This window comes from Streptomyces sp. NPDC001941 (genome assembly GCF_040296945.1).
Taxonomy (GTDB): domain Bacteria; phylum Actinomycetota; class Actinomycetes; order Streptomycetales; family Streptomycetaceae; genus Streptomyces.
This window is the reverse complement of sequence record NZ_JBEOYE010000027.1, coordinates 57,672-105,738: the sequence shown is the minus strand read 5'-3', so window position 1 is coordinate 105,738 and position 48,067 is coordinate 57,672. Positions and strand designations below refer to the sequence as shown.

At 74.4% G+C, this 48,067-nt stretch carries 29 protein-coding genes and 1 riboswitch (1 of these 30 running past the window's edge); of the genes, 18 read left to right on the top strand and 11 right to left on the bottom strand.

Features of this window, described 5'->3' with window-relative positions; genetic code table 11:
• Positions 1–185: 185 nt before the first annotated feature.
• The 3 genes from ABT160_RS19875 to ABT160_RS19865 form a co-directional block, all read right to left on the bottom strand.
• Positions 186–13,253, bottom strand: coding sequence for a DUF7927 domain-containing protein (locus ABT160_RS19875; protein ID WP_351648979.1), 13,068 nt, complete (start codon positions 13,251–13,253; stop codon positions 186–188).
• A gap of 153 nt (positions 13,254–13,406) precedes the next feature.
• Entirely contained in the window at positions 13,407–14,942 is a 1,536-nt protein-coding gene (locus ABT160_RS19870) for an alpha/beta hydrolase (protein WP_351648978.1), read from the bottom strand.
• Between the two features lie 132 nt (positions 14,943–15,074).
• Complete coding sequence (locus ABT160_RS19865) at positions 15,075–16,973, bottom strand: APC family permease (protein WP_351648977.1); 1,899 nt, start codon at positions 16,971–16,973, stop codon at positions 15,075–15,077.
• 223 nt (positions 16,974–17,196) lie between these two features.
• Between ABT160_RS19865 and ABT160_RS19860 the strand changes: the two genes are divergently transcribed.
• Positions 17,197–17,694 carry a hypothetical protein gene (locus ABT160_RS19860; RefSeq protein ID WP_351648976.1) on the top strand — a complete coding sequence of 166 codons (498 nt, stop codon included), beginning with the start codon at positions 17,197–17,199 and terminating at the stop codon, positions 17,692–17,694.
• Between the two features lie 97 nt (positions 17,695–17,791).
• Here ABT160_RS19860 and ABT160_RS19855 read toward each other — a convergent pair whose 3' ends face one another.
• Complete coding sequence (locus tag ABT160_RS19855; protein ID WP_351648975.1) at positions 17,792–19,741, bottom strand: APC family permease; 1,950 nt, start codon at positions 19,739–19,741, stop codon at positions 17,792–17,794.
• A gap of 254 nt (positions 19,742–19,995) precedes the next feature.
• On the opposite strand from ABT160_RS19855, the gene ABT160_RS19850 reads away from it, so the two are divergent.
• From ABT160_RS19850 to ABT160_RS19825, 6 genes are all read left to right on the top strand, one after another.
• The gene (locus ABT160_RS19850; RefSeq protein WP_351648974.1) at positions 19,996–20,451 is read left to right on the top strand and encodes a tellurite resistance TerB family protein; all 456 of its coding nucleotides are present in this window, start codon (positions 19,996–19,998) and stop codon (positions 20,449–20,451) included.
• 241 nt (positions 20,452–20,692) lie between these two features.
• A complete protein-coding gene (locus ABT160_RS19845; protein WP_351648973.1) occupies positions 20,693–21,088 on the top strand; it encodes a TOBE domain-containing protein in 396 nt (131 codons plus the stop codon).
• Positions 21,089–21,106: 18 nt separating this feature from the next.
• The gene (gene modA, locus ABT160_RS19840; protein ID WP_351648972.1) at positions 21,107–21,916 is read left to right on the top strand and encodes a molybdate ABC transporter substrate-binding protein; all 810 of its coding nucleotides are present in this window, start codon (positions 21,107–21,109) and stop codon (positions 21,914–21,916) included.
• A 10-nt stretch (positions 21,917–21,926) separates the two neighbouring features.
• Positions 21,927–23,969 carry an ABC transporter permease gene (locus tag ABT160_RS19835; RefSeq protein WP_351648971.1) on the top strand — a complete coding sequence of 681 codons (2,043 nt, stop codon included), beginning with the start codon at positions 21,927–21,929 and terminating at the stop codon, positions 23,967–23,969.
• Positions 23,970–24,045: 76 nt separating this feature from the next.
• Complete coding sequence (locus ABT160_RS19830; protein ID WP_351648970.1) at positions 24,046–25,854, top strand: alpha/beta hydrolase; 1,809 nt, start codon at positions 24,046–24,048, stop codon at positions 25,852–25,854.
• Positions 25,855–25,974: 120 nt separating this feature from the next.
• Positions 25,975–26,355 carry a hypothetical protein gene (locus ABT160_RS19825; RefSeq protein ID WP_351648969.1) on the top strand — a complete coding sequence of 127 codons (381 nt, stop codon included), beginning with the start codon at positions 25,975–25,977 and terminating at the stop codon, positions 26,353–26,355.
• A gap of 231 nt (positions 26,356–26,586) precedes the next feature.
• On the opposite strand, the gene ABT160_RS19820 is transcribed toward ABT160_RS19825, so the two are convergent.
• The 3 genes from ABT160_RS19820 to cobN all read right to left on the bottom strand — a co-directional run bounded on the left by ABT160_RS19820 (position 26,587) and on the right by cobN (position 31,282).
• A complete protein-coding gene (locus ABT160_RS19820; protein WP_351648967.1) occupies positions 26,587–26,859 on the bottom strand; it encodes a hypothetical protein in 273 nt (90 codons plus the stop codon).
• 142 nt (positions 26,860–27,001) lie between these two features.
• The gene (locus tag ABT160_RS19815; protein ID WP_351648966.1) at positions 27,002–27,505 is read right to left on the bottom strand and encodes a response regulator; all 504 of its coding nucleotides are present in this window, start codon (positions 27,503–27,505) and stop codon (positions 27,002–27,004) included.
• A gap of 156 nt (positions 27,506–27,661) precedes the next feature.
• On the bottom strand, positions 27,662–31,282 hold the full coding sequence (gene cobN, locus ABT160_RS19810) for a cobaltochelatase subunit CobN (RefSeq protein ID WP_351648965.1): 3,621 nt from the start codon (positions 31,280–31,282) through the stop codon (positions 27,662–27,664).
• Between the two features lie 57 nt (positions 31,283–31,339).
• Positions 31,340–31,417, bottom strand: a riboswitch (cobalamin riboswitch).
• A 95-nt stretch (positions 31,418–31,512) separates the two neighbouring features.
• Between cobN and ABT160_RS19805 the strand changes: the two genes are divergently transcribed.
• From ABT160_RS19805 to cobJ, 3 genes are read left to right on the top strand one after another with little or no spacing between them, the layout of a single operon-like run.
• Positions 31,513–32,757, top strand: coding sequence for a ferredoxin-like domain-containing protein (locus ABT160_RS19805; protein ID WP_502984266.1), 1,245 nt, complete (start codon positions 31,513–31,515; stop codon positions 32,755–32,757).
• Complete coding sequence (locus tag ABT160_RS19800) at positions 32,754–33,404, top strand: precorrin-8X methylmutase (protein ID WP_351648963.1); 651 nt, start codon at positions 32,754–32,756, stop codon at positions 33,402–33,404. The genes ABT160_RS19805 and ABT160_RS19800 overlap by 4 nt, the downstream gene beginning before the upstream one ends.
• The gene (gene cobJ / locus ABT160_RS19795) at positions 33,401–34,951 is read left to right on the top strand and encodes a precorrin-3B C(17)-methyltransferase (protein WP_351648962.1); all 1,551 of its coding nucleotides are present in this window, start codon (positions 33,401–33,403) and stop codon (positions 34,949–34,951) included. The genes ABT160_RS19800 and cobJ overlap by 4 nt, the downstream gene beginning before the upstream one ends.
• A gap of 787 nt (positions 34,952–35,738) precedes the next feature.
• Here the strand turns inward: cobJ and ABT160_RS19790 are convergent.
• Complete coding sequence (locus ABT160_RS19790) at positions 35,739–36,338, bottom strand: FMN reductase (RefSeq protein WP_351648961.1); 600 nt, start codon at positions 36,336–36,338, stop codon at positions 35,739–35,741.
• A complete protein-coding gene (locus ABT160_RS19785) occupies positions 36,335–37,426 on the bottom strand; it encodes an LLM class flavin-dependent oxidoreductase (protein ID WP_351648959.1) in 1,092 nt (363 codons plus the stop codon). Before ABT160_RS19785 ends, ABT160_RS19790 begins: the two co-directional genes overlap by 4 nt.
• A gap of 137 nt (positions 37,427–37,563) precedes the next feature.
• Between ABT160_RS19785 and cbiE the strand changes: the two genes are divergently transcribed.
• Complete coding sequence (cbiE, locus tag ABT160_RS19780; protein WP_351648958.1) at positions 37,564–38,802, top strand: precorrin-6y C5,15-methyltransferase (decarboxylating) subunit CbiE; 1,239 nt, start codon at positions 37,564–37,566, stop codon at positions 38,800–38,802.
• Positions 38,803–38,863: 61 nt separating this feature from the next.
• Complete coding sequence (gene cobM / locus ABT160_RS19775) at positions 38,864–39,613, top strand: precorrin-4 C(11)-methyltransferase (protein WP_351648957.1); 750 nt, start codon at positions 38,864–38,866, stop codon at positions 39,611–39,613.
• 254 nt (positions 39,614–39,867) lie between these two features.
• Here cobM and ABT160_RS19770 read toward each other — a convergent pair whose 3' ends face one another.
• Complete coding sequence (locus tag ABT160_RS19770; RefSeq protein WP_351648956.1) at positions 39,868–41,031, bottom strand: cobalt-precorrin-5B (C(1))-methyltransferase; 1,164 nt, start codon at positions 41,029–41,031, stop codon at positions 39,868–39,870.
• 14 nt (positions 41,032–41,045) lie between these two features.
• Between ABT160_RS19770 and ABT160_RS19765 the strand changes: the two genes are divergently transcribed.
• The 3 genes from ABT160_RS19765 (at position 41,046) to ABT160_RS19755 (ending at position 44,261) form a co-directional block, all read left to right on the top strand.
• Positions 41,046–41,783, top strand: a complete 738-nt coding sequence (locus tag ABT160_RS19765) for a cobalt-precorrin-6A reductase (RefSeq protein WP_351648955.1) — start codon at positions 41,046–41,048, stop codon at positions 41,781–41,783.
• Positions 41,784–41,990: 207 nt separating this feature from the next.
• Positions 41,991–43,241 (top strand): hypothetical protein, encoded by a 1,251-nt coding sequence (locus ABT160_RS19760; RefSeq protein WP_351648954.1) that lies wholly within the window; start codon positions 41,991–41,993, stop codon positions 43,239–43,241.
• 135 nt (positions 43,242–43,376) lie between these two features.
• Complete coding sequence (locus tag ABT160_RS19755) at positions 43,377–44,261, top strand: hypothetical protein (protein WP_351648953.1); 885 nt, start codon at positions 43,377–43,379, stop codon at positions 44,259–44,261.
• On the opposite strand, the gene ABT160_RS19750 is transcribed toward ABT160_RS19755, so the two are convergent.
• Complete coding sequence (locus ABT160_RS19750) at positions 44,176–45,510, bottom strand: aminotransferase-like domain-containing protein (protein ID WP_351648952.1); 1,335 nt, start codon at positions 45,508–45,510, stop codon at positions 44,176–44,178. The genes ABT160_RS19755 and ABT160_RS19750 overlap by 86 nt on opposite strands.
• 79 nt (positions 45,511–45,589) lie before the next feature.
• Here ABT160_RS19750 and ABT160_RS19745 point away from each other — a divergent pair, with 79 nt between their 5' ends.
• The 3 genes from ABT160_RS19745 to ABT160_RS19735 all read left to right on the top strand — a co-directional run.
• Complete coding sequence (locus ABT160_RS19745) at positions 45,590–46,471, top strand: alpha/beta fold hydrolase (protein ID WP_351648951.1); 882 nt, start codon at positions 45,590–45,592, stop codon at positions 46,469–46,471.
• 174 nt (positions 46,472–46,645) lie between these two features.
• Complete coding sequence (locus tag ABT160_RS19740; protein ID WP_351648950.1) at positions 46,646–47,080, top strand: hypothetical protein; 435 nt, start codon at positions 46,646–46,648, stop codon at positions 47,078–47,080.
• A 65-nt stretch (positions 47,081–47,145) separates the two neighbouring features.
• On the top strand, positions 47,146–48,067 hold the 5' portion of the coding sequence (locus ABT160_RS19735) for an endonuclease/exonuclease/phosphatase family protein (RefSeq protein WP_351648949.1). Its footprint extends 194 nt past the window's final position; 922 of the gene's 1,116 nt are visible here — the first part of the coding sequence; it begins with the start codon at positions 47,146–47,148; its stop codon lies off the right edge, out of view.

Sequence of the window (48,067 nt, the reverse complement as noted above, 5' to 3'; positions counted from 1 at the left end):
GGGCGGGGGGGGCCTGGGTTGGGCGTTTCGCGTTGGGGGTGGGTGCTGTATCCCGAGTCCTTGTTGCGGTTTCAGTAGGGGGGGGGGGGGGGGGGGGTTTTTTTGTGTTTGGGGGGGGGGGGGGGGGGGGGGGGGGGGGGGGGGGGGGCCCGCCCCCCCCCCCCCCCCCCGCCGTTCCGCTCCCGTCAGTGCCTCCCCGTCGGGCCGCCCCTCCTGCGGACGCGCATCGTTGCGATCAGGGTCAGGCCCAGGAGGACCGCCAGGGCGGCGGCGAGGCCCAGGATGGTGTGGCCGTTGCCGGTGCCCGTGGGGGGCAGGGGGGTCGGGGTGGGGGTCGGAGTCGGGGTCGGGTCGATGACCGGGCCCGTCGTCACCTCGGGAGCCGTGCAGTCGTCGTCGGAGTGGGCGGACGGGCAGTTGGTGCCGCCGCTCGTCTCCGTGACCCGGTTGCGCAGCTTGCCGTCGCCCTGCTGGGCGTGCGGCTTGATCCGGAACGAGTACGTCACCGTCGCCGTGCCGCCCGCCGGGACCTCCGCCCGCCAGGTCAGCAGCCCGGCGTCCACCGACACCGTGCCCAGCGTGGTCCTGGCGTCGCCCGCGTACTCCGCGTCGTCCAGGACCCCGCTCAGGGCGTCCGTGAAGCCGCCGTCCGCGAAGGGCGCCGTGCCCGCGTTGCGCGCCGTGACCGTGTAGCTGACCTTGTCGCCCGGCTGGGGGGACTTCGGGGCGTCGACGGACTTCTTGAAGTCAAGGAGCGCTACGCGGGTCTCCACCAGGCACTCCGGGCGCTCGCCCGTGTCCGTCGGGCAGTTGGAGGCGTCGGACGGGGTCCAGACGTACGACGTCAGGATCAGGTCGCGCCAGCCGGCGCGCTTCACCGTCACCTCGTAGGAGACCGTCGCCGACTCGCCCGGCGCCAGGTCCGCGCCCTCCCAGCGCACGGAGCGGGAGTGCGGCGCCGCGGCGCGCGTCGCCCGGCCCGTCTCCGTCGCCGTGCCCCGGTCCGCCCGCAGGCCCGTGATGCCGTCCGCGTCGTCCAGGACGTCGTCCAGGCCGATCAGGAAGACCGGGCGCACCGCCGTCGACCTGCCCGTGTTCGTGATCACCGCGGTGTACGCGACGCGTTCGCCGCGCTTGGCCACCGTCTTGTCCACGTCGTGGCGCAGCCGCAGCCTCGGCACGCCGCCGTCCGTGACACAGTCCGCGCTCGGAGTCGGGGCGTTCTCAGGGCAGTTGGTGCCCGCGTCCGTCGACGTGACCCGGTTGCGCAGGGCCGCGTCACCGCGCGGCGACGACTGCACCCGTACCGCGTAGGTGATCGTCACCCGGCCGCCCGCCGGGACATCGCCCTTCCAGGACAGCCTGGGCGCGGCGTACGCCACCGTGCCCGCCGACGCCCGCTCCTCGCCCAGCCACTCCGCGTCGTCCACGACGCCCGACAGGTCGTCGGTCAGCGTGAGGTCCCGCGCGTCGGCGGTGCCGCCGTTGGTGACCTCCACCGTGTACGTGACCTTCTCGCCCGGCTTCGGCGTACTCGTCGAGGCCGTCTTGCGGATGTACGGATCGGCGATCCCGACCGTCGTCGTGCACTCCTTCTCGTCCGCGCCCGCGCGGCAGTTGGCGCCCGGGGTGCCGCTGGTGACCTTGTTCACCAGCTTCCGGTTGCCGCCCGTGCGCAGCCGCTCCGGCAGCTTCACCGTGTACGTGATGGTCACCGTCGCCCCGCGGGCCACGTCACCCGTCCACGTCAGCTTCGGCGCCGCGTACGCCGCCGTGCCCGAGGACGCCCGCGCGGTCCCGTCGAAGTCGGCCTCGTCCACGACGTCCGTCAGGTCGTCCTCGACCCGCACGCCCGCCGCGTCGTTGCCGCCCGTGTTCCGGACCGTGACCGTGTACGTCACCTCACCGGTCGCCCCGGTCAGCGTCCGGTCCGCCTTCTTGGCGATCTCGATCCGCTGGGCCGGCACCGGGCTCGCGGTCGCCTGGGTGCCCGGGTCGACCAGCGTGTTCTTCGGCACCGGACCCGGCCACACGACCGCCACGTTCCCCGGCGCCGCCTTCGCGTTCCGGTCGAGCGTGCCGCTCAGCGTCCAGCTGAAGGAGCCGCCCACCTTCAGCGGGCCCGTGACGCAGGTGAACGTCCCGGTGCCGGAGCCGCTGTCAGCGAGGGAACAGTCGCCCTCGCCCGTCATCGTCGCGCCCGTCACTCCCGCGGGCACCTCGTCGACCACGCTCACCTGCCGCGCGTCCGACGGGCCCTGGTTGGTGACGGTCACCTTCCACTCGATCCTGCCGCCCGGCAGCACCGGCGAGGTCACCAGGACCTTGGAGACGACCAGTTTGCTGCGCAGCGTCGCGATCGTCGACGGGGACGCCACCGCGGAACGCGTCGGGTCCGCCGGGTCCGGTCCCCCGGTCACGGTCACCGTGTTGTCCGGCGCGTTCAGGGCGCCGGAGTCGAGCAGGCCGTCGAGCGTCCACGTACGGGTCTCCCCGACCGGGATCTCCACCGGCGCGCACACGAAGGCGGTGCCGTTCACCGCGCAGTTCGACGCGCCGCCCATCCGGGCGTCCGTGACGCCCGCCGGGACCTCGTCGCGCACCACCACGTCCCGGGCCCGCGACGGGCCCTCGTTCTTCACCGTGATCTTCCACTGGACCCGCTCACCCGGCACGACCGGCGCCGTGACCAGCACCTTCGTCACCGTGAGCTTCGCCCGCGAGGCCGGGGAGGCGGACGGGGAGGCCACCGCCGTACGGACCGAGGCCGACGGGTCGGGGCCGCCCGTCACCGTCACCGTGTTCACCGGTGCGGCCGTCGCGTCCGCGTCCAGTACGCCCTTCAGGATCCAGGACGCCGAACCGCCCGCCTCGATCTCCACCGGCTCGCACACGAACTCGCCGTTCGTCTCCTCGCACTCGGACTCGCCGGACATCGCCGCACCGGTGACCCCTGCCGGGACCCGGTCCCGCACGACCACGTCACGGGCCCGCGACGGTCCGTTGTTCTTGACCGTCACCTCCCACTCCACCGACTGGCCAGGCACCACCGGGGAGGTCAGGAGCACCTTCGACACCTCCAGGCCGGCGCGCGCCTCAGGAGAGGCGGACGGCGAAGCCACCGCCGTACGGACCGAGGCTGAGGGGTCGGGGCCGCCCGTCACCGTGACCGAGTTCGTGGGCGTGGTCGTCGCGTCGGCGTCGAGCGTGCCCGTCAGCGTCCAGGAAGCCGACGCGCCCGCCGCGATCTCCACCGGCGCGCAGGAGTACGTGCCCGAGGTCAGCGTGCAGGACGAGTCGCCGGTCATGGTGGGGTTGGTGACGCCCGCCGGGACCTTGTCCTTGACCACCACGTCACGAGCGCGGGAGGGGCCGTCGTTCTTGACGGTCACCTTCCACTCCACCGACTGGCCAGGCACCACCGGCGACGTCACGAGCACCTTGGTGACCGTGAGGTTCGCCCGCGCGGACGGCGACCCGGACGGCGAAGCCACCGCCGTGTGCACCGACGCCGAGGGGTCCGGGCCACCCGTCACCGTCACCGTGTTCGTGGGCGTCACCGTCGCGTCCGCGTCCAGTACACCCGTCAGCGTCCACGACGCCGACGCACCCGCCGCGACCTCCACCGCGTCACACACGAACTCACCAGCACTCAGCGCGCAGTTGGAGGCACCGGACATCGTCGCGCCCGTCACACCCGACGGCACCTTGTCCCTCACCACCACGTCACGCGCCCGCGACGGACCGTCGTTCTTCACCGTCACCCGCCAATCGATCCGCTCACCCGGCACCACCGGGGACGTGACCAGCACCTTCGTCACCGTCAGCTTCGCCCGTGTCACCGGGGACTCGGACGGGGAAGCCACCGCCGTACGGACCGAGGCCGAGGGGTCCGGGCCGCCCGTCACCGTGACCGAGTTCGCCGGCGTGGTCGTCGCGTTCGCGTCCAGTACGCCCGTCAGCGTCCACGACACCGACGCACCCGCCGCGATCTCCACGGCCTCACATACGAACTCACCAGCAGTCAGTGCGCAGTTGGACGCACCCGTCATCGATGCGCCCGTCACACCCGACGGCACCTTGTCCTTCACCACCACGTCACGGGCCCGGGAAGGACCGTTGTTCTGGACGGTCACCTTCCACTCGATCTTCTCGCCCGGCACGACCGGGGAGGTGACCAGGACCTTGGTGACGACGAGGTTGGCGCGCGCCTCCGGGGAGGCGGACGGCGAAGCCACCGCCGTACGGACCGAGGCCGACGGGTCCGGGCCACCCGTCACCGTCACCGAGTTCGTCGGCGTCACCGTCGCGTCCGCGTCCAGTACGCCCGTCAGCGTCCACGACACCGACCCGCCCGCCGCGACCTCCACCGCGCCACACACGAACTCACCAGCATTCAGCGTGCAGTTGGACGCGCCCGACATCGACGCGCCCGTCACACCCGACGGCACCTTGTCCCTCACCACCACGTCACGCGCCCGCGACGGACCGTCGTTCTTCACCGTCACCTTCCACTCGATCCGTCCGCCCGGCACCACCGGGGACGTGACCAGCACCTTCGTCACCGTCAGCTTCGCCCGTGTCACCGGCGACTCGGACGGGGTCGCCACCGCCGTGCGGACCGACGCCGAGGGGTCCGGGCCGCCCGTCACCTTCACCGAGTTCGCCGGCGTGGTCGTCGCGTTCGCGTCCAGTACGCCCGTCAGCGTCCACGACACCGACGCACCCGCCGCGATCTCCACCGGCGCGCAGGAGTACGTGCCCGAGGTCAGCGTGCACGCCGAGGCGCCCGTCATCGTGGCACCGGTCACGCCCGCCGGGACCTCGTCCTCGACCACGACGTCACGGGCCCGGGACGGGCCCTTGTTCTGGACGGTCACCCGCCACTCGATCTGCTCGCCCGGCACCACCGGCGAGGTGACCAGGACCTTGGTGACCACCAGGTTGGCGCGCTTGCGCGGGGTCAGGGACGGCGAGGCCACCGCCGTGCGCTCGGACGCCGAGGGGTCGGGCCCGCCGGTCACCCGAACCGAGTTCGTCGGCGTGGTCGTCGCGTCGGCGTCCAGGGTGCCCGTCAGCGTCCAGGACACCGAGCCGCCCGCCGGGATCTCCACCGGCGCGCAGGAGTACTCGCCGGCCGTCAGCGTGCAGGCCGAGTCGCCGGTCATCGACGGGGACGAGACGCCCGCCGGGACCTTGTCCTTCACGACCACGTTCCGGGCGCGCGACGGGCCGTTGTTCTTCACCGTCACCCGCCACTCGATCGCCTCGCCGGGCACCACCGGGTCCGTGACCAGGACCTTCGAGACCTCAAGGCCCGCCTCCGGCTCGGCCGCCGTGGCCGGGGCCGTCGCGCGGTGCTCCGAGGCCGACGGGTCGGGGCCGCCCGTGACCCGTACGACGTTCTCCGGGGCCTCGGTGGCGTCCGGGTCGAGGGTGCCGTCCAGGAAGAACGAGCGCGACTCCGAGACCGCCAGGTCGAACGCCGGGCAGACCGCCTCGCCCGCCGTGATCGTGCACTGCTCGTCCGTCTCGGTGGTGAACTCCGGGTCGTTCAGGCCCGCCGGGACCCGGTCCCGCACCACGATGTTCCGGGCCTTCGACGGACCGTTGTTGGTCACCGTGATCTGGTAGTCCACGTGCCCGCCCGGCACCACCGGGGAGGTCAGCAGCACCTTGGTGACCACCAGCGAGGCGCGCGGCTCCACCGTCGCGGACGGGGAGGCCGTCGCGGTGTGGGTGGCGCCGTCGGGGTCGGGGCCGCCGGTCACGGTCGCCACGTTCGCCGGGACGCTGACCGCGTCCTGCGTGAGGCGCCCGGTCAGGGTGTACGTACGCGTGGCGCCCACGGCCAGTTCGATCGCCGGGCACTCGGCGGTGCCCGAACGGACCGTGCAGGACGTGCTGTTGGCGTCGTCCGTCATGGTCGCGCCGACGATGCCGGTCGGGATCGTGTCCCGCACCACCACGTCGCGCGCCTTCGACGGGCCGTTGTTCTTCACCGTGACCCGCCACCGCACCTGCTCGCCCGGCACCACCGGGTTGGTCAGCAGGACCTTGGAGATCTCCAGGTGCGCCCGTACGTCGGGGGACTCGCTGGGGACCGCGGTCGCCGTGTTGTTGCCCTGGCTGGGGTCGGGGCCGCCGGTCACGAAGACCGTGTTGACGGGGGTCGCCGTCTGGTCCGCGTCCAGGGTGGCGGTCAGGGTGTACGACTTGCTCGCGCCCGGCGCCAGTTCGGTCTCCGGGCACACCGCCGTGCCGTTGCCGATGGGGCAGTCGGTGCCGTCCGAGTCGGCCTTCATCGACGGGTTGGAGACGCCCGCCGGGACCGGGTCGTTGACCTGGACCTTCCGGGCGCGCGACGGGCCGTTGTTGCGGACCGTGACCCGCCACTGGATCTGCTGCCCCGGGACGACCGGGCTGGTCAGCAGCACCTTGGACAGGGTCAGGTCGGCGCGGAGCTCGGGCGACGCGGTCGGTTCCGCCGACGCGGTGTGCTCGCTCGCGCTCGGGTCCGGGCCGCCGGTCACCTTCACGACGTTCGTCGGGGTGGTCGTGGCGTCCGGGTCGAGCGTGCCGGTCAGGGTGTACGTCTTGGTCGCGCCGACGCCCAGCTCGGCGGGCGGGCAGACCGCCTCGCCGCCGGTGACCGGGCAGGGCGTGCCGTCGCTGTCGGCGTGCATCTCGGCGTTCGTCACGCCCGCCGGGACGGTGTCCCGCACGACGACGTTCCGGGCGACCGAGGGTCCGTTGTTCTTGACGCTCACCCGCCACTGGACGGCCTGGCCGGGGACGACCGGGGAGGTCAGCAGCGTCTTGGAGACCTCAAGGGAGGCGCGCGGGTCCACCGTGCCGGACGGGGTCGCCGACGCGCTGCGCTCGCTCGCGCTGGGGTCGGGGCCGCCGGTGAGCGTCGCCGTGTTGGCGGGGGCCGTGGTGGCGCCCGGGTCGAGGACGGCGGTCAGGGTGTACGACTTGGAGGCGCCCGGGGCCAGTTCGACGGCCGGGCAGGTGGCGACGGACCGCACGACCGGGCACTCGGCCCCGTCGTCGTCGGCGCGCATCCGGGCCTGGGTGGTGTTGGCCGGGACCTGGTCCTTGACCACGACGTCACGGGCGCGCGAGGGGCCGTTGTTCTTCACGGTCACCCGCCACTGCACCTGCTGGCCGGGCACGACCGGGTTGGTGAGCAGGACCTTGGAGAGCTCCAGGCCGGCGCGGGGCTCCGGGGAGGCGGAGGGGGAGGCCACGGCCGTGCGCTCGGACGCGGAGGGGTCGGGACCGCCCGTCACCTTCACCGAGTTCGTCGGCGTGGTCGTGGCATCGGCGTCCAGGGTGCCCTTCAGCGTCCAGGTCGCCGAGGCGCCCGCCGCGATCTCCACCGGCGCGCAGGTGTACGTACCGGAGGCGAGGGTGCACGCGGACGAGCCGGTCATGGTCGTACCGCTGACACCGGCCGGGACCTCGTCCCTGACCACGACGTCACGGGCGCGGGACGGGCCGCTGTTCTTGACCGTCACCTTCCACTCGATCTCCTGGCCCGGCACGACCGGCGAGGTGACCAGGACCTTGGTGACCTCCAGGTTCGCCTTGGCCTGCGGCGACTCCGAGGTGGACGCGGACGCCGTGCGCTCGGACGCGGAGGGGTCCGGGCCGCCCGTCACCGTGGCCGTGTTGGCGGGGGTGGTGGTGGCGTTCGCGTCCAGGGTGCCCTTGAGCGTCCAGGTGGCGGAGCTGCCCGCCGGGATCTCCACGGCCGCGCAGGAGTACGTACCGGACGCGAGCGTGCAGGCGGAAGAGCCGGTCATCGAGGGCGAGTTGATGCCCGTCGGGACCTTGTCCTTCACGATGACGTTACGGGCGCGGGAGGGACCGTTGTTCTTCACGGTCACCCGCCACTCGATCGCCTCGCCCGGCACCACCGGGGAGGTGACCAGCACCTTGGTGACTTCCAGGCCCGCGCGGGGCTCCGGCGAGGTGGACGGGGAGGCCACGGCCGTGCGCTCGGACGCGGAGGGGTCGGGACCGCCCGTCACCTTCACCGAGTTCGTCGGCGTGGTCGTCGCGTCGGCGTCCAGAGTGCCCTTCAGCGTCCAGGAAGCCGACCCGCCCGCCGCGATCTCCACGGGCGCGCAGGTGTACGTACCGGACGCGAGGGTGCACGCGGACGCGCCGGTCATCGACGTACCGGTGACACCCGCAGGGACCTCGTCCTTCACGACCACGTTCCGGGCCCGGGACGGGCCCTCGTTCTTGACCGTCACCCGCCACTCGACGGGACCGCCCGGGACGACCGGCGAGGTGACCAGCACCTTCGTGACCGTCAGCTTCGCGCGCGACTCCGCCGTCGACGGCTCGGCGGAGGCGACGTGCTCGGACGCGCTCGGGTCCGGGCCGCCCGTCACCTTCACCGCGTTGGCCGGGGCGGTCGTCGCGTCCGGGTCGAGGGTGCCCTTCAGGGTCCAGGTCGCCGAGGCGCCCGCGGCGATCTCGACGGCCGCGCAGGAGTACTCACCGCCGGTGAGGGTGCAGACCGAATCGCCCGTCATGGAGGGCGAGTTGACGCCCGCGGGCACCTTGTCCTTGACGACGACGTCACGGGCACGGGACGGGCCGTTGTTCTTGACCGTCACCTTCCACTCGATCGTCTCGCCCGGCACCACCGGGGAGGTGACCAGCACCTTGGTGACCACCAGGTTCGCGCGCGACTCCGCCGTCGTCGCGGACGCCGAGGCTGTACGGGAGGAGGCGGACGGGTCCGGACCACCCGTCACCGTCACGCCGTTGGCGGGGGCGGCCGTGGCGTTCGCGTCGAGGGTGCCCTTCAGGGTCCAGGTCGCGGAGGCACCCGCCGCGATCTCCACCGCCGCGCAGGAGTACTCACCGGCGGTGAGGGTGCAGGTGGAGGCGCCGGTCATGGTGGGGTTGGTGACGCCCGCCGGGACCTTGTCCTTGACGATGACGTTGCGGGCGCGGGAGGGACCGTTGTTCTTGACGGTCACCTTCCACTCGATCTCCTGGCCCGGCACGACCGGCGAGGTGACGAGCACCTTGGTGACCACCAGGTTCGCCTTGGCCTGCGGCGACTCCGACGTGGACGCGGACGCCGTGCGCTCGGACGCGGAGGGATCCGGGCCGCCCGTCACCTTCACCGCGTTCGTCGGCGTGGTGGTGGCGTCCGGGTCGAGGGTGCCCTTCAGGGTCCAGGTCGCGGAGGCGCCCGCCGCGATCCCCACCGCCGCGCAGGAGTACTCGCCGCCGGTCAGCGTGCAGGCCGAGTCACCCGTCATCGAGGGCGAGTTGACGCCCGCGGGCACCTTGTCCTTGACCACGACGTCACGGGCACGGGACGGGCCGTTGTTCTTGACCGTCACCTTCCACTCGATCGCCTCACCCGGCACCACCGGGGAGGTGACGAGCACCTTGGTGACCACCAGATTTGCCTTCGGCTGCGGCGACTCCGACGTCGACGCGGACGCCGTGCGCTCGCTGGCGCTCGGGTCCGGGCCGCCCGTCACCGTCACGGAGTTGGTGGGCGTGGTGGTCGCGTTCGCGTCGAGCGTGCCGGACAGCGTCCAGGTCGCCGAGGCGCCCGGGTCCAGGTCGACGGCGGCGCAGGAGTACGCGCCGCTCGCGAGGGTGCAGGCGGAGTCGCCGGTCATCGTCGCGCCGGTGATGCCGGCCGGGACCTTGTCCTTGACCACGATGTCGCGGCCCTTGGAGGGCCCGTTGTTCTTGACGGTCACCTTCCACTCGACCTTCTCGCCCGGCACGACCGGGGAGGTGACCAGCACCTTGGTGACCACCAGGTTCGCGCGCGACTCCGCCGTCGTCGCGGACGCCGAGGCTGTACGGGAGGAGGCGGACGGGTCCGGACCACCCGTCACCGTCACGCCGTTGGCCGGGGCGGAGGTCGCGGCGGCGTCCAGGGTGCCCTTCAGGGTCCAGGTCGCGGAGGCACCCGCGGCGATCTCGGCCGCCGCGCAGGAGTACTCGCCAGCGGTGAGGGTGCAGGTGGAGGCACCAGTCATGGTGGCGTTGGTGACGCCCGCCGGGACCTTGTCCTTCACGACGACGTTGCGGGCGCGGGACGGGCCGCTGTTCTTGACCGTCACCCGCCACTCGATCGCCTCGCCCGGGACGACCGGGGAGGTGACCAGGACCTTGGTGACCTCCAGGTTCGCCTTCGGCTGCGGGGAGACCGAGGTGGAGGCCGACGCCGTACGCTCGCTGGCGCTCGGGTCCGGGCCGCCCGTCACCGTCACCGTGTTCGTCGGCGTCGTCGTCGCGTCCGCGTCGAGCGTGCCGGACAGCGTCCAGGTCGCCGAGGCGCCGGAGGCGATGTCGACGGCGGGGCAGGTGAACTCGCCGCCGGTGAGCGTGCAGGTGGACGCTCCCGTCATCGTCGCGCCGGTCACGCCCGCCGGGACCTTGTCCTTCACGACCACGTTCCGGGCGCGCGACGGGCCGCTGTTCTTGACCGTCACCCGCCACTCGACCTTCTCGCCCGGCACGACCGGCGAAGTGACCAGGACCTTGGTGACCTCCAGGCCCGCCCGGGGCGTGGCCGTGGACGGCGACGCGGTGGCGGTGCGCGTGGAGGCGGACGGGTCGGGGCCGCCCTCGACGGTGGCCTTGTTCTCCGGGACGCCCGTGGCGTCGGCGTCGAGGTCGCCGCTGAGGGTCCAGGTGAGGGAGGCGCCGGGGTCGATGGCGCCGGGGCCGCACACGTACTCCTTGCGGTCGCCGAAGTAGGTGCAGGACGTGTCGCCGCGCATGGACGTGAAGACCACCCCGTCCGGGGCGGTGTCGCGGACGACGACGTTGCGGGCGCGCGAGGGGCCGTTGTTCTTGACCGTGATCCGCCACTGGACCTGCTGGCCGGGGACGACAGGCGAGGTCAGCAGGACCTTGCTGATCTCCAGGCCCGCCTTGGGCTCAGCGTCGAGGGCGGAGTCGGAGCGGCAGGACGTCTTGCAGTTGTCGTCGGTGGTGCCGGAGGGCCGGGTGACGAAGGCGCTGTTGTTCAGGTTGCCGGTCGTGTCGGCGGGCACCGTCCCGGTGACCGTGTAGGTCACCTTGCCGCCCGCCGCGAGGTTCACCAGCTGGTCGATGTCCCCCGTACCGGAGGTCTTGGTCCCGCAGGAGTTGCCGGCACCGCTCGTCGCACAGGTCCAGGTGAAGCCTTTGAGCGCGTCCCGGAGCGTGTCGGTCACGCGGGCGCCGGTCGCCGGGGCGGGGCCCGCGTTGGCGACCTCGATGGTGTACGTGAGCTTCTCGCCGGGCGTGTACGAACCGGTGGCCGGGGTCTTCTTCACCGACAGGCCGACCTTGGTGACCCACTGGATCACGATCTCGCCGTTGCCGCCGGCGGTCTGGCCGCCGCCGGTGCCGATGCCGCTGCGGTAGAACGCCTCGTCCTTGCCGCCGGAGTCGCTGCCCGTGGCGTTCGCGGTGCTCATGGCACCGTTGTTGGTACGGGCGTTGGTGACGCCCGTACCGCCGGTGAAGCCGGAGCCGCCGCCGCCCATGCCGTTCAGGTCGTTGCCGCCGGAGCTGAGCTGGCAGCGGCCGCCGCCGCCGCCGAAGTAGCCGCCGCCACCGCCGCCGCCGCCCTCGTTGGTCTGGGCGCTGGCGCCGTCGCCGCCCCAGCGGGAGCGTCCCGCGGCGGCCGCGATGGGGCAGCCGCCGTCGGTCGCCGCCGCACCGCCCGCCGTCTGGGTGCCGCCCCGGCCGGAGAACCTGGGCTGGTTGTCCTGGCCGCCGGACGTGCCACCGCCACCGCCCGGCACCGGGGTGTTGGTGTCCGCTCCCGGTGAGGAGCCTCCGCCACCGCCCGCGACCAGCGTCATGGCCCAGTCGGCGGTGCCCGCCTTGGTCCACACCGTCGACATGCCGCCGCCGGAGGCGCCGGTGGCGTCGGTGCGCCCGGCGCCACCGGGGCCGCCGTATCCGTAGGGCGTCCCGACGCTGTTCATCTGGCCGCCCTGGCCGACCATGAGGAACAGCTGCTGGCCGGGGGTCACCGCGAGCGTGCCGAGGGTGAAGCCGCCGCCACCGCCGCCGCGCTGGCCCGAGTAGTACTCGCGCTTGACGCCGCCGCCGCCCGCGCCCCACATCCGGGCCTGGACGCTGGAGACGCCGGCCGGGACCGTGAAGAACTGGTCCGTGCCGGAGTAGGTGTACCGCTGGCAGTCGGTGAACGCCGCATCCGGCGTGCACGACTCCACGGCTCGCGACCCGGAGCGGCGCTCGGTGCGGGGCATCGGCCCCTGCCGGACCGCCGGCTTCTCCGCCCGCTCGTTCGCGGGCGAGCGCCGGTGGTTCGCGGGCGCCCCCGGGGCCCCGGACGGCGAGGCCGAACCGGACGGCGACGCGGAAGCAGTGGCGGGCGCTGACGGGGACGCCGACGCGCGCGGCGGCGCGACGATCCGTACCGCCGCCGCCCGCAGCGCGCCGCTCGGGGTGCGCACGCTGCCCTGGACCTCGTCGCCGTCGTTCCCGGACAGCACGGCCGTACGGTACGAGACCTGCGGGGCGTCACCGGTGAAGGCCACGACGAGCCGGGCGGCGCCCTTGCCGCCCTCCGCCGTGACCGTGATCCGCGAGGTGTCCCGCCCGTGGTGGGCCGGGTAGCCCAGGCCGCCCAGGTCGAGGACGCCGTCCGTCAACCGCCTGCCGGTGTAGCCCTCCAGGGGCGTGCCGGTCGCGTCGAGCACGGTGAGCCGGACGCCCGCCGAGGGGCCGTCGACGCGCGCGGCGCGCCAGCCCCGGACATGGCTGTACGCCGACCGGCCGTCGGCGTAGTAGTCCCCCGGGTCGACCCCGGCTCTCGCGGCACCGCCCCGGAAGGGGACGTCGGCGACGGTGGCCGGGCCTTCCACACCCTGGGGATAACGGCCGGTGATGCGCAGTCCCCCGTCCGTGCCCCGGGCCTCGACGCCCGGTGGCAGTCGCAGTGAGCCGTCCTCGACCGCGAGGCGGTGGTCGACGCGGTCGGTGACCGAGAGGGAGCCTTCGCCGGGGGCGAGGTCGGGCAGGTTCACCACCCAGCGCACCGAGTCGCCCGGGCGGACCCGGTCGACCGGCAGGCCGTCCTCGCCGACGGGGTACTTGCCCTGGCCGGGGACCGCGCCGGAGGCGCCGCGCCCGGCGGCGGCCGAGAGGCTGCCGACGGTTGCCCACGAGGGGAGGCTCATCAACAGCGCGAGCACCAGACCAACGACGTTGAGGCGTCGGGCGAGTGTCATCGGGGCTCCTGCTTTCGTCCCGGTCGGGCCGGACAGACCTGCGCCGGGCGACCACGAAAGGGGGATGGTCGCCCGGCGCGTTCGGCCACTGCGTTCGAGAACAGGAAGCCATGACGATCAGTCAGATCCACTATCTGACATGACGTCAGTCAGTTAATTCATCCGCCCGGACCAGTCCGCCGCGCAGAGCACGTCGCCCGCGGGACGCCGCCCCTCCGTCAGGAACCGGCTGACCAGCGTGTTCCCGCAGGCGTTGCCCGTGCCCAGGTAGGAGCCGTGGCCGCCGCTGTCCACCGCGACCATGCGGGCCCGCGGCCCGAACGCCTCGCGCAGCTTCTGGGCGCCCGCGTACGGAGTGGCGGGGTCGCGCAGGTTCTGCACAATGAGCACGTTCGACGGGCCCCGGCCGGTGATCCGCACCGGCTTCTCGTGCGTCACGTCCTTCCAGAACGCGCAGGGCAGCACGTTCGCCGTCATCCCGGCCGTCAGCGGGTGGCGGGCCCGGTCCGCCCGCACCGCGCGCTCGTACGCGGCCAGGTCGCCCGGCATCGCCACGTCGTTGCAGATCCCGGCGACCGTCACGGCCGCGTCCTCGTCGGGCATCGGGCCCGAGAGCGCCGCCGGGAGCACCGGGGTCGCCTCCGGGTCGCCCGCGTCCCTGATCAGCCGGGCCAGCTCGGTGAACGGCCCGTCGCCGCCGTACAGGGCCAGCTGGAGGGCCTGGCGCAGGGTGTTGCCGGTCAGCGGGGCCGTGGCCGTCGCGCGCGGCGCCCGGTCGAGCCGCGCCGCCAGGTCCAGGAACAGCCCGCGCACCCGCTCGGGCCGCTCGGCCAGCCGCAGCTCCCCGCGCGCCGGGTCGGCGGCCCAGGCGGCGAAGTCCGGGAAGCGGTCCTCGGCGCCCCGCGCCATGTTGGCCAGCCAGCCGCGCGCCAGCCGCCGCGGGTCCGGGTCGCCCGCGCTGTCGAGCACCCAGCGGTCGGTGCGCCCCGGGTGGCGCTGCGCGTACACCGCGCCGACGTACGCGCCGTAGGAGGTGCCCCAGGCGGAGAGCTTCTCCGCGCCGACCGCGCGGCGCAGCGACTCGATGTCGCGCACCTCGTTGGCGGTGGTGTAACTGGCCACCAGGGCACCGCCGTTGCGGTGGCACGCCTCGGCGACGCGCCGCCCGCGGGCCGCGTTCTCGCCGATCTCCCCGTCCGGCCCCGGCCAGCCGCGCAGGGTCACCATGTACCGGTCCGCGGGCGCGATCCCGCACCCCTTCTTCGTACTGCCGCCGACGCCGCGCGGGTCCAGGGTGACGATGTCGTACGCGCCCTCCGTGGCCGCCCGCAGCGCCGCGCCCTTCTGCGTCAGCCGCTGCACCCCGGAGGAGCCGGGGCCGCCCGCGAGCAGCAGCAGGGTGCCGCGCCGGGCCGCCGGACGGTCGGAGCGCAGCCGCGACACGGCGATCCTGACGCGCTCCCCTCCGGGGTCCCGGTAGTCCAGGGGCACGGAGAGGTCGGCGCACTCCTGCTCGCGCGGCCCCTGCTCCTGGGCGCAGGACCGCCACGCCAGCGGGGCGGGGGCGGCGGAGGCGGGGGTCGCGGCGGCGGTGAGGGTGGCGGCGACGGCGGAAGCGGAGAGGGCGAGGGCCAGGGCGCGGGAACGGGAGCGGGCGCGGGGTGCGTATCGGGACGCGTAACTCGGCATGGGGACAAGGGTGGTTGAGGAGTGACACGCGAACCATGTGGCAGGCGTGACGAAGGGGGGTGGGGCAGGCCCCCGCTTCGGGAGGGGGGTTGGTGGCGCGGAGCTGCCGCACGGAACCGGTGGGGTGGCGGCTCAGATCCGCAGGCGCAGGCGGCAGATCGCCGCGTCGGTGTCCCGGCGCAGGGCGTGCGCCACGACCGCGCCGCGCTGGTTCTGCAGCACCCGCTGCCAGACCCGGGCCGGTTCCGCCTCCGGGATGAGGACGGTGATCCTGGTGCCCGGGCGGGCCTCGGCCAGCTCCCGTACGTACGCCACGACCGGGCGGCCCAGGGTGCGGCGCTCGCTGGTCAGGCGGACCAGGGGCACGCCCGGGTCCCACAGCGCCCAGTCGCGCTCCAGCGCCTCGGTCCGCTCGCGGTCCTCCGGGTCGGCGTGGCACACGGTCACCGCGCGCACCTCGTCGCCCAGCGACACGGCGGCGGTCAGCGCCTCGCTGGTGACCCGGGTCAGCGAGGACACCGGGACGACCACCAACGAGCGGTCGCGGTGCGGGGGTTCGGGGACGCGCCCGACCTCGAGGCGCTCGCCGATCCTCGCGTACGCCCGGTGCACCGCCTCGAAGCCGGCCACGAGCAGCGGCAGGGCCACCACGACCAGCCAGGCGCCGTCGTGGAACTTGGTGGCGGTCACGACGACGGCGCTGACGCCGGTGAGCACCGCGCCGGCGCCGTTGAGCAGGGCCTGCGCCCACTGCCGCGTGGCCCGCCAGTGCAGGACCATACCGAGCTGGGCCAGGGTGAAGCCGACGAACACGCCGATCGCGAAGAGCGGGACCAGGGTGTTGGTGTCGCCGCCGGAGAAGACGAGCAGGGCGGCGGAGACGGCGGCCAGGGCGAGCACGCCGTGGCGGTGCACCTGGCGGTCGGCCTTCAGGCCGAAGACGTGCGGCAGGTAGTTGTCGCGGGCCAGCAGCTTCAGCAGGACGGGCAGCCCGCCGAAGGAGGTGTTGGCGGACAGCGCGAGCAGCAGCATGGTCGCGAACTGCACCAGGTAGAAGGCCCAGTTGTGGCCGACCGAGGCGTCGGCGAGCTGGGCGAGGACGGTGACGCCCTCGACCGGCTGGAGTCCGAAGCGGGAGATGAGGACCGAGAGCCCGATCAGCATCACGCCGAGGAGCGCGCCCAGCGCGACCTCGGCGCGCTGGGCGCGGCGGGCGGCCGGGGCGCGGAAGCTCGGCACGGCGTTGGCGATGGCCTCCACGCCGGTGAGCGCCGAGCAGCCGGAGGCGAACGCCTTGAGCAGCAGCAGCGCGCCGACGGTGGTGGCGTCGTCGGCGAGCGCGGAGGCGTGCCCGGCGGAGGCGGCGGTGGAGACGGGGGCGTCGCGGAACAGCCCGACCGCGATCAGCGCCAGGACCGACCCCACGAACACGGCGGTGGGCAGCAGGAACACCCGCGCCGAGTCGACGACGCCGCGCAGGTTCACGGCGGTGACCAGGACCAGCACGCCCAGGCAGATGACCAGGCGGTCGTCGTACAGGGCGGGGAAGGCGGAGGTGAGGGCGGCGACGCCGGCGGTGACGGCGACCGCGACGTTCAGGACGTAGTCCAGGACGAGCGAGGCGGCGGCGACCAGGCTGGTGCGCCGCCCCAGGTGCGCCTTGGCGACGGCGTAGCTGCCGCCGCCGTCGGGGAAGGCGGCGATCACCTGGCGGTAGGACGCCACCAGGACGGCGAGGAGGGCGGCGATGGCGAGGGTGACGGGGAGCGTGAACCCGAGCCCGTGCGCACCGGCGGCGGCCAGCACCAGGACGATCGCCTCGGGCCCGTAGGCGACGGAGGCCATGGCGTCGAGGGAGAGGGCGGCGAGGCCGGTGAGGGTGGTGAGTTTGTGGGGGGCGGTGGGGTCGGTGGGTTGCTGGCGTCGCCCGTGCTGCTCGTGCCTCTGGTGCTGGTCGTTCTGGTCGTTCAGGTCGTGCTGTACGTGCTTCTCGTGCACGGGTGCGCCGGGGTCGGCGGGCGGGGCGGACATGGGCGGCGGACTCCTTCGTTTCACGTCCGCTCAGCGTGCGGCGGCCCCCCTGCCGGGGCGACCGGCCCTGGCGCGTTCTTTGCGCCGCGGCGTGCGCTCTTCACGCGTTCTTGATGGCTGGACGGCCGCTGGCGTGAAAGGGCCGTCAGGAGTGCGCCAGTTGCGCGTCAAGGTGGCCCCGGCCCGTATCGGCGGGGGGTGCTCCGCTCCTACCGTCGCGACCATGGGATCCGACAACGCGGTGGTGTGCGACGAGTCGTGGGCGGGTGAGGTGCGGGACGCCGTACGGTGCGCGGCGCTCCTGCTGGTGCTGCTGCTGGCGGTCGACGGCGGCGACGGTGAACTGACCTGGCCGCGGGCGGTGCTGTGGGTCTTCCTGGCCGCGCTGCTCTTCACGGTCCTGTACCCGGCCCGGGTGCGCGCGGGCCCGGGCTACCTGGAGAGCCGCGGCCTGCTGGGCCCGCGGGTGGTGCGGACGGACCGGCTGGTGGCGGTGCGGTGGTCGGAGGGGGTGTCGCAGCGCCTGGTGCTGCGGGACGCGGAGGGCGGCCGGGTGGAGGTGGACCCGCGCACCCTGCTGTCGTGCCCGGCCCTGTGGCACCGGGTGGCCCTGGACGCGCGGGGGTGCGTGGAGCGGGGGGAGCTGGTGAGCGGGGCGGGGGCGCTGTTGCGGTTGGAGGGGGAGGTGGTGCGGGGGGTGTTTCGGGTGTCGGGGTTGTGAGGGGGGTGGGGGCCGGGCCCACGGGGGCGGGGCGCGCTTCTTGGCCCTGGCGCACGGGGTGCGGGCCGCCCCCACCCGCGCGCCGCCCCCGCCCCCCTCACCCCACGTGCACCCTCGGCCTCCGCGACAAGTCCGGTTCCGCGCGGCGGAGGACCTCGCGGGTGACCGGGGCCACCTCGCCGTCGCCGAACACCAGGAAGCGCAGCAGGTGGCTCACCGGGTCCCCCTCGGTCCAGTTGAAGTACACGTGCGGCACCTCGTCCGTGCGCTCGCGCAGCTCCAGGAGCACCGCCGCGATCGTGTTCGGCACCGTCGGCCCCTCCACCCGCAGCCGGCGCACCCCGTACTTGGTGTCCCCCCGCACCACCAGCGGCGCGTCGAACTCCGAGGAGTCCCGCACGAACACCTCCAGGAAGATCACCGGGCCGCCGCCCGGGATGTGGGTGTCCTCCCGCTGCGAGTACTCCTTCGCCCGGTAGGCCACCGTCGTGTGCTCCTGCGGCTCGTTCGCGATGATCCGCAGCGGCCCCTGCGTCCCCGCCACGTCCACCAGGCGCTGCGCCTCCGTGTCCAGCGTGACCTCGCTGGTGCGCAGTTCGAAGGCCCGGTGGACACGGGAGGCGAAGGAGAAGACGACGATCGCCAGGATGAACAGCAGCGCGATCTTGATGCCGTCGGGGCGTTCCACCACATTGGTGACCAGGGTGTACGCGAAGACGACCGTGACCAGCGCGAACCCCGCCGCTGCCTTGCGGTGGCCGCTGCGGCGGGCCGCCGCGGCCGAGGCGAAGGACGCGGACAGCATCAGGACCAGCACCCCGGTCGCGTACGCCCCGCTCTGCTTGTCCACGCTCGCCCGGAAGTACAGCGTGATCCCGACCGCGATCGCCATGAACACCAGGACCAGGGGCCGCACCGCGCGCGTCCACTCCGGCGCCATGCCGTAGCGCGGAAGGTAGCGCGGCACCAGGTTGAGCAGCCCGGCCAGCGCGGAGGCCCCCGCGAACCACAGGATGCAGATCGTCGAGACGTCGTACACCGTGCCGAAGCCCTCGCCCAGGTAGGCGTGCGCGAGGTAGGCCAGGGCGCGGCCGTTCGCCTTGCCGCCGCTCTCGAACTCGTGCTGCGGGATCAGCAGCGTCGTCGCCAGGCTGGACAGCAGCAGGAAGCAGCTCATGATGACGGCGGCCGTGGTGAGCAGCTTGCGGGTGTCGCGGATGCGGCCGGCGGGATTCTCGTACGTGTCCGAGTCCGCGCCCCGCACCTGCGGCATCACCGCCACGCCCGTCTCGAAGCCGGACATGCCGAGCGCGAGCTTGGGGAAGACCAGCAGCGCCACGCCGACCATGACCAGCGGCGACGAGTGCTCGGCGGTCATCGCCCTCCACCAGTCGTCGATCACGACGGTGTGCCCGAAGACGTGCGCGAAGGCGGTGCACAGGACGACCACGTTGAGCGTGAGGTAGATGCCGACCAGGACCACGGCGACGCCGATGGCCTCCCGGAACCCCTTGAGGAACACCGCGCCCAGCGCCGCCACCAGGACCAGCGTGATCCAGATGTTGCCGCCCTCGAAGAAGTGCGGTGCGTACGGGTTCTCCACCGCGTGCGCGGCGGCGTCGGCGGCCGAGAGGGTGATGGTGATCGTGAAGTCGGTGGCGGCGAAGCCGAGCAGCACCAGGACGAAGATCTTCCCCGACCACCAGGGCAGCAGCCGCTCCAGCATCGCGATCGACCCCTCGCCGTGCGGGGACTCCTTGGCCACCCTGCGGTAGACGGGCAGCGCCCCGGCGAGCGTCAGGGCGAGCAGGACGACGGTGGCCAGGGGCGAGAGGAGCCCGGCGGCGAGCGCGGCGATGCCGGGCTGGTAGCCGAGGGTGGAGAAGTAGTCCACGCCGGTGAGGCACATGACCCGCCACCAGCGGTGGCCCTGGTGCTCCTCGGGCAGCTCGCCGTGCGGCCCGGGGTGACGGGCCGTCTGTTCGCTGAGGCCGTCGAGCAGCCAGGCCCGCCAGGACGAGGTCGTGGTCTTGCCGGCACCTGACATGCCCCCATGCTGACCCGGGGTGCGGGGGGTCGCAGCTCGGGTGTGCCGTCGGGCGTACGGGGCGGGGGTGCGGGGCGCGTGTGGGGGTGGGGGGGCGGAGGTGCGGGGCGCGCGTACGGCTGGGGGACGGGGCGCGCGTACGGGATCCGCACGCGCGGGAACCCTTCCGCCTTCTACAGCGTTGTAGAGGTGCTCACCGGGCAGTACCGCGCCGACGGTACGCCCACGACCCCGAACCAGAATCTGGAGCCCCCATGGCCCTGTGGGACCGCATCAAGGAATCCGCGTCGACGATGCAGGACCAGCTCGTGGCGAAGAAGAACGACCTCAAGAGCGGCGCCTTCCGCGACGCCAGCATGGCGATGTGCGCCCTGGTCGCCGCCGCCGACGGCACCGTCGACCCCTCCGAGCGCCGCCGCGTCGCCCAGCTCATCGGCAGCAACGAGGTCCTCCAGAACTTCCCCGCCGACGACCTGCGCCGCCGCTTCGAGGAGTACCTCGACAAGCTCACCCAGGACTTCGACTTCGGCAAGGTCAGCGTCCTGCAGGAGGTCGCCAAGGCCAAGAAGAAGCCCGCCGAGGCGCGCGCCGTGATCCAGATCGGCATCGTCATCGGCGGCGCCGACGGCGACTTCGACAAGGACGAGCAGGCCGTGGTCCGCGAGGCCTGCTACGCCCTCGACCTGCCGCCGCACGAGTTCGACCTCTAGGACGCCTTGCGCCCGTAGCCCTCGGTACGGGCCCCGGCCCCGGCACGTACGCGCACCCCGGCCCCCTCCTCCCCCGGCACCCCCTTCGCCGCCGGGAGGTGGGGGCCTCCGCATGGGCCCCACCCCCAGCCGCGGCCCCTCCACCCACCTTGGTAGATTCCTCCGACCCGTCTCTCATCTGCTTGGATATCCCGACCCAATTGGTTGCAAATGAGAGCTGCCCCGGCCTACCTTGACGCACATGCAGTCCTACACGATCGGGCAGGCGGCCCGGCTCCTGGGCGTCAGCCCCGACACCGCGCGGCGCTGGGCCGACGCCGGGCGCGTCGCGACCCATCGCGACGAGAGCGGCCGGCGGCTCATCGACGGCAAGGACTTGGCCGCCTTCTCCATCGAGGTCGGCCAGGGCGGGGGCGGTGACGAGGACGCCTCGTACACCTCCGCGCGCAACGCCTTCCCGGGGATCGTGACCGCCGTCAAGCTCGGCGACGTCGCGGCCCAGGTGGAGATCCAGGCAGGGCCGCACCGGCTCGTCTCGCTGCTGACGCGCGAGGCGGTCGAGGAGCTCGGCCTCGAAGTGGGCATGCGGGCGACCGCCCGCGTGAAGTCCACCAACGTCCACATCGACCGCAGCTGATACGAGGTCACTCCCGACATGTCCCTCTCCACCCTCGCCCTCACGCCGCGCCGCACCGCCGCCGCGGTGCTCACCGCCGCCCTGCTCGTCCCGCTCGCCGCCTGCGGCGGCGGCAAGGACGACACCAAGAAGGCGGACTCCACGCAGTCCCCGGCCGCCCAGTCGAAGACGCTGACCGTGCTGGCCGCGGCCTCGCTCACCGACGTCTTCAAGACGGCCGGCGCCGCGTACGAGAAGGCGCACCCGGGCACCACGGTGAAGTTCTCCTTCGCCGGGTCCCAGGAGCTCGCCGCCCAGGTCAAGCAGGGTGCGCCGGCCGACGCGCTGGTCACCGCCGACACCAAGACCATGGACGGCCTCAAGGGCGAGACGGGCACGCCGACCGTCATCGCCAAGAACCGCCTGGTCATCGCCGCCGCCAAGGGCAACCCGCACAAGGTCGGCGCGCTGAAGGACCTGGCCGACACCAAGCTGAAGGTCGTCCTGGCGGCGCCCGAGGTGCCGGTGGGCCGGTACAGCAAGAAGGTGCTGGACGCCCAGAAGATCACGGTCAAGCCGGTCTCCCAGGAGCCCAACGTGCGCGCCGTGCTCTCCAAGGTGGAGCTCGGCGAGGCCGACGCGGGCATCGTCTACAAGACCGACACCCTGAAGTCCGGCGACAAGGTCGTCACCGTGGACATCCCGGACGCGCAGAACGCGATCGCCGAGTACCCGGCGGCCTCGCTGAAGTCCTCCAAGGACGCCGCCGCGGCCGAGGAGTTCGTGAAGTGGCTGTCCACGTCGGAGGCCCAGAAGATCCTCGCGGACGCGGGGTTCCAGCAGCCGTAGGGCGGGCCCGATGACAGCACCCAAGGCCCCGGTCCGTAAGGACCCGCAGGAACCGCAGGGCGCGCGGCCGGCGCCGGACGACGCCGCCGCGCCCCGCTCCGCGGCCGCGCGCCGGACCCGGTCCGTCCGCCGGGCCCGGCGCGCCTCCGCGACGAGCGCGCGGCGGGCGCCGCTGGCGCTCGCGGTGCCCGCGCTGGTGGCCGTGGCGTTCCTGCTGCTGCCGCTGGTCGGCATCCTCAGCCGCACCTCGTGGGGCGAACTGGGCGCCCACCTCACCTCCGAGGAGTCCGTCCAGGCCCTGAAGCTCTCCCTCGTCGTCTCGCTGTGGTCGCTGGGCCTGTCCCTGCTGCTCGGGGTGCCGCTGGCCTGGCTGCTCGCCCGGGTCGACTTCCCCGGCAAGGCGGTCGTACGGTCCCTGGTGCTGCTGCCGATGGTGCTGCCGCCGACCGTGGGCGGGGTGGCGCTGCTGCTCGCGTTCGGGCGGCGCGGGGTGCTCGGGCCGTGGCTGGAGTCCTGGTTCGGGCTCACCCTGCCGTTCCAGACCTCCGGCGCGGTCGTCGCCGCGACCTTCGTCGCGATGCCGTTCCTGGTGATCAGCCTGGAGGGCACGCTGGCCGGGCTGAGCCCGCGCTACGAGGAGACCGCGGCGTCGCTCGGCGCGTCCCCCCTGAAGGTCTTCCGCACGGTCACCCTCCCCATGGTCGCCCCCGGCCTGGTCGCGGGCGCGGCGCTCACCTGGGCGCGGGCGCTGGGCGAGTTCGGCGCCACGATCACCTTCGCCGGGAACCTGCCCGGCACCACCCAGACCCTCCCGCTCCAGGTGTACCTGCTGCTCCAGGACGACCCGGAGGCGGCGACCTCGGTGTCGCTGCTGCTGCTCGTGATCGCGATGGCGGTGCTGGTGTCGCTGCGCGGCCGGTTCACCGGGGCGGTGCGGGGGGCGGCGAAGGAGGTGCGGGACGAGGAGCCGGCACCGGTCCCCGGAACCGTGGCCCCGCCCTCGTACGCCTCCGGTGAACGCTGGTCGCTGCACGCGGAGTTGACCGGCTTCAACACCCTGACCCTGTCGGCGGAACCCGGCACCACCATCGCGGTGGTCGGCCCGAACGGCGCCGGGAAGACGACGCTGCTGCGGGCCCTGCTCGGCCTCACCGACCGTTCGTACGCCGAACTGCGCCTGGGCGACGAGGAGGTGGGCGCGCTGGCACCGCACCGGCGCGGGGTCGCGTGGGTGCCGCAGGACGGGGCGCTGTTCCCGCACCTGAACGCGCTGGCGAACACGGCGTACGGGCTGCGCACCCGGGGCGTGCCGCGCGCCGAGGCCCGGCGGGAGGCCCGGGCCTGGCTGGACCGGCTCGGCGTCGGCCACCTGGCGCACCGCAGGCCCGCCCAGCTCTCCGGCGGCCAGGCCCAGCGCGTCGCCCTGGCCCGCGCCCTGGCCTCGCGCCCCCGGCTGCTGCTCCTGGACGAGCCGCTGGCGGCCCTGGACCAGACGACGCGCGCGCACGTGCGGCACACCCTGCGCACCCACCTGGCGGGCTTCGGCGGGGTCTGCCTGATCGTGACGCACGACCCGGTGGAGGCGGTGTCGCTGGCCGACCGGGTCCTGCTCCTGGAGGACGGCCGCACGCTCCAGGACGCCCCGCCGGCCGAGGTGACCCGCCACCCCAGGTCGCCGTGGGTGGCCCGGATGCTGGGCCGCAACGCCTGGCAGGGCACGACCACCCCGGAGGGCCTGTCCCTCCCGGACGGCGCGACCCTGGTGGCGGCGGAACCCCTGCCCCCGGGAGAACCCGCGCTCGCCGTCATCCCCCCGGAGGCGGTGTCACTGCACCGCGACCGCCCGTCGGGCAGCCCGCGCAACGTCTGGCCGGGCACGGTCCGCGAACTGACCACGGTGGGCAGCCGCCTACGGGTCCTGGTCACGTCGCCGCAGGCCCCGGACCTGATCGCGGAGGTGACCCCACAGGCGGGAGCGGAGCTGGGGCTCGCGGACGGGGTGGAGGTCTGGACGAGCGTGAAGGCGGTCGAGGTGGTGCTGACGCGGACGTAGGGGGGGGCGCCTCGCGGGTTCCGTCCCGCCACGTGCGCGTCTGCGCCCCGTCTCCCGCTCCATTAGCGTGGTGATCATGGGTGAGACGAGTGCGGGGCGCGGGGCGCGCGTGAGGGTGCGGGCGTTGGGGCGGACGCCCTTCGTCGCCGGGGTGCGTGCCTTCGCCCGTCACCCCTACCTGCACCGCTCCGACCCCTCCCGCTTCGTGCGGCGCTGGCCCGCCCTCACCCCCGTCGCCGTCGCCGTGTTCTTCTTCTGGGCCTCGCTCACCCCCTCGCTCGTGCCCCGGCCCTGGCTGCTCCAGGGCGTCGTCGGCGGCATCACCGGCGCCATCGGCTACCTCCTGGGCACCCTGCTGCTCGCCCTCGCGCGGGCCGTCGCCCTGGTGCCCCGGGTCCCCCGCCTCTCGCACCGCGTACGGACCAGGGCCTGGCAGGTCTTCTGGGTGGCCGCGCCCCTGCTCACCGTCTGGTTCGTCTCCGACAGCGCCCACGCCCAGCGCAGGCTGCGCCAGTTGCAGGGCCTGGCGCCCTCGCTCACCTGGCACACCCCGATGATCGCCCTGCTGGCCGTGGTGCTGTGCGCCCTGCTCGTGGTGTTCGCCCGGCTCGTGCGGCTCGGGGCCCGGCGGCTGATCCGGGTCCTGGACCGGCTGCTCCCCCGGCCGGTCGCCATCGCGGTCGGGCTGCTCGTCACCGCCGCCGTGGTCACCGTGGGCGTCCGGGACGTCGTCTTCGACCGGGGCGTCATCGACATCGCCGACCGCATCTCCGAGGCCACCAACGGCGGCACCAAGGACGGCATCACCCCGCCCGCCTCCGCCCTCGTCTCCGGCGGCCCCGGCTCCCTGATCCGCTGGCAGGACCTGGGCTTCCAGGGGCGCAACTTCACCGGGACGGTGCTCGGCGAGGAGCAGATCGCGCGCGTCACCGGCAAGCCCGCCCTCGACCCCGTGCGCGTCTACGTCAGCTCCGAGCTGCCCCGCGCCTTCGCCGCCGAGGCCGACGAGGAGGAGCCCTTCCGCGCCCAGGCCCGGCTCGCGGTGCGCGAGCTGCGGCGCACCGGCGCCTTCGACCGCGCCGTCCTCGCCGTCGCCGGGACCACCGGCAGCGGCTGGGTCGACCCGAACGTCGCCGAGTCCCTGGAGTACCTGCACGGCGGCGACACCGCGATCGTCGCCGTCCAGTACTCCTACCTGCCCTCCTGGGTCTCCTTCCTGGTCGACAAGGAGAAGGCGGGCAAGGCGACCCGCGAGCTGATCAAGGCCGTCCGGGACGAGGTCAGGGCCCGGCCCGCCGCCTCGCGGCCCAAGCTCGTCGTGACCGGCGAGAGCCTGGGCGCGTACGCCGTCGAGTCGTCCTTCGACGACCTCGACGACCTGCTCGCCGGCACCGACGGCGCGCTGCTGTCCGGCACCCCGAACTTCTCGCCGATCTCCACCGAGCTGCGCGAGCGCCGGGACGCGGGCAGTCCGGTGTGGCGGCCGCAGTACGAGGACGGGGCGCACGTGCGCTGGGCCCAGTTCCCCCGGCGGGACCTGGCCCGGCCGCCCGGCCCCTGGGGCTCGCCGCGCGCGGTGTACCTGCAGAACGCCTCCGACCCGATCGTCTGGTGGTCCACCGACCTGCTGCTCGACCGGCCCGAGTGGCTGCGCGACCCGCTGGGCCCGGACATCACGCCGGAGATCAGGTGGTTCCCGTTCGTGTCGTTCTGGCAGACCACCGTCGACATGGCCGTCAGCTACGGGGTGCAGGCCCCGCACGGCCACCGCTACGGCGCGGGCGCCGTCGACGGCTGGGCCGCCGTGGTCCCCCCGGTCGGCTGGACCGCCGCCGACACCCAGCGCCTGCACGCCTTCGTCGAGAGCCGCAAGACGCCGTACTAGGGAGCGGGGCGGGGCCGCGCGCGTCGTAGGGAGTACGCGGAGTCACTCGTTCCGGTGTTGTCCCGTGTCCCGTTGACCCGGGTCGCCGCGGCACGCCCGCCCGGCACCACGATCAGCGGCATGCAGCCGCACGTCCGCACCGTCCTGCCCACCGCCCTCGTCTGCGCCCTGGTGCCCAGCCTCCTGGGCAGCTCCCTGACCCCCGGCGCCCCGGCCGCGCCCACCGCACTGTCCGCCGGGCCCGGCCCGCTCCTGTCCGCGCGCCCGCCCGTGGGCCCGCACGGTCATGCGTACGCGCTGACCTGGCAGATCCACCGGGGCGACCGGCTCATCCGCACCCTGACCAGCCGCGCCCCGGCGGACGCGGGCGGGCGCCGGGAAGTCGGCGTACCGGCGGGCGTGCTGCGGGAGCGGACGGCGTACACCTTCCGGGTCCGCGTCCGCGACGGCGCGGCGCACGGGACGTGGAGCGGCCCGGCCGCGTTCCGTACGCCTTCCTAGACGAAGCGCGCCGTACCGGACGTCCCGCGCGTTCCCGGCCACCGCGCCAGGCCAGGCGCGGGGGTAGCGGAGCGTGATGCCGGGACCCGGCGGTGACGGGCCTCGCCGGTTGCGGGGTGCGGCCGTGGCCGCACCCCTGTTCCGTTTTTCCGCGTGGTTTTCGCATCGCCTCCGTACGGACTTCGTACGGACGTCGTGCGGCGCTCTCGTACGGCCTTCGTGCGGCGCCCGCTAGAAGCGACCGCCGCCACCACCGCCGGTGCCACCGCCACCACCACCGCCGCCGCCCCCGCCACGGCGGGCGGCGCCCGGCCGTTCGCGCAGGTAGCGCCGGTTGAACCGCTCCTGGCGGTCGCGGCGGTCACGGTACTCGCGGTACTCCGAACCGCCCGTGCCGTCGCGCAGCCCGATGAACGCCAGGACTCCCGCCGCCACCCACAGGACCGGCTGCGAGAAGCCGAACGCGACCAGGGCGACGAAAAGAACCAGTGTCAGAGGTTTCATGTCTGAGCCCCCGCTCTCGAATGGCTGGGAGCCTACTCTTCACACGGGTGTGCGCCAGGGTTCGCGCACGGACTGTGTCAATTCGGCACAGTCCCCTGGCACTTGGTGGTAAGGACTCCGGCGCGCCGCCTTCCGGACCGGCTCAGACCCGCTCCTGGGGGCCGGTCCGGTCCGCCCGTTCCTCCCGCTGCTCCGGCACCCGCCCCGGGTCGCTGGGGTGCTCGCGCAGGGTGTCCAACTGGCGGCGCAGGGCCACGTTCTCCGCGTACAGGTCCGCCAGCGTGCGCACCCTGGCCCGTAACGTCCACGGGTCCACCGGCTTCACCAGGATGTCCGCGACCCCGAGGCCGAAGGCGCGGCGCGCCATGCCGTCGTCCCGGCCGAGCCCGGTCACCAGGATGACCGGCACGTCCTTCGTCTGTTCCAGGCGCTTGAGGTAGGAGAGGACCTCGAGGCCGTCCATCTGGGGCATCAGCACGTCCAGCAGGATGACGGCGATGCCGCCCCTCATCACGGTCTTGAGCGCCTCCGCGCCGCTGCGGGCCCGCGCCACGGGCCTGCCTATCGGGCGCAGGGTGCTCTCCAGGGCGAACAGGTTGTCCTCCTGGTCGTCCACGACGAGGATCTTCATCTCACCGTCGTCCATGCCGAACCACCCTTCGCCTGACAGTCCGGTCCCGTTCAGCCTATTTGCTGGCGGCCCGCTCGACAGCAGTCCGGCGGGAAGACGTCGGTACGGCGGCCGACAACACGGGCCCGCCCGTACAGGCGGGCCCGGGCCGGGCGGCGGTCCGCTCCCGGCCTACTGGTCGCCCTCCAGGTCGCCCTCGGTCTCCAGGTACACCCGCTTCAGCTCCTCCAGCGTCTTCGCGTCCGGCTTCTCCCACATGCCGCGCGACTCCGCCTCCAGGAGGCGCTCCGCGATCCCGTGCAGGGCCCAGGGGTTGGCCTTCTTCAGGAAGGCCTGGTTCTCCGGGTCGAGGACGTACGTCTGCGTGAGCTTGTCGTACATCCAGTCCGCCAGGACCCCGGTCGTCGCGTCGTACCCGAAGAGGTAGTCCACGGTCGCGGCCAGCTCGAAGGCGCCCTTGTAGCCGTGGCGGCGCATCGCCTCCACCCACTTGGGGTTGACCACCCGGGCCCGGAAGACCCGCGAGGTCTCCTCCACCAGGGTGCGCGTCTTCACCGTCTCGGGGCGGGTGGAGTCGCCGATGTACGCCTCGGGGGCCGTGCCGCGCAGCGCGCGCACGGTCGCCACCATGCCACCGTGGTACTGGAAGTAGTCGTCGGAGTCCGCGATGTCGTGCTCGCGGGTGTCGGTGTTCTTCGCGGCGACCGCGATGCGCTTGTACGCCGACTCCATCTCCTGGCGGGCCGAACGGCCGTCGAGCCCGCGCCCGTACGCGTAACCGCCCCAGACCGTGTACACCTCGGCCAGGTCCGCGTCGGTGCGCCAGTCCCGCGAGTCGATCAGCTGGAGCAGGCCCGCGCCGTACGTGCCCGGGCGCGAGCCGAAGATCCGGGTGGTGGCCCGGCGCTCGTCGCCGTGCTCGGCCAGGTCCGCCCGGGCGTGCGCCCGTACGAAGTTGTGCTCGTCCGGCTCCTCCAGGCCCGCCACCAGCCGCACCGCGTCGTCGAGCAGCCCGATGACGTGCGGGAAGGCGTCCCGGAAGAAGCCGGAGATGCGCAGGGTGACGTCGATCCGGGGGCGGCCCAGCTCCTCGTGGCCGATCGCCTCCAGGCCGTTCACGCGGCGCGAGGCGTCGTCCCACACCGGGCGCACGCCGAGCAGCGCCAGCGCCTCGGCGACGTCGTCGCCCGCCGTGCGCATCGCGCTGGTGCCCCACAGCGACAGGCCGACCGAGGAGGGCCACTCGCCGTTGTCCGTGCGGTAGCGCTCCAGGAGCGAGTCGGCGAGCGCCTGCCCGGTCTCCCAGGCCAGCCGCGAGGGCACCGCCTTGGGGTCGACGGAGTAGAAGTTGCGGCCGGTCGGCAGCACGTTGACCAGGCCGCGCAGCGGCGAGCCCGAGGGCCCGGCCGGGACGAAGCCGCCGTTCAACGCGTGGACGGCGTGGGTCAGTTCGTCGGTGGTACGGGACAGGCGCGGCACGACCTGCTCGCAGGCGAACCGCAGCACCGCCGCCACCTCGGGCCCGTGCTCCGCCGGCACCGCCTCGACCCGCCAGTCGGCGGCCTCCATCGCCTCGACCAGCTCGCGGGCCTTCGCCTCGGCCTCGTCGGCCGTGACGCGGGTCGCCGCCGACTCGTCCAGGCCCAGCGCCTCGCGCAGGCCCGGCAGCGCCTGCGTACCGCCCCACACCTGGCGGGCCCGCAGGATGGACAGGACCAGGTTGACGCGCTCGGGGCCGGTCGGGGCGCCGCCCAGGACGTGCAGGCCGTCCCGGATCTGGGCGTCCTTGACCTCGCACAGCCAGCCGTCGACGTGCAGCAGGAAGTCGTCGAAGCCGTCGTCGTCCGGGCGGTCCGCCAGCCCCAGGTCGTGGTCGAGCTTCGCGGCCTGGATCAGCGTCCAGATCTGCGCCCGGATCGCGGGCAGCTTCGCCGGGTCCATCGAGCTGATCTGCGCGTACTCGTCCAGGAGTTGCTCCAGGCGCGCGATGTCGCCGTAGGAGTCGGCGCGCGCCATCGGCGGCACCAGGTGGTCCACCAGCGTGGCGTGCACCCGCCGCTTGGCCTGGGTGCCCTCGCCCGGGTCGTTGACCAGGAACGGGTAGACCAGCGGCAGGTCGCCGAGCGCCGCGTCCGGCCCGCAGGCGGCGGACAGGCCCGCGTTCTTGCCGGGCAGCCACTCCAGGTTGCCGTGCTTGCCCAGGTGCACCATCGCGTCGGCGCCGAAGCCGCCGTCGTCCGCGCGGGCCGCTATCCAGCGGTAGGCGGCCAGGTAGTGGTGCGAGGGCGGCAGGTCCGGGTCGTGGTAGATCGCGATCGGGTTCTCGCCGAAGCCGCGCGGCGGCTGGATCAGGATCAGCAGGTTCCCGCGCCGCAGGGCGGCCAGCACGATGTCGCCCTCGGGGTTGCGCGAGCGGTCCAGGAACATCTCGCCGGGCGCCGGGCCCCAGTGCTCCTCGACCCGCTCGCGCAGCTCGGCGGGCAGCGTCGCGTACCAGCGGCGGTAGTCGGCGGCCGGGATGCGCACCGGGTTCTTCGCCAGCTGCTCCTCGGTCAGCCACTCCTGGTCGTGGCCGCCCGCCTCGATCAGGGCGTAGATCAGCTCGTCGCCGTCGCCGGAGACCAGGCCGGGCACCTCGGCGAGGCCGCCGGGCCCGAAGTCGTACCCCTCGGCGTGCAGCCGGCGCAGCAGCGCCACGGCGGAGGCGGGGGTGTCCAGGCCGACGGCGTTGCCGATGCGGGAGTGCTTGGTCGGGTAGGCGGAGAGGACCAGCGCCAGGCGCTTGTCGGCGTTGGGCACGTGCCGCAGGCGCGCGTGGCGGACCGCGATCCCGGCCACCCGGGCGGCCCGCTCGGCGTCGGCGACGTACGACGGCAGGCCGTCCTCGTCGATCTCCTTGAACGAGAACGGCACGGTGATCAGGCGCCCGTCGAACTCCGGCACCGCCACCTGGGTCGCCGAGTCCAGCGGGGACAGGCCCTCGTCGTTCTCCTCCCAGGCGCTGCGCGACCCGGTCAGGCAGAGCGCCTGGAGCACCGGCACGTCCAGCGCGGCCAGCGCCCCCGCGTCCCAGGACTCCTCGTCGCCGCCGGCCTGGGCCTCGGCGGGCTTGGTGCCGCCGGCCGCGAGCACGGTCGTCACGACCGCGTCCACGCCTTCGAGGCGCGCGAGCAGCTCCGGCTCGGGGGCCCGCAGCGACGCCACGTACAGCGGCAGGGCGCGGGCGCCCTGGTCCTCCAGGGCGCCGCAGAGCGCGTCGACGAAGGAGGTGTTGCCGCTCATGTGGTGGGCGCGGTAGTAGAGCACCGCCACCAGCGGGCCGCCGTCGTTCCTGGACGCGCGCTCCAGCACGCCCCAGGTCGGCGCGGGGGCCGGCGGCTCGAAGCCGTGCCCGGTCAGCAGGACGGTGTCGGACAGGAAGCGGGCCAGCTGCTCCAGGTTGGCCGGGCCGCCGTGGGCCAGGTAGGCGTGCGCCTCGGTGGCCACGCCGACGGGCACCGTGGAGGCGGCCATCAGCTGGGCGTCCGGGGCCTGTTCGCCGGTCAGCACCACCATCGGCAGGCCCGAGGCGCGCACCGCGTCGATGCCCTCCTCCCAGGCGCGGACACCGCCGAGGAGGCGTACGACGACCAGGTCGGCGCCGTCGAGCAGCGCGGGCAGGTCGTCGTGCGGGAGGCGGGAGGGGTTGGCGTACCGGTACTCGACGGGCGCCCCCTCGGCGAGGGTGCGCGTGGTGGCCGCGCGGGCGCTCAGCAGGTCGGTGTCGGAGGTCGACAGCAGCAGGATTCGCATGCGTGCGCAGGCCTTCCTCGGGGTTGTCCGCGCCCCGGGTGGTCGTGTGGACGGCGGGAGTTCCTGACTCACCGGCCCCGCGCGGGGCCCGGCTCACAGTGGCGGGACCGCGCCGGATTCCCACCGGGCTTCCTCCCTGGGCCCTGGCGGACCCTGTGCCGTTCTGCATAGTAGATCCTGCCTCCGCCGGACAGGGGGCCACCTGCGGGGACGTGGGTATGCTCGCCGCCATGCCGCCCCACTCCCCGAACCGGGACGAACCTGTCATACGGGACCGCGGTGACGCCTGCCCCGGAGCGCTGCGCCTGCACGCCGCCGACGACGGGCGTCTCGCCCGACTCCGCCTGCCCGCAGGTGTCCTGACGCCCCGTCAGGCACTGGTCCTGGCCGACGCCGCCGACGCGCTCGGCGACGGCCACCTCACGATCACCTCCCGCGGCAACCTCGAACTGCGCGGCCTGCCCGACACCTGCGGCGCCGAACTGGCCGCCCTGCTGCGGGACGCCGGGCTGCTGCCCTCCGACACCCACGAGCGGGTCCGCAACATCGTCGCCTCACCCCTGTCCGGACTGGACGGACTCGGCCACGGCGACGTGCAGTTGTGGGCCCGCGAACTGGACGCGCTGCTCTGCGCGACGCCGTGGGCGGCGCGGCTCTCGGGCCGCTTCCTGTTCGCCCTGGACGACGGCCGCGGCGACGTCCGCGCGCTCGGCGGCGATGTGACGTTGGTCGCAGAGCCGGGGGGCCTGGCGTCGGTACGGGTGGGGGACGCGGCCGTACGCGTCCGCGCCGCCGACGCCCCCCGGGCCGCGCTCGCCTGCGCCCGGGGGTTCCTGGAGGTGGCGCGGGGCGCCTGGCGGGTCTCGGAGCTGCCGGACGGGGTGGTGGTCGGGGCCGGGGCGTGCGTGGCGGGGGTGGGGGTGGCGGTGATTACGGAGGTGGCCGGTGCGGGAGCGGGTGACCCGGAGGCGGGTGACCCGACCGCGGGCCCTCCGGTCGTCCCGGCCGTCGGGCGGATCGGTGAAGCCCTGTCCCTGCACGTGAAGTTCGGCCGGCTGTCCTCCGTACACCTGCGGGCCCTGGCCGGCGGCACCGAACTGCGGTTCACCCCGTGGCGCGGGGTCGTCGTCCTCGGCGCGTCCGGCCTCCCCGCGGACCTCCCCGCCGCCACGGGCCTCGTGGCGGACCCGCGGGACCCCTGGATCGGGGTCGGCGCCTGCACCGGGCGGCCCGGGTGCGGCAAGGCGCTCGCCGACGTGCGGGCCGACGCGGTGGCGCCGCCCGGGGCGCTGCCCGTGTACTTCTCCGGGTGCGCGCGGCGCTGCGGGCACCCGCGCGGCACGACCTGGGTGGACGTCGTCGCCACCGGGGACGGCGCCTACGAGGTGGACGGCGCCCCCGTCCCCCGTACCTCCCCCTCCCCCCGGACCTCACTGGCCGACGCCGTGGCGGCGTCGCGCACAACCACGAGATGAGCGAGAGCACAGTGTTCGACTACGAGAAGGACGGGGCGGAGATATACCGCCGGTCCTTTGCCACGATCCGCGCCGAAGCGGATCTCGCGGGGCTCCCCTCCGACGTCGCCCAGGTCGCCGTGCGCATGATCCACGCGTGCGGGATGGTCGACCTGGTCCGCGACCTCGCGTACTCGCCCGGCGTGGTGACGGCGGCGCGCGAGGCGCTGCGCGGCGGGGCGCCGGTCCTGTGCGACGCGCAGATGGTGGCGAGCGGCGTGACGCGCAAGCGGCTGCCCGCCGACAACGAGGTGCTGTGCACCCTGTCGGACCCCCGCGTCCCCGCGCTGGCCCAGGAGCTGGGCACGACCCGCAGCGCGGCGGCCATGGAGCTGTGGCGGGACCGCCTGGAGGGCTCGGTCGTGGCGATCGGCAACGCGCCCACCTCGCTGTTCCGGCTCCTGGAGATGATCGAGCAGGGCGCGCCGCGCCCGGCGGCGGTGCTCGGCATACCCGTCGGCTTCATCGGGGCGGCCGAGTCCAAGGACGCGCTGGCGGCGCACCCCTCGGGCCTGGAGCACCTGGTGGTGCGCGGGCGGCGGGGCGGCAGCGCGATCACGGCGGCGGCGATCAACGCGATGGCGACCGAGGCGGAGATCCAGGCATGAGCACGACGACGGACACGGCGACGGACACGGCGGCGGGCACTGCGGCGGGCACTGCGACAGGCACGAAGGGCGCTCCCGGGAAGCTGTACGGGGTCGGGCTCGGCCCCGGCGACCCGTCGCTGATGACGGTGGCGGCGGTGCGGGCGATCGCGGAGGCGGACGTCGTCGCGTACCACTCGGCGCGCCACGGCCGCTCCATCGCCCGCTCGATCGCGGCGGAGCACATCCGCGAGGACCAGGTCGAGGAGCGGCTGATGTACCCGCTCACGGTGGAGACGACGGACCACCCGGGCGGCTACCGGGGGGCGCTGGACGACTTCTACGAGGAGGCGGCGGCGCGCCTCGCGGCGCACCTGGACGCGGGCCGCACGGTCGCGGTCCTCGCCGAGGGCGACCCGCTCTTCTACGGCTCCTACCAGCACATGCACAAGCGCCTGGCGCACCGCTACGACACCACCGTGATCCCGGGCGTGACCTCGGTGAGCGCGGCGGCGGCGCGGCTCGGCGAGCCGCTGTGCGAGGCGGAGGAGACGCTGACGGTCATCCCCGGCACGCTCCCCGAGGACGAGCTCGCGGCCCGCCTGGCGGCGGCGGACTCGGCGGTGGTGATGAAGCTGGGGCGCACGTTCACCAAGGTGCGCGGGGCGCTGGAGCGGGCGGGGCGCCTGGAGGACGCGCGGTACGTGGAGCGGGCGTTCATGCCGGGCGAACGCACCGGCCGCCTCGCCGACGTGGACCCCGCCACAGTCCCGTACTTCTCCGTCGCGGTGCTGCCCTCCCGGATCGACGAGGAGCCGGCGGCGGTACGGGAACGGGGCGGCGTGACGGTCGTCGGCACCGGCCCGGCCGGGGCGCCGTGGCTCACGCCGGAGTCGCGCGGGGCGCTGGCCAACGCGGACGACCTGGTGGGCTACACGACCTACCTGGACCGCGTCCCCGTACGGCCCGGGCAGCGCCGGCACGGCTCGGACAACAAGGTGGAGTCGGAACGGGCCGAGTTCGCCCTCGACCTGGCGCGCCGGGGGCACCGGGTGGCGGTGGTCTCGGGCGGCGACCCGGGGGTCTTCGCCATGGCGACGGCGGTCCTGGAGGTCGCCGCCGAGGAGCGCTACGCGGACGTGCCGGTGCGGGTGCTGCCCGGGGTGACGGCGGCGAACGCGGCGGCGGCGAAGGCGGGGGCCCCGCTGGGCCACGACTACGCGACGATCTCGCTCTCGGACCGCCTCAAGCCGTGGGAGGTGATCGAGGAGCGGCTGCGGGCGGCGGCCGGGGCGGACCTGGTGATCGCCCTGTACAACCCGGGCTCCCGGTCCCGCACCTGGCAGGTCGAGAAGGCCCGCGCCCTCCTCCTGACCCTGCGCGCCCCGGACACCCCGGTGGTGCTGGCCCGCGACGTGGGCGGCCCGCAGGAGTCGGTCCGGGTGGTGGACCTGGCGTCGCTGGACCCGTCGGAGGTGGACATGCGCACGCTGCTGATCGTGGGCTCGTCCCAGACCCGGGAGTCGTCCGGCGTGACGTGGACCCCGAGGAGGTACCCGGAGGGGTAGGGGGCGGGGGGCCTGGGCCCTGCACGTGGGGTGCGGCGGACCGGGGTGACGGGTCCCGGGGGCGCCCCGGGGCCCCTTCACGTCTGGTGCGGCCGCACCGGGTGGCGGGCCTGGGGGCGCCCCGGGGCCGCCTTCACATCTGGTGCGGCCGCACCGGGTGACGGGCCCGGGAGGCTCCCCTCCCCACCCCTTCCCGAAAGCCTCCGGCGGCGGGAGGGGGAGGCAGTTGGTGGGGCGGGCTTTCCCGGGACTGCGGCGGTCCTGAGGGCCGTCTCCCGGAGGGTGCGGGCCGGGGGCCGGTACGGGCCGATGGCTGTCCCGAGACTGCGCCTGTGCGCCAGGCTCCAGGGACGGCGCCCCAGGACAGGGGGCGGCCGGACCCACGCACCGGCCGGTCACGGGGGCCGGATGGTGCTGCGGGCTTTCCCAGGACTGCGTCTGCGGGGAAACGGGCCCGTGAAGACGTGCGCAGCCCTACCCAGGGCTGCCCGACACGCAACCCTGCCACGGGGCCAAGGGGCCCAGCCCCGCAAGGACCCGCAGTGCCAGGTGCCGCCGCGCACGTGGGCGCAGGGGCGCAGCCCCGCGCGGGGGCCGGGGGCGGAGCCCCCGGAACACCCTTCCCCCTCCCACCGCCGGAGGCTTTCGGGAAGGGGCGGGGAGGGGACCCCCAAGACCCGCACCCCGTGCACCAGGACCATCGGATGGGCACCGCCCGGGAGGGCCCGGGCCCGCACCCCGTGCGCCGCGCCCAACGGATGGGCACCGCCCCCACGGGCCCGGCCCCTCACCCCACCCGCAACGCCGCCAACTGCTCCTCGAACGGCACCACTTCAGGCATCTCCGGCTCCGAAGCCCCCCGCACCGCCCCCTCCCCCATCAGCCCCGCCAACTCCGCCCCCGCGCGCCCCACCCGGGCGCCCAGGCCCTCCTCGCCGCCCCAGTCCTCCGACGCCGCGTACACCGCCGTCGGCGCCACCACCGCGCGCAGGTACGAGAAGAGCGGGCGCATCGCGTGGTCCAGGACCAGGGAGTGGCGGGCCGTGCCGCCCGTGGCGCCGAGCAGCACCGGCTTGCCGGCCAGCGCGCCCGGCTCGACCAGGTCGAAGAAGGACTTGAACAGCCCGCTGTACGACGCCGAGAACACCGGCGTCACCGCGATCAGCCCGTCCGCCGCCACCACCGCCTCCAGCGCCTCCCGCAGCGCGGCCGGCGGGAAGCCGGTGACCAGGTGGTGCGCCACGTCGACCGCGAGGTCCCGCAGCTCCACCACCCGTACCTCCACGCCCCCGGGCACCGACTCCCGTACCGCTTCGGTCAGCCGGTCCGCGAGCAGCCGCGTCGAGGACGGGGTGCTCAGACCCGCGGACACCACCACCAGCTTCACTTGCCCGCCTCCTGTCCCGTGTGGTGCGCGGCCACCGCCGGGTGCACCGGCGCGTCCGGCACGCCCGGCGCCCGCAGGCTCGCGAACTCCTTGCGCAGCACCGGCACGACCTCCTCGCCCAGGATGTCCAGCTGCTCCAGGACCGTCTTCAGCGGCAGCCCCGCGTGGTCGACCAGGAACAGCTGGCGCTGGTAGTCGCCCGCGTAGTCCCGGAAGGACAGGGTGCGTTCGATGACCTGCTGCGGCGAGCCCACGGTGAGCGGGGTCTGCTCGGTGAAGTCCTCCAGGGACGGCCCGTGCCCGTACACCGGCGCGTTGTCGAAGTACGGCCTGAACTCCCGTACCGCGTCCTGCGAGTTGGCCCGCATGAACACCTGGCCGCCCAGGCCGACGATCGCCTGCTCCGGCGTGCCGTGGCCGTAGTGCGCGTACCGCCTGCGGTAGAGGTCCACCATGCGGCGGGTGTGCTCGGCGGGCCAGAAGATGTTGTTGTGGAAGAAGCCGTCGCCGTAGTACGCGGCCTGCTCGGCGATCTCCGGCGAGCGGATCGAGCCGTGCCAGACGAACGGCGGCACGCCGTCCAGCGGGCGCGGCGTCGAGGTGAAGCCCTGCAGCGGCGTACGGAACTTCCCCTCCCAGTCGACCACGTCCTCGCGCCACAGCCGGTGCAGCAGCGCGTAGTTCTCGATGGCGAGCGGGATGCCCTGGCGGATGTCCTGGCCGAACCACGGGTAGACCGGGCCGGTGTTGCCGCGCCCCATCATCAGGTCGACGCGCCCGCCCGCGAGGTGCTGGAGCATCGCGTAGTCCTCGGCGATCTTCACCGGGTCGTTGGTGGTGATCAGCGTGGTGGACGTGGACAGGACCAGCTTCTCGGTGCGGGCCGCGATCCAGCCGAGCATGGTGGTCGGCGACGACGGCACGAACGGCGGGTTGTGGTGCTCGCCGGTCGCGAACACGTCCAGGCCCACCTCCTCCGCCTTCAGCGCGATCGCGAGCATGGCCTTGATCCGCTCGTGCTCGCTGAGCGTCCGTCCGGTGGTCGGGTCGGTGGTGACGTCACCGACGGTGAAGATCCCGAACTGCATGGCCCTCTCACTGCCTCTCGCTCGCTCGGCCGGCCCGGCGGGCCGCCCTTTGGTTGAACATTAAATCACCCCGCACAACCCTTCCCGACGTGGACCTATTCCCCGGCCCCCACGACGGGCCGGATAGAGTCCGGGCCGTGAGCGCCCTCCCCCGCACCCCCCTGCCCGTCACCGTCGTCGGCATCGGCGCGGACGGCTGGGACGGCCTGGCCGCACCCGCCAGGAAGGCCCTCCACGACGCCCAGGTCCTCATCGGCGGCCCCCGCCAGCTCGACCTGCTGCCCCCCGCGTGCGGCGGCGAACGCGTGCCCTGGCCCTCGCCCCTGCGCCCCGCCGTCCCCGGCCTCATGGCCGCCCACGACGGCCGCCGCATCGCCGTCCTCGCCAGCGGCGACCCGATGTTCTACGGCATCGGCCGCACCCTCGCCGAAACCCTCGGCACCGACCGCCTGCACGTCCTGCCCCACCCCTCCTCCCTCGCCTACGCCTGCGCCCGCCTCGGCTGGCCGCTGGAGGACACCACCACCGTCTCCCTCGTCGGCCGCCCCCTCGACGCCCTCACCGCCGCCCTCCACCACGGCCGCCGCGTCCTCGTCCTCAGCGCCGACGCCACCACCCCCGCCGACGTCGCCCGCCTGCTGCGCGCACGCGGCTACGGCCCCACCCGCGTACGCGTCCTCGAACAGCTCGGCTCCGAGCACGAGAACACCCTCGACGGCACCGCCGCCCACTGGCCCCACACCCCCGGCGCCCCCCTCAACCTCATCGCCCTCGACTGCGTGCGCGACCCCGCCGCCCTCCGCCTCGGCGCCGTCCCCGGCCTCCCCGACGCCGCGTACGAACACGACGGCCAGCTCACCAAGCGCCACGTCCGCGCCGCCACCCTCGCCGCCCTCGCCCCCGCACCCGGCGAACTCCTCTGGGACGTCGGCGGCGGCTCCGGCTCCATCGGCGTCGAGTGGATGCGCACCCACCCCTCCTGCCGCGCCATCGCCGTCGAGCGCTCCCCCGAACGCGCCGGCCGCATCAGCCGCAACGCCGCCGCCCTCGGCGTCCCCGCCCTGCGCGTCGTCACCGCCGCCGCACCCGCCGGACTCGGTGAACTCCCCGTCCCCGACGCGGTGTTCATCGGCGGCGGCCTCACCGCCCCCGGCCTCCTCGACACCTGCTGGGACGCCCTGCCCGGCGGCGGGCGGCTCGTCGCCAACACGGTCACCCTGGAGTCCGAGGCCCTCCTTGCCGACCACTACCGCCGCCACGGCGGCGACCTGGTCAAGCTCTCCGTCGCCCACGCGGTGCCGGTGGGCGGCTTCACCGGGTGGCGGCAGGCGATGGCGGTGACGCAGTGGTCGGTGACGAAGCCGGTACGCCCATGAGCCCGTACGCGTACCCCTCACCCCGCAACCCCGCACGCCGCGACCAAGGAGCAGTCCCCTCATGACCGTGTACTTCATCGGGGCGGGACCCGGTGCCGCCGACCTCATCACCGTGCGCGGCGCCCGCACCCTCGCCTCCTGCGGCGTCTGCCTGTACGCCGGGTCGCTCGTCCCGCGCGAACTGCTCGCCGAGTGCCCGCCCGGCGCCCGCCTCGTCGACACCGCCGACCTCGACCTGGACCGGATCGTCGCCGAGACCGTCCGCGCGCACGCCGAGGGCCACGACGTGGCACGGCTGCACTCCGGCGACCCCTCCGTCTTCAGCGCGGTCGCCGAACAGATGCGGCGCCTGGACGCCGAGGGCATCCCGTACGAAGTCGTGCCCGGCGTCCCGGCGTTCGCCGCGGCGGCGGCCGCCCTCAAGCGGGAGCTCACCGTGCCCACCGTGGGCCAGACCGTCATCCTGACCCGCATCGCCCAGCAGGCCACCCCGATGCCCCCGGGCGAGGACCTGGCGACGCTCGGCCGCAGCGGCGCCCTCCTCGTCCTCCACCTGGCCGCCCGCTACGTGGACCGCGTGGTCGGCGAACTGGTCCCGCACTACGGCACCGACTGCCCCGCCGCCGTCGTCGCGTACGCCAGCCGCCCGGAGGAGGTCGTCCTGCGGGGGACCCTGGAGGACATCGCGGCCCAGACGAAGGAGGCGGGCATCACGAAGACGGCGGTCATCATCGTGGGCCGGACCCTGGGTGCTTCGGGGTTCCGTGACAGCCACCTGTACGACCCGGCGCGGGATCGTCACAGCTGCTGACGGATGACGGATGACGGATGACCGATGACCGATGACGGCTGACGGCTGACGGCTGACGGCTGACGGCTGACGGCTGACGGCTGACAGTTTTCAATAGCCGTCATCGGTCATCTGTCGGCTGTCGCCTGACAGCTGCCATCTGTCACCGGTCATCCGTCAGCTGTCGGGTGTCAGCTGTCATCTGTCGGCCGTCAGTTGTCGGGCACTATCTGTCCGCCGTCATCTGTCCGCTGACCGTCGTCAGTCGTCCGCCGTCATCCGTCATCCGCCGACCGCCCCGACCACAGCGCAGGCTCGCTCCGGCCCACCACGGTCCCCGCGCGGTCGATGCACACCACGTCGACCGTCACCGGCGCTCCCCGCAGTACCGACAGTGCCTCGTCGCGGGCGCGGATCGCCACCAGGTCGCCCAGGGGGACGCCTGCTGCCGCGCAGAGGTGGAGCGCGGCCAGGCCCGTGTTGGCGTCGGCGATCTCCGCGGCCAGGTCCGCGGACGCGCCGCCCGTGCGGGCGAGGTCGGCCAGGAAGCCCTTGTCCACCTGGGAGCGGGCCGAGTGCAGGTCCAGGTGGCCGGCGGCGAGCTTGGAGAGCTTGGCGAAGCCGCCGCAGATCGTGAGCCGGTCCACCGGGTGGCGCCGGACGTACTTGAGCACCGCCCCCGCGAAGTCCCCCATGTCGAGCAGGGCGTCCTCGGGCAGGCCGTACAGCGACACCACCGTCCGTTCCGACGTCGAGCCGGTGCACCCCGCGACGTGGGTGCGCCCGGCCGCGCGGGCGACGTCGACCCCGCGCCGGATCGAGTCGATCCACGCCGAGCAGGAGTACGGCACCACGATGCCGGTCGTGCCGAGGATCGACAGTCCGCCCAGGATGCCCAGGCGCGGGTTCCAGGTGGAGCGGGCGATCTCCTCTCCGTGGTCGACGGAGACCGTGACCTCGACGTCGCCGCTGCCGCCGTGCCGGTCGGCCACGCGCGCGACGTGCTCGCGGATCATCTGGCGGGGCACCGGGTTGATGGCGGGCTCCCCGACGTCCAGGGGCAGCCCGGGGCGGGTCACCGTACCGACGCCCGGACCCGCGCGGAAGACGACGCCGGAGCCGGGCGGGAGCGGGCGCACCGTGGCGCGTACCAGGGCGCCGTGCGTGACGTCCGGGTCGTCACCGGCGTCCTTGACCACTCCGGCGGTGGCCTCCCGGCCGGGGTACAGGTGCTCGACGGCGAGGGCGAAGGCGGGCGTCTGGCCCTTGGGCAGCGTGATGGTGACCGGGTCGGGGAAGTCGCCGGTGAGCAGGGCCGTGTACGCGGCCGTGGTCGCGGCCGTCGCGCAGGCGCCGGTGGTCCAGCCGGGGCGCAGGCCGGTGTGCTTGAGTTGGGCGCCGCGCCCGCCCCCGGGGCCGCCCGTACCGTTCTCAGCCATGGAGGCCCCCGCCGATGCACGTACTGATCCTGGGAGGGACCACGGAGGCCCGTGAGCTGGCCGGTGCGCTGCACGCGCGCGCGGGCGTGCGCGTGACGAGTTCGCTCGCCGGCCGGGTCGCGGCGCCCCGGCTGCCGGCCGGGGAGGTGCGGATCGGCGGGTTCGGCGGGGTCGAGGGCCTCGCGCGCTGGCTGGGTGAGCACCAGGTGGACGCGGTCATCGACGCGACCCATCCTTTCGCCGGGACGATCAGTTTCAACGCGGCCGGGGCGGCCGCCTGCGCCCATGTTCCCCTGCTGGCGCTGCGCAGGCCCGGGTGGGTGGCGGGGGCGGGGGACGACTGGCACCCGGTCGGCTCCCTGGAGGAGGCCGCGCGGGTGGTGCGGGGGCTCGGCGGGAGGGTGTTCCTGACGACGGGGCGGATGGGTCTGGCGGCGTTCGCGGACTGTGCGGAGCAGTGGTTCCTGGTGCGGTCGGTGGACGCGCCGGAGCCGCCGTTCCCGCCGCGCACGGAGGTGTTGCTGGACCGGGGGCCGTTCGGTCTGGAGGGTGAGCGGGAGGTGCTGCGGCGGTACGCGATCGACGTGCTGGTCACCAAGGACAGCGGCGGTGCGGCGACGGCCCCGAAGCTGGTGGCGGCCCGGGAGGCGGGCATCCCGGTGGTGATCGTCCGTCGTCCCGCGGTGCCGCGGGGGGTGGAGGAGGTCGCTTCGGTGGCGGACGCGGTGGGGTGGGTGGCGCGGGAGGGGTGAGGGGGGGCGGCGGTGCGGTGGCCGGAACGCCCCCTCGACAGGCGTGAACCGCTGTCACAGGCTCGTGACATGGCACGGAAGACTCCGTCGCACGTGATCCATAACTTTGTTCACGCAGCCCCGCCAAGTCCTCAACGGCCCCACCCGGACGAGCAGGCGGCATGCGGCTCTCTCCTCACTTCCACCCTGATTCGTCCAGGAGTCGTTATGCGTACCGCCCTTCACACCGCCGTCGTCGTCGCCGCGCTCGCCGGCGCCGTGATCGCCCCCGCGTCGTCCGCCTTCGCGGCCGCCTCCGCCGCCTCTCCGCAGGCGGCCGGTGCTCCGGCCGTCCGGGCCGCCGGGGCCGGGGACGACAGCCGTTACGAGGGCGAGCCCGTCTACATCGGCAAGGGGAACGTCGCGGTGCTGCGCCACACCGACGCCTACGGCGCCGAGGCCTGGATCCGTCACGTCGGGGAGGACTGGAAGCCCGGCGCCCCCTACCTGACCCGCGTCGTCGGCCTGGTGGACGCGAAGAACCCCACCGGTGTCGTGGACGGTCTGGCACTGCGCCTCACCGGGATCACCGAGGGCGCCCCGGTCCTGCACGTCACCGGCCCCGACGGCACCAAGGACTACCCGCTGCCGGGCCGGGGCCAGGGCCCGGTCGGCCCGGTCCGGGAGAAGGTGCGCACGGTGCCGCTGGCCGACGGCGGCCGCGCCGACGTCTACCGGGTGGACGGGGCCTACCTGGCCGACCTGGTGGACCGCGACGGCAAGCGCGGGGCCGAGCTGAAGGCGGCCGGGGGCGCGGGCGACGGCGCCCGGTTCGCCTCGGTGTGGGTGACCCTCTCCACCACCGGCACCGTCGCCTCCTGGATCAACACGGCTCCCCCGGCCGCTACTCCGTACACGGACGCGGTGGTGGGCTGCACGGCCGTACGGACCGCAGACGCGCCCTTCCGGGGCGTCACCGTGAAGCTGACGAACGGCGCCGGGGGCCCCGTCGCCACGCTCCTCTCGCACGGGGAGACCCTCGCCACCCTCGACAAGGGGCACGACGTGGCCCTGTACGGCGGTGCCCGGATCAAGGGGCTGCTGGACAGCGGGCAGGAGCCGTCGTTCCAGATGGCGGTCACCGGCGGGCAGCTGCCCTGGCACGGCGTCCGGTTCCCGGCCGCCCCCAAGGACTGCGGTACGGGGACGGGTGCGGGTTCCGGCTCGGGTGCGGGTTCCGGCTCGGGCCCGAAGGCGCCCGCCGCGGGCCAGGCCGCCCAGACGACCGCCACGCGCGCGCTGGACGCCTCGGCGCAGACCTCCGTCGTGCCCAAGGGCGGTGTGGCCGCGGGCGCCCAGCTCGCCCAGGAGCCGGCGGCCGACCGCACGCTGCTCTTCGCGGGCGGCGGCGCGCTGGCCGCGGCGGGTGCGGCCGGTGTCGCGCTGGCCGCGTTCCGCCGCCGCGGCTCCCTCGGCTGAGACGGCGGCCGACCGGCGGCCCGACCAGTGGCCGACCGGCGGCAGACGGGGCCGACCGGCGGATGGCCGGGCCGCGCTGCCCCCGTCTGCCGTCCTCCGGTCGCACCGTGGCGGCGGGTGCCCTTGGCTGGGGGGATGCGCAGACTGCTCTCGACCGTGCTCGTCGTCCTGGTGGCCCTCCTCACGCCGCTGAGCGCCGTCGCGGTGTGGGGGGACCGGGAGATCGGCGACACCGACCGGTTCGTGGCCACGATGGCGCCGCTGTCGTCGGATCCGGCCGTGCGGAACGCGGTGGCCGAGCGGGTCACGGACGAGGTCCTGAAGAACGTCGACGTGGGCCCGTTCCAGGACAGCGTCCGGGGCTTCGTCCGGCAGGCCGTCACCTCGTTCACCGACAGCGCCGCGTTCCGCACGGCGTGGGACGCGGTGAACCGCGAGGGTCACTCCGCCCTCGACCGGTCGCTGTCGAGTGACAGCGACGAGCCGGTGACCCTCGATCTGGCTCCGGTGACCCAGCAGGTGAAGGACCAGCTGGTCGCCGACGGCCAGCCGTTCGCCCAGGCGATCCCGGTGACGCACACCCGGATCACCGTCGTGGAGCCCGAGAAGCTCGGCGGGCTGCGCACCACCTTCCGCTGGCTGCGGGTGGGCGGCGTCTGGCTGCCCGTGGCCACCGTGGTCCTCACGCTGGCCGCGCTGGTCCTCTCGGTGCGCAGGGCGCGCACCCTGGCCGGGCTGGGGCTGGCCTTCGCAGTGGGCGGGGCGCTGTTGCGCGCCGGGGTCGCGGTGGCGCGCGCCACCACCCTCGGCGACCTGCCGTCCGACGTGGACCCGGCGGCGGCGCGCGCGGTCTACGACCAGCTGACGGCGACCTTGTCGACGACGGCCTGGGTGCTGCTCGGTGCGGGTGCGGTACTGGCCGTGGCCGGGTGGTTCACGGACCGGTCGCGGCGAGGGCGGACAGTCGCTCCAGGGCGTCCGCCAGCACCGCGGGAGGCGGCGAGGCAAGCCCGATCCTGACCGAGTCGGGGACCCGCTGGGCGGCGGGGGTGCCCACGGCGAACGCCTTGCCCGGGGTGACCGCGATGCCCCGGTCCGCCGCGGCCCCGACGAACGTCTCCGCCCGCCACGGCGCGGGCAGCCGCCACCAGCAGTAGTACGCCGCCGGGTCGGTGCGCAGCTCGAAGCGTCCCAGGTGGCGCCGCAGCACCTCCTGCCGGGCCGCCGCGTCGGCGCGCTTGGCGGCGACGACCCGGTCGACGGTGCCGTCCCCGGCCCAGCGGGTGGCCGCCGCCAGGTTGAAGCCGCCGGCCGTCCAGGCGCCCGAGCGCAGGGCCAGGGCCAGCTGGTCCAGGTGGCCGGTGGGGGCGACCAGGTAGCCCACGGACAGGCCGGGTGCCAGGCGCTTGGAGAGGCTGTCGACGAGCACGACCTGTCCGGGTGCGCGGGCGGCCAGCGGCGCGGGGGCGCCGGGGGCGAGGAAGGACCAGGTGGTGTCCTCCACGCAGGGCAGCTCCGACTGCCGCAGCAGGGCGGCCAGTTCCTCTCTCCTCTCCTCCCCCGCCGTGAGGGACAGGGGATTGTGCAGGGTCGGTTGTACGTAGACGGCGGAGAGCGGGGAGGCCCGGTGCGCCGCGGCGAGCGCGTCGGGCCGGAGCCCCTGGCCGTCCAGGGCGATCGGCACCAGCCGTACTCCCAACTGGGCGGCGACGGCCTTGACCAGGGGGTAGGTCAGGGCCTCCACGCCGAGCCGGCCGCCCGGCGGGACCAGTGAGGAGACGGCCGCCGCGATCGCCTGGCGGCCGTTGCCGGCGAAGAGCACCCGCTCCGGATCGGGTGTCCAGCCGTGCCTGGCGAGCACGGCCGCCGCGGCCTCCCGCGCCTCGGGGGTGCCCGCCGCCGCCGCGGGCCGGGTCGCCGCCCCCAGCACGTCGGCGCGCGTCAGCGCCCCCAGGGCCCTGGCCATGAGCTCGGACTGCCCGTCCGCGACCGGGTAGTTGAGCTCCAGGTTGACCGGGGCGCCGCCGGTCGCCTCGGCCAGGGCGGGGCCTGGCAGCGGGGGAGCCGCCCGCACGAACGTCCCCCGTCCGACTTCCCCCACCGCCAGGCCCCGGCGGACCAGCTCGCCGTACACGCGGATGGCGGTCGAGTTCGCCACCCGGTGCCGGCGGGCGAAGGCCCGCTGGGTGGGCAGCCGGTCGCCGGGCCGCAGACGTCCCCCCTCGATGTCCGCCGCGACCTGGTCGGCCAGCCGCCTGTAATCGTCCAAGATGCCCTCCGCCTCCGACATTGCACCGAGAGCAAAGATCCTATTGCACCGAGCAGTTGGGCTGCCTAGCCTCGTGCCCATGACCAGCGAAGCCAGCGTTACCGGCGTGACCAGCGCGGTTCCCGTGACCGGGGCGAACTCCGCCGACACCTCCGCCGACACCTCCACCGGCGCCTCGACGGAGGCCTCCACCGGCGCCTACGCCGACCGGGGCAGCGGCGAGGTGCTCCTCCTCGTCCACGGGCACCCCTTCGACCACACCATGTGGGCGCCGCAACTGGAGGAGTTCGCCGCCACGCACCGCGTCGTCGCCCCCGACCTGCGCGGTTACGGGAACGGGCCCGCCCCGGTCGCCGACCGCACCCTGCTCGGCGACTTCGCCCACGACGTCGTCGCGCTCGCCGACCGGCTCGGGGCCGAGCGGTTCGTGCTCGGCGGGCTCTCGATGGGCGGCCAGATCGTCATGGAGGTGCTGCGTCTCTTCCCGGAGCGGGTCCGGGCGGTCGTGCTCGCCGACACCTTCCCCGCCGCCGAGACCGCCGGGGGCCGCGCCCTGCGCAACTCCCTGGCGGACCGCTTCCTGGCCGAGGGCCCCGCGGGCGTGCGGGCGTACGCGGACGAGGTGCTGGAGAAGATGGTCGCGCCGTACGCCCCGGCCGAGGTGAAGGCCCGGGTGCACCGGATGATGACCGGCACCTCACCCGCGGGCGCGGCGGCCGCGCTGCGGGGCCGCGCCGAGCGCCCCGACTACCGGGAGCTGCTGGCCCGCACCACCGTGCCCGCGCTGGTGGTGGTCGGCCGGGACGACGCGTACACCCCGGTCGCCGACGCGGAGGCGATGCACGCGGCGCTGGCCGACTCCACGCTCGTGGTCGTCGAGGGCGCGGCGCACATGCCGAACCTGGAGCGCCCGGCGGAGTTCAACGCGGCCCTGCGCGCCTTCCTGGACCGGATCGGCTGAGAAGACCGAGGAAGCCGCGGAAGCCGGGGCCGAGGAAGCCGCGGAAGCCGGGGCCGAGGAAGCCGAGGAAGTCGGGACCGAAGAGGTCGGGGCCGAAGGAGTCGATGCCGCGGCGGGCCTCCTGATGGCCGCTCCCCGCTGGCCCGTCCCACCTCCCCTGGCCACCCTGGGAGCATGAATCCACGACGCTTCCTCGGTGCCCTGGTCCTGTCCGCCGTGCTCGCCGGGGCGGCCGGCTGCTCGGACGGGGACGTCGACAAGGCGAAGGACAAGGTCCGGGACGTCGCCGCGTCCGCGACGGCCGCCGCTGCCTCGAAGATGGCCGAGGTGAAGGACGGCGCCGACGGGAAGGCCGACGTGACGGCGGGGGCGACCCGCGCCGACGGGGACCGTACGGCCGTCACCGTGACCGCCAAGAACAGCACCGCCAAGGCGGCCGACTACGCGGTCCTGGTCAACTTCCGCGACGGCGGCGGGAATCTGCTGGACTCCGTCGTGCTGAACATTGGCGATGTCGCGCCATCCGCCTCCAAGGAGGGCACGGCCCGCTCCAACCGTTCGTTGTCCGGAGACATCACCGCCGAAATCGGGCGGGCCCTACGACACTGACCGGCAGTCGGAGGCCAGGGCAGGGCTGGGCAGGACGAGGCAGGGGCGGGGCGGGAGGGGGAGCCTTGGAAGGCACAGGTACAGGCACCGGCGCAGGTACAGGAACCAGCGGGAGCGGTCGTACGACGGGAAGCGGAGCGGACCCGGGAGCGGAAGCCACCACCGGAGCCGGACCCAGCCCACGCGCGCACCCTCATCCGCATCCGCACACGCACACGCACCCACCGCGCAGGCGTCGCCACCGCGTCCTGACCGCCCTCGCCGTCGCCCTGCTGCTCGTCCCGGCGGTCGTCGTCGACTGCCGGCTGCTCGGGACGGACGCCGTCACGCCGGTCCCCCAGCTGCTGTCGTTCCTGCCCTGGCTCGCGGTGCCCTCAGTCCTGGGACTGGTGCTGGCAGGGTTCGCCCGGCGGTGGGTGCTCGCCGGGCTGGCGGTCGTGGTGCTGGCGGCCACCGGGTGGGCCGCCAGGCCGTACGGGCCGGACCGCACCACCGCGAGCGGGCCGGTCGTGGCGCGGCTGAAGGTCCTGTCGTCGAACGTGGAGTTCGGGCAGGCCACGGACGGGCTGATCGACACCGTGCGGCGCACGGAACCGGACCTGGTCTTCGTCTCCGAGTGCGAGTACGCGTGCACGGACGCGCTGGCCGCGCGGCTGGGCGGGCAGTACCCGTACCGGGCGCAGGTGGAGGCCGTCGGTTCGTCCGGTTCGGCGCTGATCAGCAGGCGCCCGCTGACCGGGGAGGCAGTGGTGCCGGGGACGCTGGGGATGCCGGGGGCGACGCTGCGGCTGCCGGGCGGGACGGTGCGGGTGCAGCTGGCGCACCCGATGCCGCCGCTGCCGTCCCAGGTGGGGCTGTGGCAGCGCGAGACGCGCGCGGTGCGCGACGCCGTACGGGCGGTCCGGGGCCCGGTCCTGGTGGCCGGGGACTTCAACGCGTCGCAGGACCACGCGGCCTTCCGGGACCTGCTCGACACGGCGGGGCTGC

Excerpts from the sequence above, each read along its gene's own strand:
- modA (WP_351648972.1), top strand. The coding sequence starts at position 21,107 with ATGTCCCTCTCCACCCTCGCCCTCACGCCGCGCCGCACCGCCGCCGCG.
- ABT160_RS19835 (WP_351648971.1), top strand. The coding sequence starts at position 21,927 with ATGACAGCACCCAAGGCCCCGGTCCGTAAGGACCCGCAGGAACCGCAG.
- ABT160_RS19855 (WP_351648975.1), bottom strand. The coding sequence starts at position 19,741 with ATGTCAGGTGCCGGCAAGACCACGACCTCGTCCTGGCGGGCCTGGCTG.
- ABT160_RS19845 (WP_351648973.1), top strand. The coding sequence starts at position 20,693 with ATGCAGTCCTACACGATCGGGCAGGCGGCCCGGCTCCTGGGCGTCAGC.
- ABT160_RS19770 (WP_351648956.1), bottom strand. The coding sequence starts at position 41,031 with ATGGCTGAGAACGGTACGGGCGGCCCCGGGGGCGGGCGCGGCGCCCAA.
- ABT160_RS19745 (WP_351648951.1), top strand. The coding sequence starts at position 45,590 with ATGACCAGCGAAGCCAGCGTTACCGGCGTGACCAGCGCGGTTCCCGTG.
- ABT160_RS19760 (WP_351648954.1), top strand. The coding sequence starts at position 41,991 with ATGCGTACCGCCCTTCACACCGCCGTCGTCGTCGCCGCGCTCGCCGGC.
- cobN (WP_351648965.1), bottom strand. The coding sequence starts at position 31,282 with ATGCGAATCCTGCTGCTGTCGACCTCCGACACCGACCTGCTGAGCGCC.
- ABT160_RS19850 (WP_351648974.1), top strand. The coding sequence starts at position 19,996 with ATGGCCCTGTGGGACCGCATCAAGGAATCCGCGTCGACGATGCAGGAC.
- ABT160_RS19875 (WP_351648979.1), bottom strand. The coding sequence starts at position 13,253 with ATGACACTCGCCCGACGCCTCAACGTCGTTGGTCTGGTGCTCGCGCTG.
- ABT160_RS19820 (WP_351648967.1), bottom strand. The coding sequence starts at position 26,859 with ATGAAACCTCTGACACTGGTTCTTTTCGTCGCCCTGGTCGCGTTCGGC.
- cobM (WP_351648957.1), top strand. The coding sequence starts at position 38,864 with ATGACCGTGTACTTCATCGGGGCGGGACCCGGTGCCGCCGACCTCATC.
- ABT160_RS19765 (WP_351648955.1), top strand. The coding sequence starts at position 41,046 with ATGCACGTACTGATCCTGGGAGGGACCACGGAGGCCCGTGAGCTGGCC.
- ABT160_RS19755 (WP_351648953.1), top strand. The coding sequence starts at position 43,377 with ATGCGCAGACTGCTCTCGACCGTGCTCGTCGTCCTGGTGGCCCTCCTC.
- ABT160_RS19860 (WP_351648976.1), top strand. The coding sequence starts at position 17,197 with ATGGGATCCGACAACGCGGTGGTGTGCGACGAGTCGTGGGCGGGTGAG.
- ABT160_RS19740 (WP_351648950.1), top strand. The coding sequence starts at position 46,646 with ATGAATCCACGACGCTTCCTCGGTGCCCTGGTCCTGTCCGCCGTGCTC.
- ABT160_RS19865 (WP_351648977.1), bottom strand. The coding sequence starts at position 16,973 with ATGTCCGCCCCGCCCGCCGACCCCGGCGCACCCGTGCACGAGAAGCAC.
- ABT160_RS19870 (WP_351648978.1), bottom strand. The coding sequence starts at position 14,942 with ATGCCGAGTTACGCGTCCCGATACGCACCCCGCGCCCGCTCCCGTTCC.
- ABT160_RS19805 (WP_502984266.1), top strand. The coding sequence starts at position 31,513 with ATGCCGCCCCACTCCCCGAACCGGGACGAACCTGTCATACGGGACCGC.
- ABT160_RS19830 (WP_351648970.1), top strand. The coding sequence starts at position 24,046 with ATGGGTGAGACGAGTGCGGGGCGCGGGGCGCGCGTGAGGGTGCGGGCG.
- ABT160_RS19825 (WP_351648969.1), top strand. The coding sequence starts at position 25,975 with ATGCAGCCGCACGTCCGCACCGTCCTGCCCACCGCCCTCGTCTGCGCC.
- ABT160_RS19800 (WP_351648963.1), top strand. The coding sequence starts at position 32,754 with ATGAGCGAGAGCACAGTGTTCGACTACGAGAAGGACGGGGCGGAGATA.
- ABT160_RS19815 (WP_351648966.1), bottom strand. The coding sequence starts at position 27,505 with ATGGACGACGGTGAGATGAAGATCCTCGTCGTGGACGACCAGGAGGAC.
- cobJ (WP_351648962.1), top strand. The coding sequence starts at position 33,401 with ATGAGCACGACGACGGACACGGCGACGGACACGGCGGCGGGCACTGCG.
- ABT160_RS19785 (WP_351648959.1), bottom strand. The coding sequence starts at position 37,426 with ATGCAGTTCGGGATCTTCACCGTCGGTGACGTCACCACCGACCCGACC.